Source organism: Rugosimonospora acidiphila (assembly GCF_039543385.1).
In the GTDB taxonomy this organism is placed as follows: Bacteria; Actinomycetota; Actinomycetes; order Mycobacteriales; family Micromonosporaceae; genus Rugosimonospora; species Rugosimonospora acidiphila.
On record NZ_BAABJQ010000002.1, the window covers coordinates 1 to 57451 of the forward strand.

Genomic DNA, 57451 nt, shown 5'->3' on the forward strand with positions numbered 1-57451 from the left:
CCAGGAATTGTGCGTGAACACTATTTCCGCCCTCCAGTCGGGCCGGCAGAAGAAAGAACTTCGCAGGCTGAAATTAGCAGCGCTACAGGCCGTCAGGGACCCCTAGATCGCCCCGGTCGTGCCCGGATCACCACTGACTGAATTAGGGGTTGGACTATCCCCCGTGCCCGGTCACAGTGGCTGGCACCCGTTGCCGGGACTCATCCGCTCCATTGATCAGCGGGAGTTGGCACCAGATTACGGTATTGGTATTGATCTACGTTCAGCGCAGCCGCCCGAATACCAGCGGCGCCGACGCGCACGACCGGGCACGAACGGCTGTGCACGCGTCGAGAATCACCGCGCGCACCGGAGGCGGCACACTTTGGGACATGCCGGCAATGATTATCCCCGTCCGCCCGGACCCCCACGTTCCACGCTACCTGGCGCTAGGTGCCACGATTCGTGCCGTGCCTCTCATCGACTACTTCATCGCCGTCGACGACCCCACCGCCGCGACCACCATCGACGTGGCCGGCGGACCGGGCGTCGCGGGATTCGAAACGCTGCTCCTCAAGGGCATTGACCCCTACATCACGCTCGGCAGGCTGGAGTCGATCCTGACCAGTCACAGCTACGACGAGATAACCGACGACCCTAGGCACTGCCGTCCGATCACCGACCCGGAGGGAGACGCATTCGTCGTCACCGTCACCGACACGCTTCGCGACACGTTGGCCGCGGTCGGCGACGACCGGCTGGCCGATCTCGCGCGACGATGGGCCCAGACGGATGAGCTGAGGCTGGACGGCGTCGACGTCTCGGACCTCGCGGAAACGCTTACGCTGCTCACGGCGCTGGCGCGGCGCGCGGTCGAGACGGACGGCCACCTGTACTGCCGGTGGGCCCTCTAGACGGGTACCCCACCGGGAATTCTTGAGGTGGGGCGGGCCCATCCCCGCCTCGCCGACCGTGGAAGAGGGCCGCGGTCCGGGACGCAGCCCCGGCCCTCTCCACCCGCTACCCGTGAATGGGCTACTCGCACGGCAACGGCCGGTCCCACGGCTGGGGCATGGGCGACCTGGCGAGCGGCCATTAGCCTGTCAGCATGAAACCGTCCCGACAGCGGGCTCTTCGCGTTGACGATGTCGACTACGGCTGGGTGACCCGCTACGCCGATCCAGGACACGTCGTCGTCCGAGTCTGGCGCGCGGCTAACAGGCGAGGGCGCGGGTTGGAGGTACTAGTGCCATTCGACGACCCCTGGTTGAACTATGGACCGATCATCACCGCCCCCCGCGACCGGGTGGAGGAGATCTTCTCCCTCGATGCTGTCACGCCACGGCTGGTCGAAAAGCTCGTTCGGGCGGCAATCGGCGATGGCTGGGAACCGGACGGCCACGGCGCACCGATGCGCTTGGTGCTCGGCCGCGACGGAGTCGTCGCCCCCGACAACCGCTCCTGACGAACCGCCCTCCGTTCAGCGCGGTCACTCGCTTCACGCTGATCGATGGGCGCACGTCGATCGATGAAAGCACGTTAATCGATGAGAGCGCCGCCACAGCGCGTACCCGCTCAGGCCACCGAGCCCGACCACGACAACGGCGGCGGCAGCGGCCAGCAGCCGCCACACCGGAAACGTTCCACGGTCGGGATCGGCCGCGGCGCGGATGGCCGCCTGCCGGACCAGCGCCGTGGCCAGTTGCAACTGACACGCCTGGTCGCCGTGTTCGGGTAGCTGGCTCACCGTACGGATGCCGCGGTCGCTGAGGTCAACGTCGTCGACGCGCTCGTCCGAGTTGGTGAGCACGTGATCGGGAGAGCGCCAGCCGAGCAGCCGGTCGGCGGCCACCGGGGCCGGTACGGGGCGGTGGGCGCCGGGAACGTCGACGAACTCCACTCTGCTGTCGAAGCCGACCAGGGTGGAGAGCCCGGCCGGAGCCGTGGTCGCGAGCAGCAGGCCGTCCGGTGACCATGCCGCCGGCCCCGCCAGGTCCTGCCCGGCGGGCAGCGTGACCCGGCCCTGCACCGCGCCGTGGACCGTGACCACCCATGCCTGCCGCCGCACCTGCACGGCCAACCGGCCGTCCGGCGCGAACGCGGCGGCGCGCACCGGCCGGATCGCCGAGTACCGGGCCGAGACGCCGGTGCGCAGGTCGAGCACGGCCAGGTCCAGAACCGGCAGGCCGTCCTCGTACGCGCCGGCCGCGGTTCCATCCGTGGACGCCGGCACCGCGTACGCGACGTATCGGCCGTCCTCGGACCAGGCGAGCAGCCTGGGTGTGGTGCCAACGTTGGTGTGCCAGTCGGTCAGGGGAATCCTCCGGACCGTACCGGTCGTCAGGTCGATCAGCCGGACCCGGTGCCCGTCCTCCGCCGGTGGCACCTGGTCGCCCGCGTCGGCGTCGAGCAGCAGCACTCCTGTGCCGTCCGGCGCGATCAGGCCGCCATCGGGCCACTCGTCGAATCCGGACACCCCCAACCGCCGGTACGAGTCGCGGTCGGCACCGACCACCGTGGTCTGTGATGAGTCGTCCGAGCAGTACCGGAACAGCGCGACCGCCCGGCCCGCGGGATGCTGGCCCACCGTGGCCGTCCTCGTCCACCCCGACCGCCCGGCGATCCGGTCCGGCAGGCTCGGCCGGTCCGGCAGGCTCGGCCGATCCGGCTGCGCGAATGCCTGGCTCGGCGCCAGCGCGGCGACACAGCCGAGCAACACGCACCACCACCGGGCGCGCCGCCGAACACCGGCGAGTACCGATCGGTTGCCGGTCGTCTCACGGTCTGCCGTGCGCATCACGCCACGATAGGACTCACGTGCGTCCGGTGTGTGCGGTCAATCGCTGGTCAGGTCGCGGTGGACCGCGACGATCGCGGCCACCATGGCCAGCGCGGTCCAGCCCGCGAATATCAGCAGGCTGTGGTAGTCGCCGCCGCCCGCCTTGAGGAACGAGCTGATCGGCAGTGGCAGCTCGAGCTTGCCGACCAGGCCCTCGATGAAGATGAACCAGCCCGCGTACCCGATGAACAGCCAGGTGGGCCGGCGCACCACGGTGGCGTTGAAGACGCCGTACAGGGCCATCAGGGGCACCACCGCGAGCGTGGACCGGAACTGGTGGGCGGCGCCGGTGACCAGTACCGCGAGGCCGCTGGCCACCGCGACGGCGGTGGCCAGGACGACGGCGGCCAGCGCCTGAGCGGCCAGCGCGGTGAGCCGGCGGGGCTGGCCCAGGTACAGCAGGACGGCGGTGCGGTGCTGGTAGTGCTGGCCCGTGTTCATGACGGCGATCGCAAAGGCGCCCAGTTCGGCCAGCAGCGACCAGAAGTCGACGCTGAACCAGCCGAACGTCAGTCCGAGCAGGACGATGGCGGCCATGGAGATCCAGCCCGACCGGACCGTCAGCGACCGGTGAACCTCGCTGCGCAGGACCGCGATCATCGGTCGGACACCAGATCGAGGAAGACCTTCTCCAGGTTCGGGGCCTCGGAGCTGAGTTCGTAGAGCGGTACCCGGGCGTGGAAGGCGATCTCCCCGACGTCCTCCGGGGACAGCCCCGATACTTCGAGGGCGTGGCCGTCGGTCGTGACGTCGGCGCCGGCGTCCTGGAACGCGTACCACAGCCGCCGGGGGTCCCGGCCGCGCACCCGCAGCCGCCGCCCACCGCCGGCGGATAGTTCGGCCAGCGACGACTCGCGCACCACCCGGCCGCCCGCGATGATGACGACGTCGTCGATGAGCTGCGCGAGTTCGGCCAGCAGGTGGCTGGAGATGAGCACGGTGCCGCCCGCGTCGGCGTGGTCGCGCAGCAACTGGCGCAGCCACGCGACGCCCTCGGGGTCGAGTCCGTTGGCCGGCTCGTCGAGCACCAGGATTTCGGGATCGCCCAGCAGCGCCGTGGCCACCGACAGCCGCTGCCGCATGCCCAGCGAGTAGTCGCCGGTGCGGCGGTCCGCGGCGTGGGCCAGCCCCACGCGATCCAGCAGCGGGTCCACCCTCGACCGGTCGACCCGGGCGAGCAGCGCCTGGGTGGCGAGATGGGCTCGACCGGTCTGACCGGGGTGGCTCAGGCCCTGCTCCAGGACGGCGCCCACCTGCCGCAACGGGTGCTTGAGGTCGCGGTACCGCCGGTTTTTGATGAGCGCCTGGCCGGACGTCGCCCGGATCAGACCCAGCAGCATCCGCAGCGTGGTGGTCTTTCCGGACCCGTTGAGCCCGAGGAAGCCGGTGACGCGGCCGGGCGACGCGGTGAAGGTCGCCTCGTTCACGGCGCGGACCTGACCATATGTCTTCGTCAATGCGAGGGCCTGGATCATCGACTCCGATTATCGCCGGTGCCCCTGCGCGCGGACTTACCCGGTCGGGATCCGGGAGCCTCGCCGAGGGCGTCGCGCCGCTGCTTCCCACCAGTTCGTCGGCCGCACCGTTCGTCCAGCCCAGCGGCGAACTACCGCGGCAGGGGCGAATCGCCGCCGCCAGCGGGGTCCCGCGCGACCGCGTCGAGTGCGGCGCGTAGCTGGGGGATGAGCTGCTCCACCTGCGGGCCGGTGAAGGCGGTGTGCCCCAGTACCGTGCGGCTGAGCAGGACCCCGGAGCAGATCGCGACCAGCAGCCCGGCGCGGCCCCAAGCGTTGTCACCGGGGAGCGCGTCGGCCAGCCTGCGCTGATAGTTGCGCTCGATGCTGTCCCGCATGATGGCCGCCGCCCGGGGATTGGCGGCCGAGCGGAGAGTCAGCAGCAGTCCGTCGGACGCGGTTTGCCCGTCGCCCGCCAGCAGTTCCCGGGCCGCCCGCTCGTTGAGTTCCAGCGTCATCATCAGGGACTTGTCGTAGGCCAGGTCCACCACCTCGGCGAACAGCCCCTCCTTCGAGCCGAAGTATCGGCTGATCAGCCGGGAGTCCACCTCGGCCGCGCGGGCGATCTCGCGTACCCCGGCGCCGTCGTATCCCCGTTCGGTGAAGATCTCCCGGGCGGCGCGCAGGATGGCCGCCCTGGTGGCCGCGGAGTCGCGGCGCCGGACCGAGGCGGAAGGGAGATCGGCTTGGCTCATGGTGACCAGGGTACGAGGCCGTCCGGTGCCGGAGCGGGAACCCGAACGAACCATGTCCGCAGCTGTGGACATCCGTGCTATGGTAGCTAAGTCCACGAGTGTGGACATGCTCCGACCTGGCCAGGAACGAGTTTCACCGCAACCACCCTGACAATCATGAAAGTGCGGATATGTCCATTTCTCAGCGTTCCCTCGGTCCCGATGGCCTGATCGTCGGGGCCGTCGGCTACGGCGCGATGAGCTTCGCCCGCCCCTACGGGCAGACCGCGGACGTTGCCAGCCAGGACGGCGCCGACCGCCTGATCGGTCGGGCCATCGAGCTCGGCGTCACCTTGATCGACACCGCCGACGGTTACGGCGACAGCGAGGAGGTCATCGGCCGGGCCGTCGCGGGCCGCCGCGACAAGGTAATGATCGCCACCAAGTTCGGCATCGTCCGGGCGCTGACCCCCGCGGGGCCACCGATCATCAATGGCCGACCCGAGTACGTCCGGCAGCGGATCGAGCGCTCGCTCACCCGGCTCGGCACCGACCACGTCGACCTCTACTACCAGCACCGGGTGGACCCGGACGTCCCGATCGAGGAGACCGTCGGCGCGATGGCCGAACTCGTCGCCGAGGGCAAGGTCCGCCACCTCGGCCTCAGTGAGGCCGCGCCCGACACCATCCGCCGGGCCCACGCCGTTCACCCGATCAGCGCGGTCCAGACCGAATGGTCGCTGTGGTCGCGCGACATCGAGCAGGAGGTCTTCCCGCTCTGTCGGAAGTTGGGCATCGGGATCGTTCCCTACAGCCCGCTCGGTCGGGGCATGCTCACCGGCGGGATCAGGTCGCGGGAGGACCTGCCGGAGAACGACTACCGCCGCCGGATGCCGCGCTTCGCCCAGGAGGCATTCGACGCCAACGCGGCGGCGGTGGAGACGGTCCGACAGATCGCCGAGGCGCACCGGGCCGCTCCCGGTCAGGTCGCGCTCGCCTGGCTGCTGGCCAAGGCCCCGGACGTGGTACCCATTCCCGGCACGCTGCACGTCTCCCGCCTGGAAGAGAACGCCGGCGCGGCCGAACTCACCCTCGACGCGGCGGAGATCGCCCGCCTCGACGCGTTGCCGGTCACCGGTGAACGCGAGAGCGAGCTGGGCCACAACTGGTTCTACGGCGTCACCCCGCCACGGCGCTGACCCACTGGTTCGCCCCGCCCCGCCCCGCCCCGCCTCGCGCGGGGCGAACCGCCGCCGATTCGGTACGTGTTTTCGTGACGGATGGGTCGGGCAGTCGGCCGGGCGGTCGCCGCCTCAGCGTCGCCTCAGTCGCCGACCGCGACCGGCGCGACGACCAGTCCGTCCGCGACGACCAGGCCGTCCACGACGGCGTCCAGGGCCTGGACCAGCGGCCCCTCGTCACCGCGCAGGTGGGCGAGCATGGTGCCGCCCTGAAGCGCGGTGAGCAGGGCCCAACCGGCCGCGGCCGGGTCGGTGCCCGGGGACACCCGGCCCGCGCGGACGGCCCGGCCGACCAGGTCGGCGATGGCCCCGTGCCAGCGGGCGAACAGTTCAATGAGGATGGCCTTGAGCGCCGGATCGCCGTCGACCTGGCCGACGAACACGCCCAGCGGGCAGAGCCCGTGACAGGTCCTCCGGTGGGTGCGCACCACGTCGTCGCGCCACCGGCGCAGGTCCCCACAGGTCTGGTCGGTGAGGGCGGGCTGGCCGCCCAGCACCTGCTCGAACTGGTGGAACAGGACCGCGATCGTCAGCTCCTGCCTGCCCTCGAAGTAGTGGTAGAACTGGGACTTTCCGGTGCCGCTGGCCAGCAGCACGTCGTCCACGGACGGCGCGGCGAGACCCCGTTCACGCATCAGGCTGGCCGCCGCCTCGACGATCGCGGCCCGGGTGCGCCGTCCTCGCTCGGTGCTCGGCGGTGTCTTCATGCCGCCCTCCTCCCGCCTACCGGTCCCCCACCCCGCTGTTTGGCGATCCTCGTCACTCCTGGGCGCGCAAGGGCGACCCTCCCCCGGACTGTACTATACAGTACAGTCCGGGACGCGTCTTCGATGCCCCAATCCGGCGCCAAAGAAAGAACCGAAGCTAAATGTCATTGCGTACCGCCATGCGTACCGCCCCCGCCTGGGCCACCCTCGTCGTCTGCTGTGTGGCGCAGTTCATGGTCGTGCTGGACGTGACGATCGTGAATGTGGCGCTGCCTCAGATGCGGCAAGATCTTGGACTCAGCGTCAACAGCCAGCAGTGGGTCGTCAACGCCTACACCCTGACCTTCGCCGGATTCCTGATGCTCGGTGGCCGCGCCGCCGACCTGTTCGGCCGTCGTCGGATCTTCATGATCGGCCTGGTGATCTTCACCGTATGCAGCCTGGTGGGCGGCGTGGCGCAGAGCTCGGGCTGGCTCATCGGGGCCCGGGCCGCGCAGGGTCTCGGCGGGGCCGTACTCGCCCCGGCCACCCTGAGCCTGCTCACCAGCCGCTTCACCGATCCCCACGCACGGCGCCGCGCACTGGGCGCCTGGGCGACTACGGCCGCCAGCGGCGCCGCCGTCGGCGTGCTGGCCGGCGGGGTGCTCACCGACCTGCTCGACTGGCGGTGGGTGCTGTTCGTGAACGTGCCGATCGGCATTGCCGTCCTGGTACTGGCCATGCTGTCGCTGTCGGAGTCCCGCCTCAACCGGACCGGCCAGCGGCTGGACGTGCTCGGCGCCACCACCGTCACCCTCGGCCTGGCGGCCGTCGTCTACGGCATCGTCGGCACCGACACCAATTCCTGGGGTTCGGCCCGCACCATCGGCGTGCTGGCCGCCGGAGCCGTGCTGCTCGCCGCCTTCGCCGTGATCGAAACCCGGATCGCGGGCCAGCCGCTGGTCCCGTTCTCGATCTTCAAGATGCGCTCGCTGTCCGTCGCCAACGGGGTGGCGGTCACCATCGGCATGGCGTTGTTCGGCGCGTACTTCTTCCTGTCGCTGTATCTCCAGCAGGTCGCCGGGTACTCGCCCCTGCGCGCCGGCCTGGCGTTCCTCCCGGTCGGGCTGTCGACCTTCCTCGGCTCACTGATCGGCACCCGGGTCGTGCACCACATCGGGTACCGGCGCCAGCTCCTGCTCGGACCGGCCCTGTCGGCCGCCGGGCTGATCTGGATGGCCACCACCCTGCAGGCCGGCGACGCCTACCTGCCGCACATCCTCGGGCCGCTGATCCTCTTCGGCCTGGGCGTCGGGTTGTCGTTCGTACCGATGACCCTCGCCGCCACCCACGGCATGCCGCCGCACCAGGCCGGCCTCGCCTCCGGGCTGATCAACACTACCCGGCAGGTCGGCGGCGCCGTCGGGCTGGCCGTCATGGCCACCTTCGCCTCGAGCGTGTCCCGGGGCCACCACCCCACCGGCCCGCAGTCGGTGGCCACTGCGCTGACCGCGGGCTACGACCGGGCGTTCCTCATCGCCGGCCTCGCGCTGGTCGTCGCGGTAGTGCTCGCCCTGGCCCTGCCCTCGGCGGCCCAGCAGCGGGCGAACGAACAGGCCGTCAGCGAACAGCCGAGCCAGCAACCGCAGGCACGGGTCACCGCGGACGCGCTCGCGGAGGACTGACCACGAGACTGACGACACGAGTGGCGGCGCACCCATGCGGTGCGCCGCCACTCGTGAGGCTCGGCGCGGGCGCGGCGGCGCCGCGGCGAGCCGCGGGCTACTCGTGGGGCCACCGGCCCTCGGCGTCGCGGCCGGTCACGCTGAATCCCATGGACGAGCCGGCAGGTTCTGCCGGTCGACCGCCTCCCACAACTCCTCGGGTATCGCATCGCGCCCGCCGGCTCGCCGAAGGTGGGACACGATCTCACGCTGGGCGGCGTCGAGTTCGGCGCGAGCCTTCCGCCACCGTTCATAGAGTCCGAACGGGAGCTCTGCCCCCTGGTCGCCCCGCACGGGAGTCAGGTGGACAACCGCATGTTCGTCGTACCCGCCGATCATGTAGCGCGCCATCGCGCGTCCTCTCTGGTCCGACGCGGCGAGGGAGAGTTTCCTCAACGGTCGTCCGTCCTTTCACACCGTACGCGGACTCGCGGATCAGCGGGCAGCCGGACAACCGGGGCCGAACCGCGCTCCGGCACCCATCGGCCGACACAAGGCGCCGAGTTGCCGCAGGTGTGCTACCGTCCCAGGGTCGCAGTTTTGAGCTTCAAATTAGTCTGGGCGCCTGAGGGATCATGACCCTGGCGCTTCTCTGTTGCCAGTCCTTTTCCCTGGACGTAGGTGATCAACGCGGCGACACGGATGCCACACGGTGTGGTCTCCACAAGCCTTCCAAGGAGAAAAGGTATGGCTATCGGTACCGTTAAATGGTTCAACGCCGACAAGGGCTTCGGCTTCATCACGCCCGACGGTGGCGGATCGGACGTGTTCGCGCACTTCTCCGCCATCACCTCGGACGGCTTCCGCAGCCTCGACGAGAACCAGCGGGTCGAGTTCGACATCACCCAGGGCCAGAAGGGCCCGCAGGCGGCGAACATCCGCGTCGTCTGACGGTGGCCGGTGGCGGTGACGAGGTGCGGGACGCGCCACGTCACCGCCACGCCGGGCGTTTCACAGGGACGGAGAGGGTCTCTCCGGTCGGCCACGACGGGCACGGACGGCGTCGGCAACGGCGATTCCAACGAGGATGAGCGCCGAAACGCCGCCCGCGATCAGCGGTGTCAGCAGCCTGATCGCCGCCGCCGTCGCGGCCAGCGCGAGCAAGCCAGCCAGCCGGGAGGGGGATACCCGGGTGAAGACTTCATACTCGAACCGGGCCCGTCCGGCCAGGAACAGCGCGGGACCGCCCAGCACGAGGATGATCACGCTCGGGGTCAGCTGCGCGGTGGGATGACCGATGAGGGATTCGAAGCCCGCCGCGGTGACGACGACACCAGCAACCATGACCAGGTGGGTGTATGGGGCCGACCGCAGGAGCCGGCCGGGGTCGCGGGCGGACTCGATGGCGGGCTGGAGGAGCACTCCGGCCCGGTGGACGTAGAGCCGCCACAGCACCACGGTGGTGGTGAACGCGATCGCGAACGCCAGGGCCTGGCTGGACGTGAAGGCACTGCCGGCGAAGGTCAGACTGGTGGCCAGGATCGCGGTGCCGAGAGCCAGCGTGAAGAACTGTTGATAGCGCTCGGCCAGGTGTTCGGCCGCCACGTCGTACTGCGATGACGGGACCCTGCCAAGCCGCGGGGTGGGGTAGCGAAACCGGGCGGATCCGTAGTCCAGGACGAGTGCCAGTGGCCACAACACCTCACGAGCGGTGCGCGGTGCGAGACCGCCGGCGATCCACGGCGCGGCGGACACGGCGAACCAGAAGAGAAACCGCGCGGCGTGCCGTTGCGCCGGTTGACCGCGCAGGGCGGCGACCAGGAACAGCCCGCGACCAAGGTGGATGGCCACATACGCCAGGGCGAACACGAAGCCTCGCTCGGCGAACGCTTTCGGCACCGCGGCAGACATCACCATGCTGCCCGACATGACCCAGATCGTCATGGGCAGGATGGGTGGCCGCTGCCTGCGGTAGAGGTCCGTGACCAGCGCGGTGACCGACCAGATCCACCAGATCGCCATGAGCAGAATCAGGGTGTGTAACGCGCCGCGCCACGTGCGATCGCTAGCCAGCGATTGCGAGATCAGGGCGAGCGCGGCGACGAATACCAGATCGAAGAACAGTTCCAGGAGGGTCGTTCGCTGCGGGCCCTCGTGCATAGGCAGTGGCGCCCGCTCTGGGCCGGCGCCGGCCGTCACCGGCGACTCGCCCGACCGGCATCCTGGGCCCGGACATGCCGGCCGGCCGGTCCCCGCCCAGCGAGGCGGGCTCGAGCCGCGGTGGCGGGCACCTGTAACGCACCGGCGTTACCGGTAAGGGTTCCCGACAGGCGCGAAGCAGACCGAGCCGGTACGCGTTTGAGGCAGTGACAGAACATACGGCTCCACAGACAACGCCACGATCATGGAACGTGACCGATGGAGACAAGAGTTCCACCATCGGCGATCAGTCCGGCGCATTCGACAACGCTCGGCGTGTCAGCGACGGTCGCGCATTCGTCGCCGGATGCCAGCCGCCAGAACCGGTCAGGCACCTGCGGGGAATCACCACGATCTCACTCTGGTCGATCCGGTAAGGGCGACGAGAGTGGCAGCCGCCGATCTCGCTCGTGAGCCGACAGACGCCCGAACGTCAGAAGCCGGGCGGAGTCCGGTCGGGTAACAGGGCGGTGTCCGACCAGAACTGATTGATGCTGCGCACGACATCGATGAAGTTATCGTAGTCGGTGGGTTTGGTGACGTAGGCATTGGAGTGCAGCCGGTAGCAGCGGATGACGTCGTCCTGGGAGCGGGAGGTGGTCAGGACGACGACGGGAATGCTGGCTGTCGACTCGTGTGCCTTGAGATTCGCCAGCACCTCGCGGCCGTCCATCCGGGGCAGGTTGAGGTCCAGGAGGATGAAGGCGGGCCTGGGCGCGCTGTGATACGCGCCGCGCCGGTGAACGAAGTCCAGGGCCTGCTCCCCGTCGCTGACAACGTGCAGGACGGTGGCCATCGCGTCGTCCCCGAATGCCTCACGGGCCATCATCTCGTCGCCGGGGTCATCCTCAACCAGGAGGATGTCGACCGGTGAGGTGAGAGTGTCCGCGCTCATAGGTGCCTCCAAGGTGCCGCCGCCATCCCGCTGGCCGGACCTCGAGAGCATCGGGGCTTCGAGCGCATCTCGGGGCCCGAGTTTACCCCGAGGCCCTGAGCTCGAACCAGCGGCTCGGCCGCTGACCGGTGTCGAGAGACGCCGATGAGCATCCTCTCAGTAGCGGTTTGAGATTCGGCGGTGCCATCCGCACAGCAGCAGCGGTGGATGGGAGTAGGGTCATCCTCAGTTGATGGATCCCACCCGCGAAAACCCCCGGTGGTCTCCATCTCAGCCCGAAACGGGTTGTGGCGACGCTCAAAGCGTGGGCGCCCCGACGCGAACGATTGCTCTGCCGTGTCGAACCCTGTCTCGGGCCTGTCGTCATACAGGTTTCTCAGTGCTCTCGACGCGGATCCGGTCTGAGAGGACCATCAATGACCGCACCGTCGACCATCACCGCCCCCCGCATCGCCTCCCGGACCAAGCCCGCGGCACCAGGCGGATCGGCCGTGGCCCTGCTCCAGCACATGCACAAGCTGCCCAACGCACACCCGGACCGCGTCGCGGTGCGGGACCGCGCGATCACGGCATGGCTGCCCCTGGCCCGCCACCTCGCCCGCCGCTTCGAGGGCCGCGGCGAAGCGCTCGACGACCTGACCCAGATCGCCGCCATGGGGCTCATCAAGGCGATCGACCGTTTCAACCCCGAGTACGGCGCCGACTTCGCCTCCTACGCCGTTCCCACCATCGTCGGTGAGATCAAGCGGCACTTCCGGGACCGCACCTGGGACATCCGGGTGCCCCGCCGCCTGCAGGAGCTGAAGCTGGACATCAACACCGCCACCGCCACGTTGACGCAGACCCTGGGACGCTCCCCCACCGTGGCCGACCTCGCACGTCACCTCAAGCGCAGCGAAGACGAGGTCCTCGAAGGACTCGAAGGCGCCCGTGCCTATAACGCCGTCTCACTGCAGACGATAATCGGCAACGACGAAGACGGCACCGAGCTCGGCGACCGGTTCGGCGCCGACGACCCGGAATTCGCCACCGCGGAGCTACGCGCGAGTCTCCGACCCGCGCTCGACACGCTGGCGCCACGGGAGCGGCAAATCATCGTGCTGCGGTTCTTCGGCCACCAGACGCAGACCCAGATCGCCGAACGGGTTGGCGTGTCCCAGATGCACGTGTCCCGCTTGCTCGCGAAGTCCCTCAGGGCGCTGCGGAACCAACTCGCTCAGGGCTGAGCTTCCCACCACACGCGGTCCTTCACGACGAGTGGCCGCAGCCCGGTCCAGGTCCCGGTTCCCCGAGAGCCTGGACCGGGTGGGACGCTGCGGCGCCCGACAATCAACCGCTGTTGATCGCGCCGGTGATGGCGGCGGCGTTGGTAGACGCCACCCGGGCCGCGCGGCCGTTGCGGCAACCAGGTATTGACAGGCGTCTTAACGAAAGCGTTCAGTTACCTACAGGTCGCTTCGCGAGTTCCCCCACCAGCCAGCAGATCTACCAGTCGGCCCGCCGGTGCGCCGTGCCCAGGCTCCGCCGGCACCACCCTCACGGCGAAAGGGATAACGGCCATGCGCTTCCCCCCTCTCCGCCAGGCGCTCGTCCGCGCCTGGTCCGCTGTCTGCGCGGCGCTGCTGCTGACCGGCGTGCTCGTCGGCCTCGACGCCGCCCCGGCCACCGCGGCCACCACCACCATCACCATCAACGGATCCCAGGGTGGTCGCACGTTCGATGGCGTCGGCGCGATCAGCGGCGGTGGCGGCAACAGCCGGCTGCTCATCGACTATCCCGAGCCCGAGCGCTCGCAGATCCTGGACTACCTGTTCAAGCCGGGGTACGGGGCCAACGTGCAGCTGCTGAAGATCGAGATCGGTGGGGACGCCAACTCCACCGACGGTGCCGAGCCGAGCATCGAGCACGCCAGGGGCGCCGTGAACTGCGCCGTCGGATACGAGTTCTGGCTCGCCCAGCAGGCCAAGGCCCGCAACCCGAATCTCAAGCTGTACGGGTTGGCCTGGGCCGCGCCCGGCTGGATCGGAGGCGGCGACTTCTGGTCCCAGGACATGATCGACTACCTGATGACCTGGCTCGGCTGCGCGAAGAGCGACGGGCTGGCCATCGACTATCTCGGCGGCTGGAACGAACGCGGCCACGACAAGGGCTGGTACGAGACGCTGCACAGCACCCTGGCCAGCAACGGGTACGGCGGGACCAAGGTGGTCGGCGACGACACGAGCTGGGGGACGGCCGACGATATGGTCGCCGACCCGGCCTTCAAGGCCGCGGTGGACATCGTCGGCGACCACTACCCGTGCGGCTACCTGTCCGACTCCACCACCTGCAACTCCACCGCCAACGCGGTGGCCACCGGCAAGCCGCTGTGGGCCAGCGAAAACGGTTCGCTGGACGCCGATTCCGGCGCGCAGGCGCTGATCCGCTCGATAACCCGCGGGTACATCGACGGGAAGATGACCGCGTACCTCAACTGGCCGCTGGTCGCCGCCATCACCCCCAACCTGCCGTTCTCCACCGTGGGCCTGGCGGTCGCGCCGTCACCGTGGTCCGGCTCGTACCGGCTGGGCAAGGAGGTCTGGGCCATGGCGCAGGTCACCCAGTTCGCCCAACCGGGCTGGACGTTCATCGACTCGGCCAGCGGGTACCTCGGCGGCGCGCGGGCGAACGGCAGCTACGTCACCCTGAAGTCCCCGAACGGCAGCGACTACAGCTCCATCATCGAGACCACCACCGCGACCGCGGCGCAGACCGTGACGGTGCACGTGTCCGGCGGGCTGTCCACCGGCACCGTGCACGTCTGGGCCACCAACCTCGCCTCCGCCAACAGCAGCGGCTACTTCGTCCGGCAACCCGACGTCACCCCGAGCGCCGGCGGCTACACCCTGACCCTGCAGCCGGGGTACGTGTACTCGCTGACCACCACCACGGGCCAGGGCAAGGGCACGGCCACCAGCCCCTCCCCCACCAACCTGGCGCTGCCCTACAGCGACACCTTCGACGGCTACGCCACCAACGCCGAGGCCAGGTACGTCGCCGACCAGCAGGGCTCATTCGAGGTGCGCACCTGCGCGGCCGGGCGCACCGGCAAGTGCCTGCAGCAGGTCACCCCGGTCAAGCCGATCGAGTGGCAGGGTGACAGTGACGCGTTCGCGCTGGCCGGCGACACCACGTGGAGCAACTACACCGTCTCGGTGGACGTCAACCTGCAGCAGGCCGGCACGGCCGAACTGATCGGCCGGGCCAACACCCAGTCCCGGCCGCAGAACCGCCAGGCCGGGTACGAGCTACGGGTCGGCAACACCGGGGCCTGGCAGGTGGTGAAGAACTCGACGTCGGGGACGCTGACCACGCTGGCCAGCGGAACGACCACCGCGCTGGGCCTGAACAGCTGGCACACGCTCACCCTGACCCTGCAGGGCAGCACCATCACCGCCAAGATCGGCACCACGACCCTGGCGACGGTCAACGACACCTCCTACGTGCTCGGGCAGGTCGGCGTCGGCGTGGTGGGCTACCAGACCGACCAGTTCGACAATCTCGTGGTGACTCCGGGGACCGGGGGCGTGACCGCCAAGCCGATCACCTCCGGCATGGCGGGCAAGTGCCTGCAGGCTCAGAACGGCGCCTCGGCGGACGGCACGCCGGTGGTCATCGCTACCTGCGATGCCGGTAGCGCCGCGCAGAACTGGACGGTCGCCGGGAGCAACACCCTGCAGTTCAACGGGAAATGCCTCGACGTCACCGGGCAGGGCACCGCAGACGGCACGCTGGTGGAGCTGTGGACCTGCAACGGTGGCACCAACCAGCAGTGGGCGGTCGGTAGTGGCTCGTCGCTGATCGGTACCGGGTCGGGCAAGTGCCTCGACGACCCGGCCCTGTCCACGACCGACGGCACCCAACAGGAGATCTGGACCTGCAACGGTGGGGCCAACCAGGTCTGGCACCTGCCGACCTAGCCTGCCGCGGGCCGGAGCGCGAGCACGGCGATGGGCCTCCCGATCCCGCCGGGCGGCCCATCCCACGCGGTTTAGCCCGTCGCGACCAGGGCACTCCAGAAAGGGGATGTTGCAGTCCAGGTAAGGAGCGAGTCGCATGGGCACCACCGCGATCCCGGCCGATGACCAGACACGAGCGCTCGTACACGCTCGGCCCGAGGACGCCAGCGTCGCGCACGTCGCGATCGTCGGAGACACCTACACGATTCTCGTGACCGGCGAGCAGACCGCCGGTCGGTACTGCCTGATCGACATGCGCGTGCCGCCGGGCGGTGGCCCGGCACCGCACCGCCACGACTTCGAAGAGATGTTCACGCTGCTCGACGGGGCAGTGGAATTCACCTTTCGCGGTGAGCGGACCGTCGTGCGGGCCGGCGAGACGATCAACATCCCGGCGAACGCTCCGCATTTCTTCCGTAACGCCTCTCACGAGCCGGCGCGCATGCTGTGTATGTGCACGCCGTCGGGGCAGGACGAGTTTTTCCTGCGAATCGGCGACCTGGTCGATGGGCCGACCGCGCCGCCTCCGTCCCTCACCGAAGCCGAGCAGGGCGAGCGCAAGGAGCGTGCCGCCCGGCTCGCGGCCGAGTACCGGACGGAGCTGCTGACGCCTTAACGGCCAGGCCGAAGTTAGCGCTAGGCGTCGCCGATCAGCGTTCTCAGGGCCGCGACATGCTGTTCGTAGGCTTGCTGTCCGGCCGCCGTTATCCGGTAGGTCGTGCTTCCCCCGCGGCCATGACCGACCTTCGTCGAGCTGACGTAGGCGGCGGCTTCCAGAGTCGACATCTGTTTCGACAGGTCCGACTCGCTGATCTGCAGATGGTCCTTCAGGAACCGGAACGAGACCGACGGGGCGTTGGCCAGGACGGCCATGGCGGCCAGCCGCTTGGGCACGTGGATCACCGGATCCAGCCCATCGATCATTGGAGGCGGGCCCGGGTCCTGGCGGCGGCCACGCCATAACGCCGCTCATAAACGGTCAGGCCAACCGTCACGAGGACGAAAGCGGCACCGGCCGCTACGCCAACGCCCACCAGCCACCACACGAGACCGACGAGAACAGCGACCAGGGGCAGGGCAAGCAGGTATCCGCGCCAGACTCCGGCGATCTCGGCTGGCGGCGTTCCCTTGCCCGGCATCGGAAACGCGCCGTGCCGGCGCCGCAACCAGACGACGAACAGTGCCTCGACGGCGATCAGGGCGGCGAGTGAGCCCAGGAACAGGCCCGCGTTCACCCGCCACCAGGCGAAGGTGCCGATCACGGCGGCGACCCAGGCACCGATGGCTGGCGCATACCACCACGGGGTGGGTGGGTAGTCGACGTAAGGGGCAGCGGCGCCACGCTCGGCCGCCTTGAGCTGCTCCCGCAGGGCAATACTTTCCACACCGGAAACATTACTGATAACTTTCCACTCGCGCAAGTAAGGAGCCGGGTCATGGCTCAGCGGGCGGCGCACACGATCTTTCGCGCCTCACGGGCGAGCCTCTCGTCGTGCGGCCGGTCCAGCTCGCGCGCGAGTTCGATGGTCCGGCCGAGCGGCTCCAGCGCCTGGTCACACGCGGGACGGCAAGGTGGCCTGTTTCTTCCAGAGCGCGGCGAAATTCAAGACGCGGTACGCGACGCTCGGCTTCAGTGACGAGGCCAACCTCGATGAGGAGGCCAGGTGGCCGGCCTCGTACGCCCTGACCGAGCTGACCGCCGCCGCCGAGGCGAGGATCGGCGCGCTGATGAGGCAGGCGGTGAGCTGAGTGCCGGCGGCCGGCTGAGTACCGGGACGTACAGCGGGTGGTGCGGCGCGCGGCCTCAGCGGTTGAGGTATGCCAGCACGGCCAGGACGCGGCGGTTGTCGTCGTTGGAGACCGGCAGGTCCAGCTTGGCGAAGATGCTGGCCGTGTGCTTGGTGACCGCGCTCTCGCTGATGTACAGCCGCTGGCTGATCGCCGAGTTGGACCGGCCCTCGGCCATCAGGCCGAGCACGTCACGCTCCCGGTCGGTGAGGGCATCGACGGTACCGCGGGCGGTGCTGCGCACCAGGAGGCGGGACACGACGTGGGGGTCCAGCACCGTACCCCCCGAGGCCACCTGGCGCACCGCCTCGACGAACCGGCCGGCGTCGGAGACCCGGTCCTTGAGCAGGTACCCGATCGCCCCGGCCTCGTCGGCGAGCAGCTCCCGCGCGTACAGCGGCTCGACGTACTGGGACAGCAGCAGGATCGGCAGGCCGGGACGCTCCTGGCGGGCGGCCAGCGCCGCCCGCAGCCCGTCGTCGGTGAACGACGGCGGGAGCCGGATGTCGACCACGGCGACGTCCGGGGCCTCGGTGCGCAGCGCGTGCAGCAGGGCGGGGCCGTCCTCGACGGCGGCGACGATGTCGAAGCCGTGCTCGCGCAGCAGGTGCGTCAGGCCGTCCCTCAGGAGGAAGAGGTCTTCGGCGATGACAACGCGCACGGGATCTCCATTCGAACGGTGGTGGGCCCGCCGGGCGGGCTGTCCAGGGCGAGGGTGCCGTCGAACGCGGCCAGCCGCCGGATGATCCCGCGCAGTCCGCTGCCGCGTGCGGGGTCCGCGCCGCCGCTGCCGTCGTCGGTCACCTCGATGCGCAGCCGGCCGGCGTCGTACCGCAGGTCGACGTCGATCCGCTTGGCGCCGGAGTGCTTGGCCGCGTTGGTCAGGACCTCGTTCACGGCGAAGTAGGCCGCCGCCTCCGTGGGTGGTGACAGCCGCGCCGGGATGGCGGCGTCGACCGTCACGTCCGGCACCATGTCCAGCGCCAGCGCGCGCACCGCGTCGGGCAGGCCCCGGTCGGCCAGCACCGGTGGGTGGATTCCCCGAACGAGGTCGCGCAGGTCCGCCAGCGCCGCCGACGATGCCTGCCGGGCCTGCAGGAGCAGGGCACGCGCCGAGTCCGGGTCGCGTTCCAGCTGCCGTTCGGCGGCGTCCAGGCTCATGCCCATGGCCACCAGCCGAGCCTGCGCCCCGTCGTGCAGGTCGCGCTCGATGCGGCGCAGCTCGGCGGCGGAGGCGTCGGTCACCTCGGTCCGGATGCCGTCGAGCTGCTCGACCCGGCGGGTCAGCTCGACGCGCTCCCGGGCCAGTTGGGCGCGCCCGGCGCCGAGCAGCCGCCGGGTGAGCCTCGCGTGGCAGCGCAGCCACCACGGACCCGACCAGACGCCGAGCGCGAGGAAGGCCAGGCCGAGCGGGATGGCCAGGATCGCGTTGGTCCAGCTGTCGACGTGGATGAACGCGTAGTAGTTGCCGTCGGCGAACGCGTGGATCGTCGCCCACAGGAACGGCTGCGCCAGCGCACCGAACACCCCGTAGAGGATGAGGCCGAACGGCACGATGGCCAGCACCGCGCCGCTGAGCGGGTCAATGGTCGCCCAGAGCACCTCCGCCCGGAACGCCGGGTCGGTGAGGATGGTCCGGCACAGCAGCAGCCGACCGACGAATCCGTCCCGTCGCGCGACCCAGGGCGGCAGCTGGCGCAGCTCCCCCAGTACTGCCTGCTCCGGTGCCGCCTGCTCCGGTGCCGCCTGCTCCGGCGCGGCGACCCCGTTCGGCGCTGCCGCCGCGAACCAGAGGTCCGCCCGGGCCCGGGAGCGGTTGGCGAGCGATCGCAGCCAGGTGGCCGCAGCCGGGAACCACGGCACGCCGGCCCCGACCGGAATCAGGATGGCGGCACCGGCCACGGCCAGCACCGCGACCCACCCGACGATCGCGGTGCCCACCAGTGACAGTCCCTCTGCCGGCGCCGCCAGACGCGACGGCAATCGCCGGATACCCGGGCCACCGCCCGTACCGTCTGTCATTGGCCCTCCCCCAGCCGACGCGTCCACGGCCAACCGCCGGCCGCACGCGCCCCCGCCACGACGAGCGCGGCGAGCACGCTGGCGGACGCGACGAGCACTTCCGCCCTCAGGTCACCGGTCTCCTCGGGCATCAGCAACAATAGGCCGAGATTGACCAGGGCATGGAAGCCGCCCGCGATGAGCAGGTGGCGCCCCCGAGCCCCTTCCAGCACGACCGCCAGGATGACGGACAGCGCGATGGCGGACGTCAGGAACGCGGCGGCGTAGGCCGGCCCGTAGCCGAACACCTGCACGTGCCAGAGGCCCCACAGCACACCCACGATCGTGCCGGAGGTCATCACCCCGTACCGGGTGCGCAGGTAGGGCTGGAGGAAGCAGCGCCAGCCGAACTCTTCGGCACAGGCGCCGAGCAGTTGAGCGGCGGCGATCACCCAGAACGGGTGGGGCAGCGCGCCCGGGTGCGTGTACTCCACGTCGGCGCCGAGCAACGCGTACGCGCCGATCGTGGCCGCGAAGATGCCGGCGCCGATCGCGACGATGGCGAGCAGCCGGACCAGTACCCGCCGGGACAGCCCCAGCCCCGCGGCCAGCGGCGGGCGCCAGCCTCGGCGCCAGACCAGCACCACGGCCAGCACGCCCAGCACCGGTCCGAACTGGGTGAGCTCGATGACCACGGGGTCCACCCGCAGCAGCGGCTGCATGAGCCCGAGCGCCCCGGCGCCCAGCATCGTCACGAGGTAGTACAGGCCGATCACGGCCGCCATGCGCGGGGCTCGCCGTGCCGGCACCGTGGGCTCGGGGCGCGGTACCGGGTCGCGGTCGGCGGTCGGCGCCGTCAGGAGGTTTTCAGCGTTCACGCCCTCGACAATGCCGGCCGGACGCCACGGCGACGATGGAGTCAGCTGCCGAACAGGGGTGTACCTGTCTACACCTCCGGTCGGCGGCGAGGCACGCCCGCCGAGGTGCCGTGACCCAGCGCCGCGATCCACGAGACGTTCTCTGGTTCGTGGGAAGACGCGACGCGGAGACCGGGCGGTGGTGGTCCGGCGTTCTCCGACTCACTCGATTAGGCTAAATAACCCCATTACTGGCTTCTTTGGACAAATACTTGCTTCTATCTCTTCGTCTGGTTGTACGGAGACTGGAGTGGAATGAGCCGATTGATGGCCGCCGCGAGGCGTAGCGCCCCGGCAGCGACGGTCCTGAGCCTGCTGGCTGGTCTGGCCCTGGCGGTCCCCCCGGCCGCACCGGAAGGACGGGCGGACCGCGGCGCACTAAGCCAAGCGGCGCTCACGTCCGTGGGGCCCGTCAATCCGGTGGCGCCCGCGCTGAGTTTCGGCGTGATGACCGAGGGCAACGCCAACGTCGTCAACGACGAGAACGAAGGCACCATGGCGGTGGGCGGCGATCTCACCTTCGGCAACTACCAACTGGCCGGAAACTCGTCCGGTTCGTTCGTGGTGCCGGGCGACGCCAACCCCAGCGCGCTGGTCGTGGGCGGATCGGTGAACTTCGCCGGCAGCGTGCCGGGTAGCCGTCTCCAGATACTCAGCGGCGGGTACGCCAAGGTCGGCAACCTCACCGGGACCTTCGTGCGCGACACCGACAACAACTCGGCAGCGGTCAACACCCGCATCCTGCCGGCGAACAACTACGACGCGTTCCCCCGGGTCGAACTGACGACCAGGCAGCCGGTGCCGAGCGTCGGGCCGACCTCGCCAATCAACTTCGGCGCCGCCTTCAGCACCTTCCGCACCACGTCCACCAGCCTGGGCACCTGCGGCAACACCGTGGTGCTGCGCAACCCCAACGGCGACGTGCTGCCCCGGCCGATCCCGCCGGGCAGCAACGCGGTCGTCACGCTCGACCCCGGCGTCACCAACGTGCTCAACCTGAGCGCCGCCGACCTCAACAACATCGCCATTCTCACCTTCGCCAACCAGCCCAACCCCACCACACCCCTGCTGGTCAACGTCGACACCAGCGGCGTGGGCAACAACTACGCCTGGACCGTCCCGAACATGTCGGGTATCGGCGGCACCCAGGCCCAGTACGTCATGTTCAATTTCCCGACCGCGACCACGCTGACGCTCACCGCCGCATCGGCGACCGTCGAGGGCACCATCTACGCCCCCAACGCCGCGCTGATCGACGTGTCCCCCACCAACACCGAGGGCAGCATCATCACCCGCACCCTCGACCACCGGGGTGGCGAGATCCATTACTTTCCGTTCAGCACGACGCTGTCCTGCGGCGGGGCGCCCCCGGCGAGCATAGCGGTGGTCAAGTCCTCGACCACGACCTCAATCAGCACCGTGGGCCAGCAGGTGCCGTACTCGTTCTGGGTCGCGAACAACGGCGAAGTGCCGCTGACCAACGTGAACCTGACCGACACCCAGACCCCGCCGTCCTCGAACGCGAACCTGGGGCCGATCGCCTGCCCGTCGACCACCCTCGCCCCCGGCGAGTCCATGACCTGTACCGCCACCTACACCGTGACCCAGGCCGACCTGGACAACGATTCGCTGTCGGACACCGCCATCGCCCACGGCACCCCGACCGGGACGACGACACCGATCGACTCGCCGCCCTCGGACCTGACCATCCCGGCCGCGCCCCTGACGGCGAGCATCTCGCTCGTGAAGTCCTCGACCACCAGAGCCATCGTCACGGTGGGGCAGCAGGTGCCGTACTCGTTCCTGGTGACCAACACCGGCGGCCTGACCCTGAACAGCGTCAACGTGACCGATACCCAGACCCCGCCGTCGTCCAACGCCAACCTGGGACCGATCACCTGCCCCGCGACCACCCTGGCGCCGGGCGCGTCCACCACCTGCACCGCCACCTACACCGTGACCCAGGCCGACCTGGACAACGACGCGGTGTCGGACACCGCCATCGCCCGCGGCACCCCGACCGGGACGACGACGCCGATCGACTCGCCGCCCTCGGACCTCACCATCGAGGCCGCGCCCCTGATCGCGCAGATCGCCGTGATGAAGTCGTCCAGCACCGCCACCATCACCGCCGTCGGCCAGCAGGTGCCCTACTCGTTCCTGGTCGTCAACGTCGGCAACCGCACGCTCGGCAGCGTGAACGTGACCGACACCCAGACCCCGCCGTCGTCCAACGTCAACCTGGGCCCGATCACCTGCCCCGCGACCACCCTGGCCCCGGGCGAGTCCACCACCTGCACCGCCACCTACACCGTGACCCAGGCCGACCTGGACAACGGCTCGCTGTCGGACACCGTGATCGCCCACGGCACCCCGAACAGCGGTCCGACGGTGGACTCCGGGCCATCGCAGCTGACCATCCCCGCGACGGCGCCACAGGCCGAGATCACGGTCGCGAAGTCGTCCACGACCAGGGTCATCGGCACGGTCGGGCAGCAGGTGCCGTACACCTTCTGGGTGGTGAACACCGGCGGCGTGACGCTGAACAACGTCAGCGTGACCGACACCCAGACTCCGCCGTCGTCCAACGCCAACCTGGGACCGATCACCTGCCCATCGACCACGCTGGCCCCGTCCGAATTGGTGGTCTGCACCGCGACGTACACGGTGACCCAGGCAGACCTGGACAACGAATCACTGGCCGATGTCGCGGTGGCACACGGCACCCCCACCGGCACGACCACCCCGATCGACTCGCCGCCGGCCGACCTGGACATCCCGGCCGCCGGCCTGGTCGCCGACATCACGGTGGTCAAGACCTCCACCACGAACGCCATCACGACGGTCGGCCAGCAGGTGCCGTACACGTTTCGGGTGGTGAACACCGGCAGCCTGACCCTCAACAACGTCAACGTGACCGACACCCAGACCCCGCCGTCGTCCAACGCCAACCTGGGACCGATCACCTGCCTGGCCACGAGCCTGGCCCCGGGCGTGTCCACCACGTGTAGCGCCACGTACACGATCACCCAGGCCGACCTGGACAACGAATTGCTGGCCGATGTGGCGGTGGCGCACGGCACGCCCACCGGTACGACCACCCCGATCGACTCGCCGCCGGCCGACCTGGACATCCCGGCCGCCGGCCTGGTCGCCGACATCACGGTGGTCAAGACCTCCACCACGGCCGCGGTCACGGCGGTGGGGCAGCAGGTGCCCTACGCGTTCCAGGTCGTCAACACCGGCGGCCTGACCCTGACCGGGGTCGCCGTGAACGACATCCCGCTGACCCCGGCGCTACGCGGATCCCTCGGGCCGATCACCTGCGGCCCGACCGACATCCCGAACGGCCAGGTCAGCCTGGCACCGGGTGAGACGATCGAGTGCCGGGCCACCTACACGGTGACCCAGAACGACTTCGACCACACGATGATCTCGGACGTGGCGACGGCGACGGGCATCCCACCGTCGGGACCGGCACCGGTGTCGCCACCGTCGGCGGTGAACATCCCGGTTTTCCGTCCGGCGATCGCCCTCACCAAGTCCGTCGATCCGGGCACCGTGCACCGCGCCGGTGACCACGTCACGTACACCTTCCTCGTCAGCAATACCGGAACCACCGTGCTGCGTCAGGTCGCCATCGACGAGACGTCCTTCTCGGGTACCGGGGCGCTGGGCCCGATCACGTGCGGAGCCCCGCCGGTACCCAGCGGCAGCGTGGCGCTGACCGCCGGCGCGAGCGTGGCCTGCACCGCGGACTACGCCGTCACGCAGGCCGACATCGACGCCGGGAGCGTGGCGAACACCGCGGTCGCCATCGGTACCCCGCCGGACATCCCGGGCCAGCCACCCTCGCAGCCGGTGCGCTCCAACCCGTCCTCGGCGGTGGTGACGGGGGCGTACGCCACCTCGATCACCGTGCGGAAGTCCTCGACCACCACGGAGATCAACGCGCCGGGCCAGCGGGTCCCGTTCACCTACACCGTCACGAACACCGGCGACGCCACCCTGACCGGTGTACGGGTGGACGACACGTTGACCGCCCCGGCGCAGGCGACCGACCTCGGACCGATCACCTGCGGCCCGACGGGTATCGCGAACGGATCGGTCACCCTGGCCGCCGGGGCGTCGATCACCTGCCAGGCCAGCTACACGGTGTCCAAGGCAGACTACTCGCGGCAGTCGCTGCGGGATGTCGCGACGGTGACCGGGACGCCGCCGTCCGGCCCCCCGGTGACCTCACCGGAGTCCGTCCTGACGATCCCGGTCAAGGGCAAGCTGCCGATCACCGGCTACCGGTACCTGTCCGGCTCGATCCTCGGCGGCCTGGCGTCGCTCGTCGTCGGCGCGGGGTTGGTGCTGCTGGTCCGGCGGCGCAGGGCGCACGCCTGATGTAGGCGCACGCCTGACGTAGGGCGCACGCCTGACGTAGGGCGCGATCCAGCCGACGCACGCTGACATCGCCGGGTCCGGTGGCACACCGGGCCCGGCGGTCGGGCCCGGCGGTCGTAGGCGCGGTCAGCGACTGAGGTAGTCGGCCACCGCGTCGGCGGCGAGCGAGGCCGCCCGGATCGCGGTCTGCCGCGTGGCGCCGGCCAGATGCGGGGTCAGCACCACCCGGGGCGCGGTGCGGATCCGGGACGCGGCCGGCAGCGGCTCCGCGTCGAAGACGTCGAACGCGGCCGCGCCGAGCCGTCCCGACTCCAGCGCGTCGGCGATCGCCTCGTAGTCGAGCAGCCCGCCGCGCGCGGTGTTCACCACTACCGCGCCCTCGGGCAGCAGCGCCAGTTCCCGGGCGCCGATGATGCGCTCGGTCTCGGCGGTCAGCCGCGCGTGCAGGCTCACCACCGAGGAGCGTTCCAGCAGCGAGTCCAGGTCGGTTACCCGGGCACCGTCCAAGGTGGACGGGTCGGCGTACGGGTCGTACACCAGCACCTCGGCGTCGAAGGCACGCAGTATCCGACCCACCCGCCGCCCGATCGCCCCGTACCCGATCAACCCCACCGTGGCACCGGCCAGCTCGCCACCGACCTCGTCGAGCGCGTACAGGTCGCTGCGCCACTGCCCGGCCAGCACCGTGGCGTGCAGCTCCGGCAGCCGGCGCAGGGCGGCGAGCAGCAGGGCCACGGTGTGCTCGGCCGCGGCGACCGCGTTGCGGCCGGGCGTGGAGCGGACCTCGATTCCGCGCTCCGCGGCGGCGTCGAGGTTGACGTTGACCGGGCCGCCCCGGCAGACCACGATGAGCTTGAGCGCGTCGGCGGCGGCCAGCACGCGGCGGGTGAACGGGCCCATCTGCGTGATCGCGATCTGGACGCCGGGCAGCGCGGCGATCAGCTCGTCCTCGGTATCGGACGCCTCATCGACCTCGGCGACGGGACCGAACGGGACCAGCGGCCACGGCCCGGTCAGCGGGTGGAGGTCCAGTCCCCCGCCGATCCGGGCGTGCAGCGCCTCGGTAACCAGCTCGGGCGTCACGAAATGGTCTCCGGCGACCAGGATGCGCGTCACGGAATGCTCTCCTTCGAGGGTGAGTGTGCCCAGCCGGCCCGGGCCTGCGCCAAGTGGTCCAGGTAGCGGGCGTAGCCGTCCTGGTACCGGCCGGCGGTGGCCGGGTCCGGCTCGTACGTGTGACCGGTGGGCGCGTGGGCCAGCGGTGGCTCCCCGATGACGCGCAGCGCGGCGAGCGCCGCGCCCCGGGCTCCGGTCTCGTCGTCGGTCAGCACCCGCACCGGGCGGCCCAGCACGTCGGCGAAGATCTGCGCCCAGCCGGCGGAGCGTACGCCGCCACCGCACGCGGTGACCTCGCCGGTCAGGCCCGCCTCGGTCAGGCAGTGCCGGGCGCTGTAGGCGATCGCCTCGGCGGTCGCCCGGACCAGGTCGGGGGCCTCGGTACCCAGATGCATCCCGTCGATGCGGGCCCGGGCGTTCGGCTCCACGAACGGCGCCCGCTCGCCGGCCTCGGCGAAGAACGGCAGCACGGTCAGCCCGTCGGCGCGCCCGGTGGACAGCAGCGCGGGCAGCCGGTCGATGCCGACGCCGACCAGCCGCAGCACCCAGTCCAGCGCGGCGGTGCCGACCATCGCCGGCAGGGCTCGCAGCCACCGCCCGGCTTCCCAGGTGGAGATGGTGAGCCCGCTCGGCTCGCCGCCGGTATCGACCCGGTCCCGCAGCACCTGACAGGCCAGCGTGGTGCCCACGATGAGCAGCCCGTCGCCGGTCGCCGACACGCCGGCACCCCAGGCGCTGGCCGGCAGGTCGTACGGTCCGGCGATGACCGGGGTTCCCGCCGGCAGCCCGGTGCCGCTGGCCCGCAGTTCGCCGGCTGGCTGGCTGCGCACCGGTGCCAGCAGGTGCCGCCAGCGGGCCAGCCCGAGCAGGTCAAGCACGGACGCGTCATAGTCCCGGGTGTGCGGGTCGAGAAACGGCAGCGACGCGTCGGAGACATCGGTCGCCCGTACCCCGGTCAGCCGCTGCAGCACGACGTCCTTGCAGTAGCCGGCGGTGGCCGCGGCGGCCAGGTCACCGGGCTCGTGGGCGTCGAGCCAGGCGAGCAGCGGCCCGGCCGACCCCGAGAACATCAGGCCGCCGGTGCGCCGATACGCCGCCACCAGCCTGCCGTCGGCCGACCAGTCCGACACGATCGGCGCGGCCCGCGCGTCCAGCCAGGACATCGCCGGACGCACCGGGCGGCCGTGCGGGTCCACCAGCCACAGCCCGTCGCCCTGCCCGGTCACCCCGACCGCCAGGGCTCGACGGCCGGCCAGCCGGGCGGCGAGTGCGGCGAGCACCTCCACGACGGAGGCGACCACCTGGTCGGTGTCCTGCTCGTACCGCCCGGGTGCGGGCCGGTTCAGCTGGGTCGGCCGGGCGATGCGGCACAGCTGGGTGCCGTCGATGCCGAACGCGACCGCCTTGGTCACCGTCGTACCGGCGTCGACCCCGATCACGTACGGCGCGTCCAAGCCCGCCTGCGTCGCGGCCCGGGCGCGGTTACGCTCACGGGCGCGGCCACGCTCATGGTCGGCTGGCGGCATGGACGGCTCAGACGGCGACGTAGGCAACGGCGTTCTCCCGCATCTCCAGCAGCGCGTCCTCGGGTGCCTTGGTGTCGGTCACGACCAGGTCGACGTCGCTGAGCGGGGCGAGCCGGTGCAGGGCGGCCTTGCCGAGCTTGGTGTGGTCGACCATCAGCACCGAGCGCCGCGCCGCCGCGATCATCGCCCGTTTGACCAGAACGATCTCTTGTTCCTGGTGGTAGGCGTAGTTGCCGGAGACCGCCGAGGTGGAGGCGAACAGCATGTCGACCCGCAGCGCCTCGATCGCCTCGATGCAGGGCACGCCGAGAAAGGAGTCGTGGGTCGGCGCGTACTCGCCGCCGAGCGCGATCAAGCGGATGCCGCGAACCCCGGTCAGCAGCTTGATGGTCTCCAGGAAGTTGGTGATGACGGTCAGCGGGGTGAGATCCTCCAGCAGCCGGGCCAGTTCCAGCGTGGTGGTGGAGTCGTCCAGCATCACCGCCATCCCCGGTTCGATCAGGGTTCGCGCGTGCCTGGCCATTGCCGCCTTGGCGTCGCGGCCAGCCCGCAACCGGTACGCCACGTTGCTCTCGAACACGCTGGACGCCTGCGCGCTGACCCCGCCGCGGTAGCGGCGCACCACGCCGCGGCGCTCCAGCTCGTCCAGGTCACGGTGCACGGTCATCTGGCTGACGTGGAACATCTCGGCGAGTTCGTTGGCGGAGATGGAGCCGTGCTGCACCACGTACTCCGCGATCTCGGACTGGCGCTGTCCGGGCCGGTTGCGCCGGACGCCCGGCGCGCTCGTGTCGGCGACGTCGTCGCCGGGCCGTTGCTCGGTGGTCATGGCGTCGATCCTGACCGGACGGGAACGTTGAACGCCAGCAGCGCGACCGGTTCCTCGGGTCGCGAAGGGTATCGCAGGGCGGTCGCGGCCACCGGATCCAGCCGGGGCAGCCGGCGCCGGTAGTCGCGCAGCGGCAGGCCGAGCACGGCGCACAGGTGCAGCCGGATGATCGTGCTGTGCGCGATCACCAGGATCGGCGCGTCGGCCGGCGTCGCCGCGTCCCCGGTGCCGGCATCGACCAGGTCACCGAGGGCGGCGGCGAACCGGGCGGCGGCCTGCGCCGGTGCCTCGCCGCCGGGAAAGTGGCCGGCCACCGGGTCGGCCTCGAACCGGTCCGCCACGTCGGGATCGGCCGCGCGGACTTCCGCCAGGGTGCACCCTTCGGCGTCGCCGAAGTCGAGCTCGGCGAGCCGGGCGTCGACCAGCGGAGCAAGGCCCAGCGCGTGCGCGGTGGGCGCCGCGGTCTGCCGCGCTCGCAGCAACGGCGAGCAGGCCACCGTGGTGAAGCCGTGATCGCGCGCCCAGCCGGGCAGCGCCGCGGCCTGCCGCTGCCCCTGTTCGTCCAGCGGCAGGTCGCTGCGCCCGGTGTAGCGGTTGGGCTGGTGCCAGGCGGTGCGGCCGTGCCGGACGAGGACAACGGTGGTCATGTCAGCTCCTGGGCGTAGCGCGCGAGGTCATCGGAGATCCAGCCGCGGGCGGCGAGCGCGTCGAGGAACCGGCGGTAGGTATCCGCGAACCGGGCGGCGGCGCCTGGCCGCGGCTCGACGGTGCGGCTCGCGCGCACCATGCGCCGCGCGGTCTCGGTGAGCGGTCCGTCCCCGGCGGCCGCCACCACGGCCATCCCGAACGCGGGCTCCGGGCAGTCGGGCAGCCGGACGGCGCGACCGAGGATGTCGGCGCGCAGCTGCGTCCAGTACGGGCTGGCGGTGGCACCACCGGTCAGGAACAGCGCCCCGGTCACGTCCGCGCCGAGCCGGCGCAGCACCGCGTAGCACAGCCGCTCCACGTACGCGACGCTCTGCAGCACGGCCGCGTACCGGTCGGAGCCGTCGACCAGCCCGCCGATCTCGAACGGTTCGGCGTCGGGGCGCACGAACGGGAAGCGCTCACCGGTGGCGGTCAGCGGGTATACCAGGCGGTCGGCCGGCTCGTGCCGGGCCGCGTCGGCATCGGCCCGCTCGTGGTCCACGCCGGGGAACCAGGCGGCGAGGGCACCGGCGCCGATGTTCGACGCGCCACCGGGCAGCCAGCCGCCGTCCGGATGTCGGTGCGAATACACCGCGCCGTCGGGGTCGGCCAGCCGCCGCTCGGTCACTCCCTTGAGTACCAGCGTGGTGCCCAGCACCGAGTTCCAGGCGCCCGGGCGCAACGCGCCCGCGGCCACCTGGGCGGCGCACCCGTCGGTGAGGCCGGCCCGGATCGGCGTGCCGGCGGGCAGACCGGTGTGCCGCGCGCCGTCCCGGCCGACCGTGCCGATGGCGCTGCCCGGCCGCACCACCGCGGGCAGCACCATCGGGTCGATGCCGAGCCGGTCGAGCACGTCGGCCGGCCAGGCACCGAGGTCGCAGTCGTACCCGGTCTTCAGCGCGTTGCTCCAGTCGGTGGCCACCGGCCCGCCGTGCAGCCGGGAGGCCAGGTAGTCCGCGCAGTGCAGCAGCCGCAGCCGACCGTCGGCCAGCCCGGCGCGTATCGGCGGGCTCGCCTGCTGGGCCAGCCACAGCAGCTTGGGCAGTGCCCAGGCGGGCTGGATCGCGTAGCCGAGGGCGGTCCACCGCTCGGAACCGGCCGCCTGCACCTGCGCGGCCTGCGCCACGGCGCGGGCATCGTCGTACATCAGCGCGGGCGTGCATGGCGAGCCCGCTTCGTCGGCCAACAGGAAGGTGCCGGAGGTCGCCGCGATCGCGACCCCGGCGATGCGCGAGGCACTCGAGGCCTGGCCGGCGCCGGCCAGGGCGGCGGTCGCCTCGCGGCATGCCGAGCCGAACGCGTCCCACCAGTCCTCCGGCCGCTGCCAGTGCCGCGACCCGGCGGCGCGCTGGCTGTGCAGCCGGCTGGTGCCGCGGCCCACCTCACGACCGGTACCGTCCGCGATGAGGACTCGCAGGCTCTGCGTACCGACGTCGACACCGACCCACAACGCGGCGTGCTCCGCATCGACCGTACGCATGAGTGAGACAGCCTCCAGAGCCGGAGTTCGTATCAGGGATGGCGTTAACTTAACACAACGTCTTAACCAGATACCAGGGCCGCAGCTCCGGGAATCCGGGGCGCCATAAGCACTTTCCCGCCATCTGCCAGGCCAACGTATCTTGTCAACGCCGGAAACCTCGTGTTAACTAGCCCGCGAATCGAACACTCGGATTTAACAGATCTCACAGTAAGACCTGACGCTCCGCTGCTAAACATCTCTTCGACCATTCGCTGACGCCCCTCGCGGCGTTTGCCGAGATCGCATAGCCAGGAGGCCTCGTGTCACCGACTTCCGCAGCCATCAGTCGACGTTCACTGCTCGCCGGCGTGGCCGGTCTCGGCGGTGCCACCCTGCTCGCGGGCTGTCGCCGCCCCGGTACGTCGGCCATCGGCGGCACCACCTCACCCAAGCCGGGTGGCACCGCGGTGCTCGCCCAGTCCGCGGACATCGCACCGACCTCCGTGCTGGCACAGAACCTGCCGAACCTGGTACTGCAGCGGCTGGTCTGGAACACCCTCACCGAGTACGACCACAAGACGCTGACGCCGAAGCCGTCGCTGGCCACCGACTGGTCGTGGTCGGCCGACCGCCGCACGCTGACCGTCAACCTGCGCTCGGACGTGACCTTCCACTCTGGACGCCCGTTCGGGCCCAAGGACGTGGTCGACGCCATCGAACGCCAGGCCAGCCCGCCGACCGGGCTGACCGCCGGGCAGCTCAAGGCCGCCGCCGCGGCGGTCACCGGCGTCGAGGCCACCGGCGCCAACCAGGTCACCATCCACCTGTCGCACCCGGTCACCAACTTCTTCGACCTGTTCGAGGCGATGTACATCCTGGACAGCGAGTCCATCAGCGACCTGGTCGCCGGCACCTCGTTCGTCGGCACCGGCCCGTTCCGCTTCGGCTCACGCTCGCCCGGGGTGTCCCTGTCCCTCAAGAAGAACGACAAGTACTGGCAAAGCGGCCGGCCATACCTGGACGGCGTGGAGATCAGGGTGGTGTCCCAGCCCGACGCGATGGTCTCGGCGCTGCGCTCGGCGCAGATCCACCTCGCGTCGAACCTGCCGGGCAGCACGGTGGAGACGCTGCGCGACAACAAGTCGCTGGTCGTCACCGCGCTGGACACCCAGGACGCGTGCTGGTATGTGGGCTGCAACGTCAGCATCAAGCCGCTGGACAACAAGACGGTCCGCCAGGCCGTCGCCTACGGGGTGGACCGCCAGAAGGTGCTGGCCGACGCGCTCGGCGGCATCGGCAAGGTGACCAGCATCCCGTGGTCGAGCACGTCGCCGGCCTACGACAGCGCCCACGCGGGCACCTACAGCTTCAACCCGCAGAAGGCGAAGTCGCTGCTGGCCAGCGCCGGCGCGACCGGCACCGCGTTGCACATCGCGGTCAACGCCGGCCAGTCGGTCACCCGCGGCATCGCCGAGGCGCTGCAGTATTCGCTGCAGCAGTCCGGGTTCACCGTGACCATCGACTCGTTGCAGGACGCCGACTTCACCGCCAGGCTCACCGGGGCGAAGATGCCCGGGCTGTGGGTCGCCTCCCACGGCTTCGGCCAGATGAGCCCGGCGACCCTGCTCACCGGCGCGTACCCGTTCAACTCGGCGAAGAACGCCTCCAACTTCGTCGACCCGCAATATGCCACCCTGGCCGGCTCGGTGTTCGAGGCCGCCTCCGACGCGGCGGCGAAGTCCGCCTACTCCGACGTCACCGGGTACCTGCTCGACCAGCAGTTCGTGGTGGACATGGTCAGCAGCAGCTACACGTACGTCACGCAGTCCCTGCAGGGCATCGGCTACACCATGCTGGACTTCCTCAACCTGGACGACGCATATGTCGCCTGATACGACGCATACGCCGCCTGATACGACGCATCTGCCGCCTGGTACGACGCATCTGCCGCCTGATCGAACGCCCGCCGGCCCGCCGCCGCGGCTCCGCACCAATGGGGCCGTCCGGTGATCCGCTTCGTCCTGCGCCGGGCGGCCACCGCGCTGCTCGTGCTGCTGCTGTCCTCGGTGGCCATCTTCGCGTTCATCCGCGCCATCCCCGGTGACCCGGCCGCGCTGATGGCCGGCCCCGACGCCTCCCCGGCGACCGTCGCCGCGATGCGCCGCCAGCTGGGCCTGGACCAGCCCGCGGTGCGGCAGTACTGGCAGTGGCTGTCCGGCGTGCTGCACGGCGACCTGGGCAGCTCGTACTTCTCGCACGCACCGGTCGCCAGCCTTGTCGGCCGGGGCCTGGCCGCCTCCGGCGCGCTCGCGCTGCTCGCGCTGCTCCTGGCGGTGCTGCTCGGCCTGCTGCTCGGCGTGGCCGGGGCGGTGGCCCGTCGGGGCGTCGTACGCGTGCTGCTGTCCGGAATCAACACGGTCAGCCTGGCCGTACCCACCTACGTGACCGGCGTGGTGCTCGTCCTGCTGTTCGCGATCTACCTGCCCGCCTTCCCGGCCGGCGGATACATCCCGTTCCTGTCCGACCCGGCCGACAGCCTGGACTCGCTGGTGCTGCCCGCGCTCTGCCTGGCCCTGCCGGTTTCCGCGGTGCTCGCCCGGTACCTGAAGAACTCCCTGGTCGAGGTGCTGGGCCAGGACTATGTGCTGGCCGCTCAGCTGCGCGGGGTCGGGCCGGCGCGGCTGCTGCTGCGCGGCGCGCTGCCCAACGCGCTGCCGGCCGCCATCACCGTGCTGGGCGTGCAGGCCGGGCAGATCCTCGGCGGCGCGATCGTGGTCGAGACGTTGTTCGCCTGGCCCGGCCTGGGCAGCTCCCTGCTGCAGGCCGCGCTGAACCACGACTACGTGCTCATCCAGGGTCTGCTGCTGCTGTCCGTCGGCGCGTTCGTGGTGATCCAGGCGATCTGCGACCTGATCCAGGCGGCGGTCGACCCACGGATGCGGAAGGGGCTCACATGACCACCATCGAGCCGAGTCCGGTCGTGCCGGCCACCGCGCCCCCGGCTACCGGCGGCGCGCGGGGACGCGGGCGCGGGCGCGGGGCGCGCGGGTACCTGCGCCGCCCGGCGGTCGTGGCCAGCCTGGTCATCCTCCTGCTGCTGGTACTGGTCGCGTTCGTGGGCCCGGCGCTGACCGGGCAGGATCCGCTCAACCAGGACTCGCCCCGGCTGCTGGGCCCGTCCGCGGCGCACTGGCTGGGCACCGACGAACTCGGCCGGGACCTGTTCACCCGGGCCGCCTACGGCATCCGCGTCGACCTGCTCGTTCTGGTCATCGCGGTGCCCGTGGCACTGGTGCTGGGTTCGCTGCTCGGCCTCGTCTCGGCCTCCTCCCGACTGCTGGATGCCCCCGTGCAGCGCGTCTTCGACGTGGTGCTGGCCTTCCCGTCGCTGATCCTCGGGCTCGCCCTGGCCGCCCTGCTGCACCCCGGCGTGCCGGCGGTCATCGTCACCGTGATCGTGGTGGACACCCCGATCTTCGCGCGGGTGCTGCGCACCGCCGTACGGGCGCAGCGCGAGCGGGACTACGTGCTGGCCGAGCGACTGCTCGGGGTAGGCCCGGCCCGCCTGTACCTGCGACACATCCTGCCCAACTGCCTCGGCGTCCTGATCGTGCAGACTGGCCTGTCGGCGTCCATGGCGGTATTCCTGGAGGGCGCGCTGAGCTTCATCGGGCTCGGGGTGCGCCCGCCCCAGCCGTCCCTCGGCGTGCTGCTCAACGCCAGCCTGACCTACCTGCAGACCAGGCCGCTGTACGCGCTGGGCCCGATCGCGATCATCTCGGCGCTGGTGCTGTGCTTCACCGCGCTGTCCGACGCCCTGCAGGCTCACCGATGGGGAAAGCGATGACCACCACAGACACCATGCCGGCCGGCGACGACGCGCTGCTGTCCGTGCGGGACCTCACCGTCGGGTTCGGCCCCGGCGGCGCCACGACCGTGGTCAACGGCGTGAACCTGAGCATCGGGGCCGGGGAGATCGTCGGCATCGTCGGCGAGTCCGGCTCCGGCAAGTCGGTGACGGTGATGGCGATGCTCGGCCACATCCGCGCCGGCGGTGTGGTCCGCTCGGGCGAGGTGCGTTACCGCGGTCGAGACGTGCTGTGCCTGCCCCCGGACGAGCTGCGCCGTTACCGACGCCAGACAGTGGCCGCGGTGCTGCAGGACCCGATGAACTCGCTGAACCCGGTGCGCCAGATCGGCCGGCAGTTCGACGAGACCCTGGCCCTTGCCGGCGGGCGCACCGCCACGCAGCGCCGCGAGCGCGCCGTCGAACTGCTGCGCCTGGTCGGCATCCCGGACCCGCAGCGCCAGCTGTCCGCATACCCCCATCAGTTCTCCGGTGGCATGCGCCAGCGCCTGCTCATCGCGCTGGCATTGGCCAACGAGCCCGAGGTGATCGTCGCGGATGAGCCGACCACCGCGCTGGACGTCACGGTCCAGGCGCAGATCCTGGCCCTGTTCGCCGAGCTGAACCGCCGGCTGGGCACCGCGATCGTGCTGGTCAGCCACAATGTGGGTACCGTGGTCGAGCTGTGCCACCGGGTCGCCGTGATGTACGGCGGCCGGGTCGTCGAGGAGTTGCCCGCCGCGAACGTCACCACCGGCGGCAGCCACCCCTACACCCGGGCCCTGGTCGCCGCCATCCCGGGCCTGCGCACCGAGCGGAGCCGGCTGCTGCCGGTCATCCCCGGCTATCCCCCGGTCCCCGGGACGCTGCCACCCGGCTGCCCGTTCACCGCGCGATGCGACCGGGTCACCCCGCGCTGCCGGGACGAGCGCCCGCCGACCGTGGCCGAGGCCGCCAGCCTCCGGCTGGAGTGCTGGAACCCGGTGCCCGCGGGGCCGGGCGACGCCGGATCCGGGGCGGGCGCGGGCAACGAGCCCGGCCCGACCGGCGCGCCGCCCACCCGGCCGCCGGTGACGGTACGCGACGGTGCCCCCGCCATCGAGTGTCGCGCACTGGTGCGCCATTTCGCCGCCGAGCGCCTGTTCCGCAAGCGCGGCGCCGGGCTGGTCCGGGCGGTCGACGGGGTGGACCTGGCGGTGGCGCCGGGCGAGGCGCTCGGCATTGTCGGCGAGTCTGGCTCCGGCAAGAGCACCCTGGCCCGCCTGCTGGTGGGCGCGGACCGACCCGACTCCGGGACGGTGCGTTGGCAGGACACCGACCCGGCCAGCCTGCGCGGCGCGCCGGCGCGAGCCGCGCGCCGCTCCGTGCAGATGCTGTTCCAGGACGCGCTCGGCTCGATGGATCCCCGCGCCACGGTCGGCGACCTGGTCGCCGAACCGATGCTGGTGCACGGGCTGGAGCCGGACGCGAAGCGCCGCCGCGCGGCGGTGACCGAGCTGCTGGCCCTGGTCGGACTGGACGCGTCGGCCGCCGACCGGCGGCCGGTCGAGTTCTCCGGCGGCCAGCGGCAGCGCATCGCCATCGCCCGCGCGCTGTCCACCCGGCCGGCCGTGCTGGTCTGTGACGAGCCGATGTCCGCGCTGGACGTCTCGCTGCAGGCGCAGATGGTCAACCTGTTCGCCACGCTGCGGGCCGAGCTCGGCCTGACCTATCTGTTCATCTCGCACGACCTGGCCCTGGTGCGCTATCTCGCCGACCGGTGCGCGGTGATGTACCTCGGTGAGCTGGTGGAACTTGGCCCCGCCGCGGAGCTGTGCGAGCGGCCGCTGCACCCGTACACCGCGAGCCTGGTCTCCGCGGCGGCCGCGACCGACCCACAGGACGGACAGGTCCGCCAGCGGATCGTGCTGCGCGGCGACCCGCCGAGCCCGGTGGCGCCGCCGAGCGGTTGCCGGTTCCACACCCGCTGCCCGATCGGCCCGCTGGCCCACCCCGACCGGACCGTCTGCCGGGACCAGGCACCACGACTGGCCGAGGTGGCGCCCGGACGGCTGGCGGCGTGTCACTTCGCGGGCGAGCTGCGCCTGGATCCTGGTACCACCGAGACCGCCGCCGTCGGGAGCACGTCATGACCCCGCCCAACGTTTTGCTGATCATGACTGACCAGCAGCGCTTCGACACCATCCGCAGCCTGGGCAATGGCATTATCCACACGCCCAACATCGACCGCCTGGTCGCCCGCGGCACCGCCTTCACCAACGCGTACTCGCCGTGCCCGGTCTGCATCCCGGCCCGGTACGTGGTGCAGTCCGGCGGCGAGCCCACCCGGACCAGGGTGTACTCCAACGCCACCCCGGCCGGGGTACACGAGGCCATCGCGCGCGAATGCGGGCCGTGGCTGGCTTCGACCATGGCCGAGCTCGGGTACCGCACCTGGGGCATCGGGAAGTTCCACACCGTGCCGTGGGACGCCCCACTCGGGTACGAGGTCCAGCTCTACAGCGAGGAGTTCTACGAGAGCCCGGCGCAGCGTGGGGCGGACTCGTACGCGGCGTGGATCGCCCGCGAGCATCCGGAGTACGACTGGGTCGAGATGCTGATGGGCGAACGCACCGACATGTACTACGTGCCGCAGCTCAGCCCGCTGCCGCCGGAGCTGACCGTGGAGTGGTGGGCCGCGCGGCGGGCCGCGGACCAGATCGCGAGCCCGGATCCCCGACCCTACTTCGGGTTCGTGTCCTTCATCGGCCCGCACCCGCCGTTCGCCCCGCCGCAGCCGTTCAACCGCCTCTACGATCCCGACCGCATGCCCGACCCGATCCTCGGCGACCTGGCCGTCGACCATATGGACGAGCAGATTCCCTACATGAACCATCTGGTGTTCGCCGAGGACATCTCGGCCGCCACCGCACGGCAGCTCAAGGCCCGGTACTACGGCGAGATCTCCTACATCGACCACTGCGTGGGGGCCATCCTCGACGCGGTCGAGGCCCGGCCGGACGCGGACAACACGCTCATCGCCTTCTTCACCGACCACGGCGACCACCTCGGTGACCACCACGGCTGGCAGAAGGAGAGCTTCTTCGAGGCGTCCACCAGGATTCCGCTGCTGGTCAGCTGGCCTGCCCGATGGCCGGGCGGCGGACGACGGGACGCCACGCTGGCCAGTCTCACCGACATCTTCGGGCTGTGCACAGGCGCGGCCGGCGCGCCGCAGCCACGCGACGGGGTGGACCTGGTGGCCCGGCTGGACGGCTCCGCGGCCGGCCGCGAGGAGCTTTACGGCTTCTGGGGGAAGCCCGGCCAGAACAACTTCAAGATGATGCTGCGCACCGGCGACTGGAAGCTCATCTGGCTGGCCAACGGCGGGCGCACCCAGCTGTTCGACGTGCGCCGCGATCCCCACGAACGGCACGAGCGCAGCGCCGAGCAGCCGCAGTTGCTGGACCGGCTGCTGCGCCGGTGCGGGGACCGGCTGCTCGCCGACGGCCTGGACGCGGCGCTGGCCGATGGCCTGCCCCGCGCCCAAGAGTGGCGCGCCTGGCCCCGGCAGCGCATCTACCAGTTCGACGCCTCGCGCGGCGTGACGGGCTTCCCGGAGGACCCGGGTGCCGCACTGCGCGCCTTCGCGGAAAGGTCACGGCCATGACGTCTCTTGAGCGGTCAGCCGGTCGCGCCACCCTGTCCCCCGGCCGGTCCCCCGAGGTCGACGGCGACCGGCCGGGTGTCACCGTCGAGCCGGTGCGCGTTGAGCACCTGCCCGAGGCGCTGGGCATCGACGAACCCAACCCGCGCCTCTCGTTTCGGGTATCCGCGCCGGACGGCTGGACCCAGGCCGGGTACGAGATCGAGGTGCTTGACCCGGCCGGCTCTCCCCTGGCCCGGCGGCGGGTGGAGAGCGCGGACAGCGTCCTTGTTCCGTGGCCCGCCGCCGCGCTGGAGCCCCGCCAGCGGGTCGCCGTACGAGCCCGGGTCTGGGGTCGCGACGGCGAGGCGCCCAGCGACTGGAGTGTGCCCACCACCGTCGAACGTGGACTGCCCACATCGAACTGGTTGGCGCGGTTCGTCACCCCGGATCGGCCGGTCGACCCGACCGTGGAGCAGTCCCCGCCGCTGCTGCGCGGCGAATTCGAGGTTTCGGGGCCGGTCGCCCGGGCCCGGGTCTACGCCACCGCGCTCGGCTTGTACCAGTTGGAGCTCAACGGCACGGCAGTGGGCGATCAGGCGATGGCACCGGGCTGGACCAGCTACCACCACCACCTGCGGTACCAGACCTACGACGTCACCGGACTGATCCGGCCCGGGCGCAACGCCCTCGGCGCCTGGCTGGCCGAGGGCTGGTATGCCGGCCGGCTCGGCTTCAACGGCGGCACCCGGGGCCTGTTCGGCGATCGGGTGGCACTGCTGGCCCAGCTGGAGATCTGGTACGCCGACGGCCGCCGCCAGATCATCGCCAGCAACGGGACGTGGCGCTGGGCACCCGGCCCGATCACCTCCTCGAGCATTTATGACGGGGAAAGCTACGACGCCCGGCTGGAGCTACCCGGATGGTCCGCGCCGGACTTCGACGCGTCGGCCTGGCCGCGGGTGGCGGTGCTGGACCAGGGCACCGCGAACCTGGTCGCGCCGACCGGACCACCGGTGCGCTGCACCGAACAGCTCACCGTGGCCCGGGTGGTGTCCACCGACGCTGACCGCGTCATCGTCGACTTTGGACAGAACCTCACCGGTCGCTGTCGACTGACGGTGGACGGCCCGGCCGGCACCACGATCTCGCTGCGGCACGCCGAAATCCTTCACGGCGGCGAACTGGACGTGCGGTCCCTACGTGACGCCGGGGCCACCGACCGGTACGTCCTGCGCGGCGGCGGGCCGGAGGTGTGGGAGCCGAGGTTCACCTTCCACGGTTTCCGGTACCTTGAGATCGGCGGCTGGCCGGGCGAGTTCGATCCGGCGGCGGTTTCCGCGCGGGTGTACCACACCGACATGCCGCGCACCGGCTGGTTCGAGTGCTCCGACGAGCGGGTCAACCAGCTGCACCGCAACGTGGTGTGGAGCATGCGGGGCAACTTCCTGGACGTGCCCACCGACTGCCCGCAGCGCGACGAGCGGTTCGGCTGGACCGGTGACATCCAGGTATTCGCCCCGACCGCCTCCTTTTTGTTCGACTGCGCCGGCATGCTGCGCTCGTGGCTGCGCGACGTCGCGGCCGAGCAGTCGCCCGACGGCAACGTGCCGCTCGTGGTGCCCTCGGTGCCCGACGCCGAGGTGCAGCCGGCCGAGCCGGCGGCGGTGTGGGGCGACGTCGCGGTGCTGACCCCGTGGACCCTGTACGAGCGCTACGGCGACCCGGGCATCCTGGCCCGCCAGTACGCCAGCGCGCGGGCGTACGTCGACCTGCTGGACCGCCGGGCCGGCGAAAGCCACCTGCTGACGCACGGGCACCAGTTCGGCGACTGGCTCGACCCGACCGCGCCACCGGACGAACCCGCCGCGGCCAAGGCCGACCAGTACCTGATCGCCACCGCCTACTTCGCGCACTCCGCGGCGACCCTCGCCAGGATGGCGGACGTGCTGGGCCGGCACGACGACCAGCGGCGGTATGCCGAACTCGCGGACGCGGTGACCGACGCCTTCCGCCGCCGGTACGTGCTGCCGTCCGGAGCGCTGACCAACGACGCGCAGACCTCCTACGCCCTGGCGCTACGCTTCGGCCTGATCCCGCCCGGCGCGCCCCGAGAGGCGGCGCACCGCCGGCTGGTCGAACTGGTCGAGGAGGCTCACTGGCGGATCGCCACGGGCTTCGCCGGCACCCCGGTCATCTGCGACGCGCTCAGTCAGGGCGGCGCCATCGAGGCCGCGTACCGGTTGCTGCTGGCCACCGACTGCCCGTCCTGGCTGTACCCGGTCCTGAACGGGGCCACCACGATCTGGGAACGCTGGGACGGCCTGCGGCCGGACGGCACACCGAACCCCGACCGGATGAACTCGTTCAACCACTACGCGCTCGGCGCGGTGGCGGACTGGCTGCACGCCACGGTCGCCGGCCTGGCACCGGCCGCCCCCGGGTACCGGCGCCTGCTGGTGCGGCCCCGGCCGGGCGGCGGGCTGACTCACGCGCGTGCTGCGCTGCTGACCCCGTACGGGCGAGCCGAGGTCGGCTGGCACCTGGACGACGGCGGCGCGCTGGAGCTGGACCTTCGAGTTCCCACCGGAAGCACCGCGAGCGTCCAGTTGCCCGGTGCCGATCCGGTCGAAGTGTCCAGCGGTCGCCACCGGTTCCGGTCCCCGGCCTGACGTGGCAGCTCGGCGCGGCCGGCCCGATCAGGACCGGCCGCGCCGAGCTGCTGACCGGGCCGACGCCCGACCAGGTGATCCGTCCCACAGGGGCGACGCTTGAGGAATTACCTACTTATCTGATCGGATATGCAGGGTAGCGTGACGACCGGCCCGCGAGGCCTTCCGGAGGGCGGATACATGGGAACTGCTGATCGCGATTCGCGACTGAGGCCGACGCGGCGTGGCGTCCTGATCGGTGGGATGGCGGCTCTCGGCGCCGCCACGCTCGGTGCGACGCCGGCCTGGGCCGGTGCGCGCGCTCCGGCCGACACCTCGCTCGGGGCCAGGCTCTACGACATCGTCAAGGCCTACAGCCGCTGGCCGGTCCACCGCACCGGCACCGACACCGAAGCCGCCGCGCTCGACTGGTTCCAGTCCGAGCTGCGTCAGCGCGGAGCCAAGACGTCCCGGTGGGACTACTCGTACCCGCGCTACGAATGGACCGCCCAGGTGCGGGTGGCCGGCCGGACCGCGCAGACGATCCCGCTGTACTACGAGGGAGTCGGCGAGGTCAGCAGCGACAAGCCGTTCGTCAGGTCCGTCACGATCAGCGACACGGGCGGCGACGCGGAGGTCCTCGCCGCCGTCAAGGACGCGAAAGCCGACAACGCCCGGCTTGCTGTCCTGCCGGTCTTCAACGCCAACCGGGGCTACCCCACCTACGATGGCCTGGTGGCCGACAACCGCGACCCGGCGGCGGCGACCACCGGCGTGCCCACCCTGTTCATCCCCGGCCGGCTGGCCGATCAGGCCGCGCGGGACGTGCAGGCCCACCTGAGCGCGCGGATCGTCAACGACCGCAGCCACGACATCACCGGTTGGTTCGGCAAGCCCGTGGCCGATCCGATCGTCGTCACCACCCCGCTGAGCGGCTGGTTCACCTGCGCCGCCGAGCGGGGTTCCGGCATCGCGGTGGCGCTGGAGCTGGCGGCGGACCTGGCACGTACCCATCCGGTGTTCTTCCTGGGCAACAGCGGACACGAACTCAACAACTTCGGCGCTCGGGCCTACCTCCAGGACGCATTCGAGCTGCGGCCCACCGCGGTCTTCCACATCGGTGCCTCCATCGCGGCCGGGGGCACCGACACCCAGGGGCACTTCGGGCTCGTCCCCCGGGTGGTGGCCAGCAACCCCCCGGTCGCCTCGGTGCCGGGCCTCGCCGAGGCCGTACAGCTGGGCAACTTCGTCCCCACCCCGACGTTCCCCGGCGAGGGTGCGGTCTGGAGCCAGAAGCTGGGCAGCTCGGTGCCGTTGCTGTCGTTCGCCGGGCAGTTCCCGCAGTTTCACACCCCGGACGACCGGCCCGGCGTCGCGACGGACCCGTCGCTGCTCGACACGGCGTACCGTTCCGTTCGCGGCGCGGCCCAGGCGCTGCTAGGCGCGTAGCCCGCGCCCGGCGCGGCCCCGCCCGACCTCGACCGTGCGGCGTGGTTGCGCCAGTCGTCGGCCGGGCCCGCTTTCCGGATCGGGTTAACCCAACGACGTCCCTGGTGGAGCCGGCGCTCCACCAGGGGCAACGTCCGCCGGCCAGCACGCCCCGGCTTGGAACGGCGAGCGCTCGTGCCCGGAAGGACGCGCGGGGTGGGGTGTCAGTCGGCGGTGAGCAGAGACTCCGCGGCGGCGGTGCGGGCGTAGAAGACGAAGCGCCCGGCCCGGTGAGGGCTCACCATCCCCGCGTTCCGCAGCGCGGTCAGGTGCTGCGAGACCGCGGCCGCCGAGATGCCGGTGCGCCGCGCGAGTTCGGTCGTCGACGCGGGCGCCTCGAGTTCGGCCAGCAGCACGGTGCGTGAGCGGCCGATGACGGCCGCGATGCCGTCGGCGCGCTTGATCGGTCGGTGCTCCCAGAGGCCGCCGGTGCCCCGGGCCGGATAGGCGAGTTGCGGTGGGTGCGGCGGGCGTGACCAGGTCAGCACGTGAATGGCGAAGACGGACGGGGCCATGAGCAGGCCGGAGCCGGTGGTCTCCCGGGAGATCTCGCACTGCCGGCGGACCAGCCGCAGAGTGTTGTCGTCCCAGCTCACCGTCCCGTGCAGGTCGTTGAACAGGTAAGCGGCGCCGCGCTCGGCCACCTGCCTGGCCCGGTGGAACACGTCGGCATCCAGTACCGAGCGGATCCTCGCCCAGTATGGCGCCAGCGCCAACTGCCAGTAGGTCTCGATCTCCTCGGCGAGGCGGGGCAGCCGGCCCTCCGGATCCGCGCGCAGCGCCCGGATGCGGGCACCGGTGCGGGAGAGCACGTCGAGATCGGTGTGGACCTGGTCGTCCGGGGTCGCGCGAATGGCCGCCAGCTCCGCCGCCAGGGTGGGAGCGGGCCGGTCGGGGAACGGGTTCAGGAAATCGGGAAGGTAGCCGGCGGCCGGAATGAGGTCGGCGAGCCAGCCGGAGTCCAGCCCCGCCGCGGTCAGCCGGGGTCGCACCTGTCCCATCCAGGCGTTGTGGACCGGATGCGCCGAGCCGGCCGCCAGGAGCTGGAAGCTGGTCACGACCTGCCACATCGGCGAGACGGCGAACCGGGTGTGCGCCAGATCGTCGGCCGAGAAGGCTAATTCGGACAGCACTTTCGGCTCCTGGATTCGGTCTCGGCTTAATTAATGGCAGCAGTCTACGCCGGCCCGCAGGATTCTCCCCGTGCTATCGACCTTCAGCGGCCTGCCCCGCACCGCATGGATCATTTTCGCCGGTACCGTGATCAACCGGCTCGGCTACATGGTGACCCCGTTCCTCGTGTTCTACCTCGGTGCCCGGGGAGTCCCGACGGCACAGGTCGCATACGTCCTGGGGGCGTTGGGCGCGGGCAACCTCATCGGGCCCGTGCTCGGCGGATTGGCCGCCGACCGCGCCGGCCGGCGGCCCACGATGCTGATCGGGCTGATCGGTACCGCCGTGGCACAGGGGCTGCTGTTCGCCGCGCCGAACGTGCCCACGCTCGCGGCCGCGGCCGTGCTGCTGAGCGCGACGGCCACCATGGTCAGCCCGGCCGCCGGCGCGATGATGACCGACGCGGTGGCGGCCGAGCGGCGTCGCGCCGCGTTCTCCCTGTTCCATTGGGCGATCAACATCGGTACGGCGGTGGCCGGTGTGCTCGGCGGGTTCCTGGCGGCGCACGGGTACTGGCTGCTGTTCGCCCTGGACTCGGGGACCTGCCTGGCATTCGCCCTCGTCGTCGCGGTACTGCTGCCCGGCGGACGCGGCGAGAGCGCGCCGCGCACCCCGGCGGACGCGCCGACCGGGTACGCCGTGGTGTGGCGGGACCCGCTGATGCGCGTGCTGCTCCCGCTGTTCGGCGTGGCGCTGGTGATCTATTCGCTGACCGAGGTCTGCCTGCCGCTGGCCATCCGCGACCACGGGCTGTCCACGACCACGCTCGGCACGATGGCCACCCTCAACGCGGTTCTGGTGGTGGTGCTCCAGCCGATCGCCACGAACGTCCTGGCTCGATTCCGGCAGGTACCCGTCTACGTGGTCGCCAGCATGCTCGTGGCGCTCGGCGTGTCGCTCACCGGCCTCGCCCACGACACCTGGTCGTTCGCCGGATCCGTGGTGGTGTGGTCGATCGGCGAGGCGGCGACCGGCGGCCTTCCCGGCGCCATCGTCGCCAACCTCGCCCCGGCCTCGGCGCGCGGACGGTACCAGGGCAGCTACCAGTGGATCTGGGGGGTGGCGCGGTTCATCGCCCTGGCCGTGGGCACCGCGGTCTACGCCGCCGAGGGACCGGCGGCGGTGTGGTGGTTCAGCCTCGTCGCGGGAATCTCCGCCGCCGCCGGGGTGGGCGCGCTGAGCCCGCTCATCTCCCGCCGCATGGCCCACCCGGCGGGCTCCGCTGCGCAAGTCACCGACACCGATTCCCCGCGAGCCGGGGCCACCGCGCGGATTCGTCGGGTACGGGGCCGCATCGGCGGCGCGCCGGCACCGCGAACGTCACGCTGACCTACGCCTGATTGGGCACGCGGGCCGCCCTGTACCAGGGCAAGCGGCGGAGATCGTAGAATGGTCTCCCGCAAGAGACGACCAGTATGTTGTCGGTCAAGCCATCGGTAGGGTCCGCGAATGCCCGCCGAAACGACGTCCGGTCGGCTTCCCTGTCTCACTACCGCGAGAGTGGCAACCGTGACCTCCTACACCATCACCATCGCTGCCGATGACGGCGGCGCCACGAGCACGACGCTGCGGCTGGACATCACCAGCGACGGCATCACGCTTACCGATCTGCACCTGCACGCTGGCGGTGGTTTAGCCACCGGTGCGCTACCGGCCATCGATTACAGCACGTTGCTGCGGGCCATCATGCCGGCAGCGCCGATCCCCGCGGTGAGCGCCGGGCGGCCGGCGACGACGATCGAGGTTCCGGCCACAGCGGCCGTCGAACAACCCGCTACCGAGGCCGCGACTGCCAGGCGCACCCCGCGCAAGGCCCGCTCCGCCAAGGCCGCGGTCGCCACGGCACCCGCGCGGACCGAGGACGGCGCCGCGGCGGCTCCACCACGCAAGTCCCGCGCCGCGGCCGCCGAGCCGGCGTCGGCGACGCGGCCGGCCCGCTCGTCGCGGTCGGCCCGTCGCGGGGCCACCACGCCGGCCGCCGCCCTCACCAAGTCGGCCGCTCCCGCAAAGTCCACCGCCCCCGCCAAGTCGACCGCAGCCGCAAAGTCCACCGCCCCCGCCAAGTCCACCGCAGCCGCCAAGTCGACCGCGGCTGCCAAGTCGACCAGTCCCGCCAAGTCGACCGCTCCCGCAAAGTCGGCCGCGGCCGCCAAGTCGGCCAGTCCCGCGAAGTCGACCACGGCCGCCAAGTCCGCCGCTCCCGCGAAGTCGACCACGGCCGCCAAGTCCGCCGCTCCCGCGAAGTCGACCACGGCCGCCAAGTCCGCCGCTCCCGCGAAGTCGACCGCGGCCGCCGAGGAGGCGAAGCCGGCCCGCTCGGGCCGCGCGGCGGCCGCGAAGGCCGCCCCGGCTCCAAGCACCGAGACCACGAAGGCGAAGAGCGCCGCGAAGCCCGACCCGGCCAAGAAGACGACCACCAAGGACACCGCCCCGACCAGCGAGCGCGCGTACCGGCGGATGCCCGACAACTTCGCCGTCGTGTTCCAGCAGGCCGGCAGTGCCGCCGCGGTGGCCGACCGGTACAGCGTGCCGCGGCACACCGCGAACGGCTGGATCCGCCGGCTGGGCAAGAATGAGACCACCGGCTGACGGTCGAGCAAGCATCGACACGTGGGTGGTGTGGGACGCGGTGGAGCCGAATCCGCCGCGCCCCACACCACCCACGCGGCCAAGTTCCGTTGGATATCGCGGGTATCGAGAGCCGCCGCGTTACCCGCGCGCGTCGGCCGGTTTGGTGATCCGGTCGGCGAGGTGCGGCGGGATCGAACTCGGCGCGGGCGAATCGATCACGCCGCAGCGCCACCTGTACGACGAACTCGTACACGTGGTGGCCGGGCATGGGTTCACCACGATCTGGAACGACCGCGGCGACCGGACGACGTTCGAGTGGTCCGACGGTGCGCTGTTCGCGATCCCGCTGAACGTGCACTACCAGCATCACAACGCGAGCCGGGTGGACCCCGCGCGGCTCGTGGCGACCAACAACGCGCCGGTGTACATGAACCTCATCCACAATCTGGACTTCATCTTCGGCACCGACTTCGACTTCACCGACCGGTTCACCGGCGACACCCAGTTCGACGGCGACACGGTCGACCAGGGCTTCCGGCTGTGGGAAACGAACTTCATCGCCGACGTCAACCAGGTACCGCTGATCAAGCGGCCGACCCGTGGCGGCTCCAACCGGCAGCTGGAACTGGTCAACTCCTCGATCGGCGCGCACCTGTCCGAGTTCCCGGTCGGTACCTACAAGAAGGCGCACCGCCACGGGGCCGGCACCCACATCGTCATCACCAGCGGCGAGGGCTACTCGCTGATGTGGCGGGAGGGCGAGCGGATCGAGACGGTCGAATGGAAGCGCGGCGCGTTCGTGGCGCCCCCGGATCGCTGGTTCCACCAGCATTTCAACACCATGCCGCAGTTCTCGGAGTAACGCGGTAGGCGGTAACGCCGGGATCGTCCGCGCCCGCCGTCGGTTGTGATCACGGCAGGCGGCGACCATGGCGGGCACAGACCGGCGGGCGTACGGCCCGCCGGTCTGGTTCACGTCAGGCTCGGCAGGTCACGGGCGTGACGGTAACGCGACACACCGGGTGGCGCGCCGGGCCGCTGCTCGACGGTTGGGCGCCTGGTGCCCAGGCTGGCCACATGAACAGCGCGCGAAACCGGCAAATTGGGACGCTTGTACTGATGGCCTACGGGCTCCTGGCCCAGGCTGGCTGCGGTACGACGGCCGATTGGGCCGCGGCACCAGGGCCCTCACCGACTCCTCCGGCCGTCCCCACGGGCGTCGCCGACCCCGACGCGCAGACGGCCTGCCGGCTGCTCAACTCGACCACCGATGTCACAACGGGCCTCGTCGACCCGAACGATCCGAACCTGTCCGCCATCGTGGACGCCGCCCGGTCATCGACGACCGCACTGGTTCACACCGACGGCCAGCGCCTGTCGGACAGGCTCGCCGCGTGGCGCGCCGCGAAGGGCACCTCGAACCAGGACCTGGCCACCCTCGATGTTGGCACGGCCGCGATGACGATGGCCGCGGACTGCGAGCAGACCGGCGCGGCCTGACACCCGCCCGGCACGGCTCTGGGCCCGGTTGGCGCGGCCGCACCCCCGGCGGGCGCGGCCCGACGCCCGGCCGGCGCGGGGCCCGAGGGTGAGGGGTGCGCGTATCGTGCCGATGATGTCTGTGTCGAGCTACATCTCCCCCAAGGCGGTCAAGGGCGGGCCGAGCGCGATCCAGGGCCGAGGGCTGATCGCGGTGGCGCCCATCGACAAGGACGAGGTGGTCGCGGTCAAGGGCGGCCACATCGTGGACACGGCGACCCTCCAGCAGTTGCCCGAGCGGCTGCGGCAATCGGATATCCAGATCGCCGACAACCTGCACCTGGCGGCGATCCAGGACGCGGAGTACGAGCCGGTGATGCTGTTCCTCAACCACTCGTGCGAACCCAACGTGGGCTTCGCTGGCAACGTGGTGCTCGTGGCGATGCGGGATATCGCGGAGGGCGAGGAGCTGACCACCGACTACGCGCTGTTCGACGACTACGACGGTGAGATGCCGTGCCGCTGCGGTACGCCGTCGTGCCGCCGGATCATCGGCGGCCGGGACTGGCGCCGGCCCGAGTTGCAGCGCCGGTACGCCGGCTACTTCTCCTGGTACCTGCGGCGCCGATTCGACTAACGCCGGACCCGATGACCTCCGAGGTCATTCGAGGACGACGTTCGGATCGACGGGGTCTCAGGAGCGGAACACGTCCCGGTTGGCGAACAGGAGTACGGCCGCGTTCACCGCCAATGCCACGGGCCAGCACAGTTGTGCGACCGTCCATCCCGGCTGAGCAGGGATCGGCCACGGCGACCTGGTACCCGTGAAGAACAGCGTCCCGACCAGCGCGACGCCCGCGACGAGCGGCCCGGTCAGCGCCGCGCTCAGCTCGTCGCGGTATCGCGCCGCCACGGCGGCCGCCGCCAGCGGGGTCAACCCGCACACCGCCGCCTGCAACGTAAGGTAACCGGCGGGTCCGGCGACCAGCCGGCCGCCGACGGCCACGACCGCCCGGTAGAGCAGCGCCCAGACCACAGCGGCCGGCAGCAAGGTCAGGGCCACCCGCAGCCACTGTCGCAGCCATCGCGGGGACGGCGCCATCACCGTCGAGGCCATGCGGTCCGGCATCGCGAAGCAGACCGCCGCGCCCAGCCCGGCCGCCGCCAGCCGGAGGCCGGGCAGCGCGAGGCCCGGCGCCGGCTCGGCGAGCAGCGCGGGTAGCTGGCTGAGCGCCGCGAGCGCGGCGGCGGCGGCCAGGGGCCACCAGGGCACCGCCCGGGCGAGCGGTCGGACCAGCAGCAGCCCCAGGCGAAAGACGCTCACCCGCAGACCCTCGGCGGGCCCGGCGCTCCGGATGCCGCCGGCGCGTCGCCGGTCGGGATCGGCGGCGGCATGGTCGTCACGCCCAGCGGCGCGAGAGCCGTCGAGGCCGGGTCCATGACCTGTGCCCAGTGTGCCGCCAGGAAGTTGGCCACCTCATCGTGCGGCCGGCTCAGCAGCGCCGTCGCGGCCCGCGCGTCGGCCGGGGCGTAGCGGACCAGCCCCAGGGTCAATTCGCCGTCGGCCAGCCGTCGCGCGCCGTCGGGCAGGGCCTGCGCCAGCAGCCACAGGGCCACGACGGTGCGATGTTGGCCGGCGCCCGAGCAACTCACGTCGGCCGCGGGGGCGCGGCGGGTCAGCCCGGTGGCCGCGGTGGTGTAGGCCACGGCCAGCCGCGTGCGGGAGTCCTCCACCCATCGCCCGTGCCGTCCCCAGCGGATCGGGGTGACGATCTCCGGGGTCCCGGCCACCAGGGGCTTCCCGTCGTCCGAGCCGCCGAGCTGGCGGACGGTCGGCCGTGCCGCCGCGGCCGGGAGGTTATCCGCGACCGGCTCGACCGCCTTGCGCCACAGTGGAATCCAGGCCGCGTAGTGCGGGAGTGCGCAGTACCGCACGCCAGCGTGCACCTGGCAGGTCAGCACCGCCGGCCCGGTCAACGCGTCCTCCATCGCCTCGTAGATGACTTTCGGGGTGGCCCGCACCTGCTGGTCGATGGCGATCCCCGAGGCGACGACCGCCGCGAGAATGACACCGACCGCGATGAGACGGCGATATCTCAGCCACAGCAACCCGACGACCGCCGCCAGCACGGCCAGCAGGTACACCAGGTGCCACCCGGTGGGGCGAGCGGCCCCGGTCTCCCAGGGCGCCTGGGGCACCGGGAAGAGATGCCAGACCACACTGTCGTAGCCGGTGCTGAGCACCGGCAGGCCGGCGAGGACGACCGCCACCGCGACCAGGGTCAGCGGCCCGGCGGCCGTCGCGGGCAGCCAACGCCCCACCGCGATCCCCAGCGCCGCACCGGTCGCCGGAACCACCACGGTGACCAGCAGTACCCACGGGTCGAACCGCCCGACCGGCCAGGCCGGCAGCATGAGCAGCAGCCCGGCGAGGCAGACCGAGGCGCCGGCGGCACCACCCACCAGCACCAGCGCAAGCAGGCCGGCGCCGCGCCGAGCGGCGGTCGTCGGCACCGCCTCGAGGCTATCCGCCCCGGCGCGCCGGTCCCGACTCGCCGCCAGATGTCCGGCCAGCAGCAGCGCGCCGGCCAGCACGAGCGAGGACATCCCGGCGTCCCGGGCGAACGCCTCCCAGGTCGGCATCCTGTTCCACCCGGTGACCGTGCACAGCGCCAGGGACAGCACCGCGCCGCCCCACAGGAGCGGACTGCGCAGCACCAGGCGCGTCTCGGCGCGGGCCAGGGCGACCGTGGCCACCCGGCCGGCATGCCGCGCCGGCGGCGGTACGAGCGTGGCCGTCATCGCTGTGCCCCCATCCGAGCCGAGGCGCCGAGCAGCAGCAAATATCCGTCCTCAAGGGACGGTTGACCGGGCCGCGCGCCCTCGGGTTGGTCGCCCAGCGTCCGGTACAGCCCGTCCGCGTTGCGCCAGTACGCCCGGGAGCCGGACGGAGCCGTGGTCGACAGCCACACCCGACCATCGGCGACGGCGATCAGCTCCCGCGGGCTGCCATCGAAGACGGCTCGCCCCGAGTTCATCACCACCACCCGTTCGCAGAGCGCGCCCACGTCCTCGGTCTGGTGGGTGGACAACAGCACGGTGCGCCGCTCGCCGAGCCGGGAGATCAGGGACCGGAACAGCATCCGCTGCTCCGGGTCGAGGCCGACCGTGGGCTCGTCAAGGATCAGCAGTTGGGGCTCGCCGAGCAGGGCCTGGGCCAGGGCCAGCCGCTGCCGCATCCCGCCGGACAGCTTGCGCACCTTGGTCCCGGCCCGGTCGGTCAGCTCGACCTCGTCGAGCACCCGGCGCACCTCGGCCCGGCGCCGCCGGCCGTCCGTCAGCTCCTTGAGCACCGCCACGTAGTCGAGCAGTTGGTAGGCGGTGAACTGGGGATAGAGCCCAGGACTCTGCGGCAGGTAGCCGATGCGTCGGCGCAGTTCGGTCCGCTGCCCGGACACCGCCGGGTCGAGACCGAGGAGCCGCAGCCGGCCCCGGTCGGCCGCCAGCGCGGTGGCCAGAGCGCGCAGCAAGGTGGTCTTGCCGGCGCCGTTCGGCCCGAGGAAGCCGGTCACCCCGGTCCCGAGCTCCAGGTCCAGATCGTCCAGCGCGACCGTGGCCCCGTAACGCTTGCTGAGCCCGCCGATGCTGACTGTGCTCATCGGGTCTCCCCCGGGTCGAAGCGGCCTCGCCGCACGGTCAGCACCGCGACGGCCAGCGCGGCGGCGAGCAGGTAGCAGAGTTGCGCGGTGCCACCGAAGATGACCGCCAGCGAGGATTCACGGTGGGCCAGGGCCGCGCCGCCCACGACGATCAGCCAGGCGCCGCCCAGCAGCCCGGCGGCGGTCGCGAGCGGGACGAGGGTGCTCAGCGCCAGGCTCCCTATGCTGAGCAGCAGTGCGGGCAGCAGCCAGGCCACGGCGTACCGACCCGGGCCGGGCAGCAGGACCGCCGCCGCCAGGCCCATGGCCACCGCGACAGCGACGACCATGGTGGCGCGCCAGAGGACGAGCCGGGGCCCGGCCGCCGGCAGCGTACCGGTGATCTCGTGCATCGGGTCGGCCGGTGGCCCGTACGCGGTGGCGACCGCCAGTACCGGCAGAACCGGTGCGAAGACGAGGAAGACCAGGTCGCTGGCCCGCGCCCCGGGCTGGCCGAGGTAGGCCGCGGCCACCGCGAGGGCCAGCACCGCCGCGGTCGCGCTCAGCCAGGACCAGCGCAGGGCCGGCGTCGCGGCGAGCAGTTGGATGCGGTGCTCGGGCAGCCCGACCCGGCCCAGCAACCGCCGTAGCGCGCCCTGCCGGGGCGCGTGGACCGCGTCGAACACCCCCGCCCAGTTGCCGGCCAGCCACCCCGGGTCGACCGCGACGCGTGCGCGGCAGGAGGCGCAGGCCAGCAGATGGGCGTCGACGGCCATGACCCGGCTCGGGTCGAGCGATCCCCGGTCGTAGTCCGCGAGCAACCCCGCGTCGATGTGCCAGCCGGTCATGTGAGCAACTCCCTCAACCGGGCCCGGGCGCGCATCAGCCGGGTCTTCGCCGTGCCCTCCGCGATGCCGAGCAGCCTGGCCGCTTCCCGCACGGTCAACCCGTCGATGGCGGTGGCCTGGATGAGCGCCCGAAGCTCCGGTGGGATCCGGTCGAGCGCCGCGCCCAGGTCGCCGTGCTCGATGCCCAACAGCACCACCTCCTCGGCCGAGGGTGCCGTGGCGACGTCGGGCAACTCGGGGGTGGCGCCGCTCAGCCAGCGGTGCGCGGGGCCGCGCAGCGCGGACACGAGCCGCCGGGCGGCGATGGTCCAGATCCAGGCGGCGGCGTCGGCACCGGTCGCCTCGTACCGGTGGGCGTCGGTCCAGATGGCGACGAACGTGTCCTGAAGCGCGGCATCGACCAGGTCGGGGTCCGCGCAGCGCCGGCGCAGCCGGGCGCGCAGCCACGGCGCGTGCCGGTGATGCAGCAACCGCAGCGCCTCGGTGCGCTCGGCCGCGATGGCACGCAGCAACTCGGCATCGCTGCTGCGCTCGTCGACCGGCCGCTGCGGTTCCTGTCTGCTTCTTCGCCGCACACAAGAACTATCGCGCCGCGCCGGGAATTTGGTTCACTCGATCGTCCCCGACCCGCCCCTCGGACCCGGGACGCCCCGGTGTCCGGGTCATGTCGGGGATCGAATCAGGGATTGACCCGATCACCTGCGGCCCGCATCGCGGAATACTCGCCGTTCATGAGATCAATGACGCCGGGCGTACCGAGACGAACCGAGCCGACGAGTGCCGGAGGGGTGAGAACCAGACTGATCCGCACCTGGCCGGCCAGGGCCCTGGCGCTGGTCGTCGCCGCGATCGCGACGGCCACGCTCGCCTTGGCCGCACCGGCCGCCGCCCATCCGGTGCCGCTGCCCACAGATCCGTCGGCGTTCGACTTCTCGGACTGTCCTACCCTGCCGGCCGGGCTCGACCCGACCGGTTGGCAGTGCGAGGTGCATCTGGCCAACGGCGACCTCACCATCGGCCGGGTGAGGCTGCGGGACGTGCCGCTGCGGCTGGTACACGCGGAAGGTCCGCTGCCCAGCGGCGACGACGGGCAGATCTTCGGCACGCTGCAGTCGCCGGCCGTCGCCATCCCCGCCCGCGGCGGCAGGGGCCCGCGGATGACCGTGCAGCTACGCTACGCCGGGTATGCCGACCTGATCGGCAACGGTCCCGACCCGGGCGGCCTTTACCTGCGGCTCGCCGTGCGCGGACCCGACCTGGGAACGAACTGCACCATCGGGACGCTGGGGGCGCCGGTCAAGACTCACGCGGCCCGGGTCGGCGATACAACCACCATTTCGACCGACCCGCCGATCAGGGTTTTCACCTTGCAGGACACCGCCTTCACCGTTCCGGCCGCCACCGACTGCCGCGGCCACGAACGGCAGGTCGACGAGCGGCTCGGGCTGCCGTCGACCGGAGGTAACACGATGACGCTGCACGCGGAGTACACCTACCAGCCGTACTGATCGTCGGGGCGCCGCGACCGGCGGTGGGTCACCACACCGCCGGTCGCGGCGACGCTCGGCTCCCGGTCGCGGGTCCGCCGGTCGATGATCGGCCGACGGACCCTAATGGCTGGGCGCCGTCGGGCGGTTCCTCAGCAAGAAGGTCAGCCCCTCGGCCATCGTCGGATGGGTGAAGATCGCGTGACGCAGGTCCCGGTACGACAGGCCGGCCACCATCGCCGTCTGGACGGCGGCCATCGGTTCGCTGGCCTCGGCCCCGAAGACGGTGAACCCGAGAATGTCGTCGCTGTCCGCCGCGATCACCATCTTCATGAACCCGCGCGGCTCGGACAGCGTCCTGGTCCGCAGGACGGCGGCCATCGGCATGGTGAGCAGGCGGTACGGGATGCCGCGGCGCCGGGCCCCGGTCTCGTTCAACCCGACACGCGCCAGTTCGGGATCGGTGTACATGCAGTAGGCCAGCAGCCGGTCCCGGGTGGTGCTGTCGCCTCCGGTCAGGTTGTCGTGCACCACCCGGAAGTCATCGAATGCCGCGTGGGTGAACTGCGGACTGCCGGCACAGTCCCCCATGGCCCAGACGTTCGCGGCCGTGGTGGCGAGACGCTCGTCAACGGCGATGTAGCCCTTCTCGTTGAGCTCCACCCCGGCCAGTTCCAGCCCCAGGTCATCCGTGTTCGGCGTACGGCCGGCGGCAACCAGCAGGTGCGTGCCCTCCACGATGCCCTCACCGTCGCCGCCCGCGGTGCTGACCCGCACCCGGTCGCCGGATGTCCCCTCGACGCGTCGCACCTCGGCTCCAAGGTGGACGGTCATGCCCTCGTCGCGGAACAACTCCAGGATCGCCGCGCCCACGTCCGGGTCCTCGTAGCCGGCCAACTGCGATCCGTGCTCGATGACGGTGACCCTCGCGCCGAAGCGGCACATGGCCTGCGCCAACTCCAGCCCGACGTAGCCGCCGCCAATGACGATCAGATGCTCCGGCAGGCGGTCGAGGTCGAGCAACTCGACGTGGGTCATCGGCCGAGCCGCCATCAGCCCGGGCACGTCCGGAACGATGGCACGGGTACCCAGATTGAGGAACATCCGCTCACCGCTGATGCGGCGGGTACCGCCGCCAACCAGCTCGACGTCGACGGTTTTCTCACCGACGAAGCGCGCGTCACCCATGATCAGCTCGGCGCCGCTGGCTTGGTAGCGGTCCAGGTGAAGCTGGCGCAGGCCGTCGACCATCGCCCGCTTCCTCGCCTGTACCGCTTTCATGTCCGTCGCCGCGGACTCGAGCTCGACTCCGAACTCGGCCGCCCGCGTCGCGAACCAACGGACCTTCGCCGAGTGGATGATGTTCTTGCTCGGCAGGCACGCGATGTTCGGGCAGGACCCGCCGATCAGCGCGCGCTCGACAACGGCCACCCGGTGGCCCTCGCCCGCCATGGTCCAGGCGAGGTATTTCCCAGCCTCACCACTGCCGACGACGAGAATGTCGACGTTCTCGTGAGAAGACATCTGTCACGCGCTCCCGGGGCCGTGCGCTTCCGTCGGTGGGGCGGGCGACGGCGGCAGGAATCTTCCGCGCGCCATGGCCACGATCGACCGTGAATCCGGACGGCGGCCACCTCACACCTCCCTCCGGCGCGATCGTCGCTCGGCGTCCCGGATTCCATCCTGCCCGGCGCCCGATCCGCCGCGCGGTCGATTCGGCCAATCGCCGCGCGGGGATGGGACATCGGCAGTCCGCATGTTGGGTGTCGTAGCGGCATGATCGCTTCGGCCGAGGCGGAGGACGGCTACCGGTTGGCGGCGCACCGGGAGCGGCTACCAGTACTGGTGCCGTTTACCGTCGGTGTCGGCGACGAAGACGACCGCGTCCGCGCCGTCCAGATCCGCCGGGTTGAGCGGGAGGTGGCCGGGCACGATCGGTCTGCCCGCGCCGATGGACGGGGCAAGGGCGGCGTGCAGTGCCCTCGCCGGGAACAGCGCGCGTCGGGTGGTCGCCTCGGCCAACGCCCGCTGGAGGGTGCCTGGGTCGCTGTCGGGGTTCGCGTCGGTTGCCAGGAACACGTAGCGCTCGCCGAGGGTGAGCCCGACCAGTGCCCCGGCGCTGCCCCAGTTCGCCTCGTCGTCGCCGATCGGCACCCGGGAGGGCGCGCGTTGCAGGTGCACGTTGTGCGCGAACACCAGGCTTGGCCCGCGTCGCCGCTCCCGCGCGACGATCGCGAGCAGGTTGTCGGCCATCATCTCGGCCCGCAGGCTGAGCAGGGTGGCGATGCGATCGGGCGCGGGGCTGGCCATGGCCGCGTGGTAGCGCAGCAGGCCCTGGGCGGTGCGTGCGTGCGCGAGCGCGTGCTCGTAGCCGGCCGGGTCGGCGGGGCGCAGGCTTGGTGCCGCGCGGCGCAGCGCGCTGGCCAGATCGTCGGCGACGATCCGCAGGGCGCGGGCGCGATCGGTGTCGCCGATCGACTCCGCCGGGTCGAACATGGCCGCCTCGTTGGTCCAGTCCGGGTCCTCGCCGAGCAACGCGTCGAGGTCGCGGACCGACGTGGGCCTCAGCGGCGCGGGCAGGTAGTCGTGTACCGAAGACAGTGAGCGACGCGGGCTCGGCGCGGCGGAAAACGCCAACGGCGCGTCGAAGCCGTAGAAGCGGACCCGGTCGGCCGGCGCGCGGGCGGCATTGTGCGCGCGCAGCCACTCGACAAGTTCGCGGTTGCCCGGCACGGCACCGAACCCGTGGCTGAACCCGGCCGCGAGCACCGTGTCGATGTCCGGCGGGTCGGTGCGCGCCGTCGCGCCGCCGACGTAGTCCTCGACAATGGACGCGGCGAACGCATCGGTCTCCAACGCGATCGACCGGTATCCCCGATCGACCAGGTGGCCGAGGATGTCGTTGCGCAGCGACGGGAACGCCGCGATCCCGTGGGTCGGCTCACCGAGGGCGAGCAGGGCCGGCGGCTCGTTGCGCGCGGCGAGCAGTTCGTCGAGGGCACGACCCAGGCTTGCCGGGTCGTCGATTTGGCGGCCGAGGGCACGCAGTGCTGCGGCAGTGGACATGAAGACCCCTTCCGAAGAGAACTGCGTTCGACAGTATCGTTGAAGGTTCGGGGAAGACTTTTGCGAGATTTACCTGGGCTTCTAGGGTGGAAGCCTCAATCGGAGGTGCCCGCTGCGACCCATCGACCTCGCCCGGAGACACGGGCTGTCCGCACAGGCGATCCGCAACTACGACGACGCTGGCATCTTCCCGCCGACCGAGCGCAGCGAGACCGGGTACCGGCGTTACACACCGCTGCACGCGCAGGCCCTGCACGCCTTCCTCGCGATGCGCGCCGGACACGGCCACCGGCAGGCCCTGGAAATCATGCGCGCGACCAACCGCGGCGACACCGAATCCGCCTACCGACTCATCGACGCCACGCACGTCGAACTGCTCGCCGAACGCGACACCCGCGCCGAGGTCGCGGCGGCCCTTGGCAGCCTGTCCATCGCGACACCCACCCCCGTCCACGGGCGACCGCTGACGGTGGGCGAACTCGCGCGCCGGCTCGGCGTGCACCCGGCGACACTGCGCACCTGGGAAACCGCGGGCATCCTGCGCCCCGGACGCGATCGAGCGACGGGTTACCGCGAATACGGACCCGACAGTGTCCGCGACGCCGAGGTCGCACGGCAGTTGCGCCGGGGCGGGTACCCGCTACGCCACGTCGCGCAGTTCATCGAATCGCTGCGCGAGGCGGGCGGGGCACACGCATTGAGCGCTTTCCTCGACTCGTGGCAGGACCGGCTGACCACGCGCAGCCGCAACCTCCTGGCCTGCGCGGCCCAACTCGACGCCTACCTGTCCCTGCTCGACCCGGCCACCCAAACGCCGTGAACGCACCCGGCCGCACGGCGCGGTGGATCCCGGGGTGGGCGAGGGGCTACCCTGGCGCGCGTGCGGCAGACCATCGAGGCACTGATCCGCCGGGCCGGATACGGGCCGCACGAACCGATCGTGGTCGGGGCGCGCCGCGCCGGCGCCGACCCGGTGTTCGTCGCCACGGGTCGGACCCGCGACGGTGCGGGGCTGCGCGCCGACACCCTCGTCTACGCGGCGTCGCTGTCGAAACAGCTGACCGCGGCCTGCGCCGCCCTGCTCGTCACCCGCGGCGCGCTGGACCCGGACGCGCCACTGTCGCGCTGGCTGCCCGAACTGCCGGCGTGGGCCGGTGCCGTCCGGCTGCGC

The 57451-nt window shown here is 71.4% G+C and carries 51 protein-coding genes and 1 pseudogene (1 of these 52 cut by a window edge); 26 read left to right on the forward strand and 26 right to left on the reverse strand.

All coding sequences use genetic code 11. The features are described from left to right. Positions 1 to 251: 251 nt before the first annotated feature. Together ABEA87_RS02905 and ABEA87_RS02910 are read left to right on the forward strand one after the other, a co-directional pair. Positions 252 to 893: a hypothetical protein gene (locus tag ABEA87_RS02905; RefSeq protein ID WP_345625797.1), complete on the forward strand. Its 642-nt coding sequence runs from the start codon at positions 252 to 254 to the stop codon at positions 891 to 893. 332 nt (positions 894 to 1225) lie between these two features. Beyond that, a complete protein-coding gene (locus ABEA87_RS02910) occupies positions 1226 to 1444 on the forward strand; it encodes a hypothetical protein (RefSeq protein ID WP_345625798.1) in 219 nt (72 codons plus the stop codon). Positions 1445 to 1477: 33 nt separating this feature from the next. Here ABEA87_RS02910 and ABEA87_RS02915 read toward each other — a convergent pair whose 3' ends face one another. The 4 genes from ABEA87_RS02915 to ABEA87_RS02930 all read right to left on the reverse strand — a co-directional run bounded on the left by ABEA87_RS02915 (position 1478) and on the right by ABEA87_RS02930 (position 5027). Further along, positions 1478 to 2776: a WD40 repeat domain-containing protein gene (locus ABEA87_RS02915; protein ID WP_345625799.1), complete on the reverse strand. Its 1299-nt coding sequence runs from the start codon at positions 2774 to 2776 to the stop codon at positions 1478 to 1480. 39 nt (positions 2777 to 2815) lie between these two features. Then, on the reverse strand, positions 2816 to 3418 hold the full coding sequence (locus tag ABEA87_RS02920; RefSeq protein WP_345625802.1) for a hypothetical protein: 603 nt from the start codon (positions 3416 to 3418) through the stop codon (positions 2816 to 2818). Beyond that, positions 3415 to 4293, reverse strand: a complete 879-nt coding sequence (locus ABEA87_RS02925) for an ATP-binding cassette domain-containing protein (protein WP_345625804.1) — start codon at positions 4291 to 4293, stop codon at positions 3415 to 3417. Before ABEA87_RS02925 ends, ABEA87_RS02920 begins: the two co-directional genes overlap by 4 nt. Before the next feature lie 131 nt (positions 4294 to 4424). Next, the gene (locus ABEA87_RS02930; RefSeq protein ID WP_345625806.1) at positions 4425 to 5027 is read right to left on the reverse strand and encodes a TetR/AcrR family transcriptional regulator; all 603 of its coding nucleotides are present in this window, start codon (positions 5025 to 5027) and stop codon (positions 4425 to 4427) included. A 170-nt stretch (positions 5028 to 5197) separates the two neighbouring features. Here ABEA87_RS02930 and ABEA87_RS02935 point away from each other — a divergent pair, with 170 nt between their 5' ends. Further along, positions 5198 to 6205: an aldo/keto reductase gene (locus ABEA87_RS02935; RefSeq protein ID WP_345625807.1), complete on the forward strand. Its 1008-nt coding sequence runs from the start codon at positions 5198 to 5200 to the stop codon at positions 6203 to 6205. A 125-nt stretch (positions 6206 to 6330) separates the two neighbouring features. Here ABEA87_RS02935 and ABEA87_RS02940 read toward each other — a convergent pair whose 3' ends face one another. Continuing rightward, positions 6331 to 6954: a TetR/AcrR family transcriptional regulator gene (locus ABEA87_RS02940; protein ID WP_345625808.1), complete on the reverse strand. Its 624-nt coding sequence runs from the start codon at positions 6952 to 6954 to the stop codon at positions 6331 to 6333. Positions 6955 to 7115: 161 nt separating this feature from the next. Here ABEA87_RS02940 and ABEA87_RS02945 point away from each other — a divergent pair, with 161 nt between their 5' ends. Further along, entirely contained in the window at positions 7116 to 8618 is a 1503-nt protein-coding gene (locus ABEA87_RS02945) for an MFS transporter (protein ID WP_345625809.1), read from the forward strand. A gap of 135 nt (positions 8619 to 8753) precedes the next feature. On the opposite strand, the gene ABEA87_RS02950 is transcribed toward ABEA87_RS02945, so the two are convergent. After that, positions 8754 to 9008 (reverse strand): hypothetical protein, encoded by a 255-nt coding sequence (locus ABEA87_RS02950; RefSeq protein WP_345625811.1) that lies wholly within the window; start codon positions 9006 to 9008, stop codon positions 8754 to 8756. Positions 9009 to 9344: 336 nt separating this feature from the next. On the opposite strand from ABEA87_RS02950, the gene cspE reads away from it, so the two are divergent. Beyond that, entirely contained in the window at positions 9345 to 9548 is a 204-nt protein-coding gene (gene cspE / locus ABEA87_RS02955) for a transcription antiterminator/RNA stability regulator CspE (protein ID WP_345625812.1), read from the forward strand. A gap of 60 nt (positions 9549 to 9608) precedes the next feature. Here the strand turns inward: cspE and ABEA87_RS02960 are convergent, their stop codons facing one another. Beyond that, positions 9609 to 10757, reverse strand: coding sequence for a low temperature requirement protein A (locus tag ABEA87_RS02960; RefSeq protein ID WP_345625813.1), 1149 nt, complete (start codon positions 10755 to 10757; stop codon positions 9609 to 9611). A gap of 472 nt (positions 10758 to 11229) precedes the next feature. After that, on the reverse strand, positions 11230 to 11691 hold the full coding sequence (locus ABEA87_RS02965) for a response regulator (RefSeq protein ID WP_345625815.1): 462 nt from the start codon (positions 11689 to 11691) through the stop codon (positions 11230 to 11232). Positions 11692 to 12107: 416 nt separating this feature from the next. On the opposite strand from ABEA87_RS02965, the gene ABEA87_RS02970 reads away from it, so the two are divergent. The 3 genes from ABEA87_RS02970 (at position 12108) to ABEA87_RS02980 (ending at position 16305) form a co-directional block, all read left to right on the forward strand. Beyond that, positions 12108 to 12917, forward strand: coding sequence for a SigB/SigF/SigG family RNA polymerase sigma factor (locus tag ABEA87_RS02970; RefSeq protein ID WP_425570732.1), 810 nt, complete (start codon positions 12108 to 12110; stop codon positions 12915 to 12917). Between the two features lie 333 nt (positions 12918 to 13250). Continuing rightward, positions 13251 to 15650, forward strand: a complete 2400-nt coding sequence (locus tag ABEA87_RS02975; RefSeq protein ID WP_345625816.1) for a ricin-type beta-trefoil lectin domain protein — start codon at positions 13251 to 13253, stop codon at positions 15648 to 15650. A gap of 136 nt (positions 15651 to 15786) precedes the next feature. Continuing rightward, complete coding sequence (locus ABEA87_RS02980; RefSeq protein WP_345625818.1) at positions 15787 to 16305, forward strand: cupin domain-containing protein; 519 nt, start codon at positions 15787 to 15789, stop codon at positions 16303 to 16305. Positions 16306 to 16325: 20 nt separating this feature from the next. Here ABEA87_RS02980 and ABEA87_RS02985 read toward each other — a convergent pair whose 3' ends face one another. Then, positions 16326 to 16613: a transcriptional regulator gene (locus tag ABEA87_RS02985; protein WP_345625820.1), complete on the reverse strand. Its 288-nt coding sequence runs from the start codon at positions 16611 to 16613 to the stop codon at positions 16326 to 16328. Continuing rightward, a complete protein-coding gene (locus tag ABEA87_RS02990) occupies positions 16610 to 17074 on the reverse strand; it encodes a hypothetical protein (protein WP_345625822.1) in 465 nt (154 codons plus the stop codon). The genes ABEA87_RS02985 and ABEA87_RS02990 overlap by 4 nt, the downstream gene beginning before the upstream one ends. A gap of 187 nt (positions 17075 to 17261) precedes the next feature. On the opposite strand from ABEA87_RS02990, the gene ABEA87_RS02995 reads away from it, so the two are divergent. Then, positions 17262 to 17438, forward strand: a complete 177-nt coding sequence (locus ABEA87_RS02995) for a hypothetical protein (RefSeq protein ID WP_345625824.1) — start codon at positions 17262 to 17264, stop codon at positions 17436 to 17438. Between the two features lie 55 nt (positions 17439 to 17493). On the opposite strand, the gene ABEA87_RS03000 is transcribed toward ABEA87_RS02995, so the two are convergent. The 3 genes from ABEA87_RS03000 to ABEA87_RS03010 are packed head-to-tail and all read right to left on the reverse strand — an operon-like array spanning position 17494 to position 20356. Then, positions 17494 to 18138 carry a response regulator transcription factor gene (locus tag ABEA87_RS03000; protein WP_345625826.1) on the reverse strand — a complete coding sequence of 215 codons (645 nt, stop codon included), beginning with the start codon at positions 18136 to 18138 and terminating at the stop codon, positions 17494 to 17496. Further along, positions 18102 to 19499: a sensor histidine kinase gene (locus tag ABEA87_RS03005; protein ID WP_345625828.1), complete on the reverse strand. Its 1398-nt coding sequence runs from the start codon at positions 19497 to 19499 to the stop codon at positions 18102 to 18104. Before ABEA87_RS03005 ends, ABEA87_RS03000 begins: the two co-directional genes overlap by 37 nt. Next, positions 19496 to 20356 carry a CPBP family intramembrane glutamic endopeptidase gene (locus tag ABEA87_RS03010; RefSeq protein WP_345625830.1) on the reverse strand — a complete coding sequence of 287 codons (861 nt, stop codon included), beginning with the start codon at positions 20354 to 20356 and terminating at the stop codon, positions 19496 to 19498. Before ABEA87_RS03010 ends, ABEA87_RS03005 begins: the two co-directional genes overlap by 4 nt. Positions 20357 to 20662: 306 nt before the next feature. Here ABEA87_RS03010 and ABEA87_RS03020 point away from each other — a divergent pair, with 306 nt between their 5' ends. Then, complete coding sequence (locus ABEA87_RS03020; RefSeq protein WP_425570764.1) at positions 20663 to 24787, forward strand: DUF7507 domain-containing protein; 4125 nt, start codon at positions 20663 to 20665, stop codon at positions 24785 to 24787. A gap of 126 nt (positions 24788 to 24913) precedes the next feature. Here the strand turns inward: ABEA87_RS03020 and ABEA87_RS03025 are convergent, their stop codons facing one another. The 5 genes from ABEA87_RS03025 to ABEA87_RS03045 form a co-directional block, all read right to left on the reverse strand. Further along, entirely contained in the window at positions 24914 to 25903 is a 990-nt protein-coding gene (locus ABEA87_RS03025; protein ID WP_345625832.1) for a 2-hydroxyacid dehydrogenase, read from the reverse strand. Beyond that, complete coding sequence (locus tag ABEA87_RS03030; protein WP_345625834.1) at positions 25900 to 27357, reverse strand: FGGY-family carbohydrate kinase; 1458 nt, start codon at positions 27355 to 27357, stop codon at positions 25900 to 25902. The genes ABEA87_RS03025 and ABEA87_RS03030 overlap by 4 nt, the downstream gene beginning before the upstream one ends. A 79-nt stretch (positions 27358 to 27436) precedes the next feature. Continuing rightward, positions 27437 to 28258 (reverse strand): DeoR/GlpR family DNA-binding transcription regulator, encoded by an 822-nt coding sequence (locus tag ABEA87_RS03035; protein WP_345625836.1) that lies wholly within the window; start codon positions 28256 to 28258, stop codon positions 27437 to 27439. Then, positions 28255 to 28905: a histidine phosphatase family protein gene (locus ABEA87_RS03040; protein ID WP_345625837.1), complete on the reverse strand. Its 651-nt coding sequence runs from the start codon at positions 28903 to 28905 to the stop codon at positions 28255 to 28257. The genes ABEA87_RS03035 and ABEA87_RS03040 overlap by 4 nt, the downstream gene beginning before the upstream one ends. Next, complete coding sequence (locus tag ABEA87_RS03045) at positions 28902 to 30425, reverse strand: FGGY-family carbohydrate kinase (protein ID WP_345625839.1); 1524 nt, start codon at positions 30423 to 30425, stop codon at positions 28902 to 28904. Before ABEA87_RS03045 ends, ABEA87_RS03040 begins: the two co-directional genes overlap by 4 nt. A gap of 302 nt (positions 30426 to 30727) precedes the next feature. On the opposite strand from ABEA87_RS03045, the gene ABEA87_RS03050 reads away from it, so the two are divergent. The 7 genes from ABEA87_RS03050 to ABEA87_RS03080 all read left to right on the forward strand — a co-directional run bounded on the left by ABEA87_RS03050 (position 30728) and on the right by ABEA87_RS03080 (position 41979). After that, a complete protein-coding gene (locus tag ABEA87_RS03050; RefSeq protein WP_345625841.1) occupies positions 30728 to 32299 on the forward strand; it encodes an ABC transporter substrate-binding protein in 1572 nt (523 codons plus the stop codon). A 114-nt stretch (positions 32300 to 32413) separates the two neighbouring features. Beyond that, complete coding sequence (locus ABEA87_RS03055; RefSeq protein ID WP_345625843.1) at positions 32414 to 33364, forward strand: ABC transporter permease; 951 nt, start codon at positions 32414 to 32416, stop codon at positions 33362 to 33364. Further along, complete coding sequence (locus ABEA87_RS03060) at positions 33361 to 34254, forward strand: ABC transporter permease (RefSeq protein ID WP_345625845.1); 894 nt, start codon at positions 33361 to 33363, stop codon at positions 34252 to 34254. Before ABEA87_RS03055 ends, ABEA87_RS03060 begins: the two co-directional genes overlap by 4 nt. Then, a complete protein-coding gene (locus tag ABEA87_RS03065; RefSeq protein WP_345625847.1) occupies positions 34251 to 36386 on the forward strand; it encodes an ABC transporter ATP-binding protein in 2136 nt (711 codons plus the stop codon). Before ABEA87_RS03060 ends, ABEA87_RS03065 begins: the two co-directional genes overlap by 4 nt. Next, positions 36383 to 37903, forward strand: coding sequence for a sulfatase family protein (locus ABEA87_RS03070; protein ID WP_345625849.1), 1521 nt, complete (start codon positions 36383 to 36385; stop codon positions 37901 to 37903). Before ABEA87_RS03065 ends, ABEA87_RS03070 begins: the two co-directional genes overlap by 4 nt. Continuing rightward, positions 37900 to 40551, forward strand: coding sequence for a glycoside hydrolase family 78 protein (locus tag ABEA87_RS03075; protein ID WP_345625851.1), 2652 nt, complete (start codon positions 37900 to 37902; stop codon positions 40549 to 40551). The genes ABEA87_RS03070 and ABEA87_RS03075 overlap by 4 nt, the downstream gene beginning before the upstream one ends. Positions 40552 to 40794: 243 nt before the next feature. Then, positions 40795 to 41979, forward strand: a complete 1185-nt coding sequence (locus ABEA87_RS03080) for a hypothetical protein (RefSeq protein WP_345625852.1) — start codon at positions 40795 to 40797, stop codon at positions 41977 to 41979. 203 nt (positions 41980 to 42182) lie between these two features. On the opposite strand, the gene ABEA87_RS03085 is transcribed toward ABEA87_RS03080, so the two are convergent. Next, complete coding sequence (locus ABEA87_RS03085) at positions 42183 to 43151, reverse strand: ArsR/SmtB family transcription factor (protein ID WP_345625854.1); 969 nt, start codon at positions 43149 to 43151, stop codon at positions 42183 to 42185. A gap of 70 nt (positions 43152 to 43221) precedes the next feature. On the opposite strand from ABEA87_RS03085, the gene ABEA87_RS03090 reads away from it, so the two are divergent. From ABEA87_RS03090 to ABEA87_RS03110, 5 genes are all read left to right on the forward strand, one after another. Continuing rightward, positions 43222 to 44520 carry an MFS transporter gene (locus ABEA87_RS03090; protein ID WP_345625856.1) on the forward strand — a complete coding sequence of 433 codons (1299 nt, stop codon included), beginning with the start codon at positions 43222 to 43224 and terminating at the stop codon, positions 44518 to 44520. Between the two features lie 180 nt (positions 44521 to 44700). Next, positions 44701 to 45780: a hypothetical protein gene (locus ABEA87_RS03095; RefSeq protein ID WP_345625858.1), complete on the forward strand. Its 1080-nt coding sequence runs from the start codon at positions 44701 to 44703 to the stop codon at positions 45778 to 45780. A 145-nt stretch (positions 45781 to 45925) separates the two neighbouring features. Continuing rightward, the gene (locus tag ABEA87_RS03100) at positions 45926 to 46624 is read left to right on the forward strand and encodes a hypothetical protein (protein WP_345625860.1); all 699 of its coding nucleotides are present in this window, start codon (positions 45926 to 45928) and stop codon (positions 46622 to 46624) included. Between the two features lie 257 nt (positions 46625 to 46881). After that, positions 46882 to 47262 carry a hypothetical protein gene (locus tag ABEA87_RS03105; RefSeq protein ID WP_345625861.1) on the forward strand — a complete coding sequence of 127 codons (381 nt, stop codon included), beginning with the start codon at positions 46882 to 46884 and terminating at the stop codon, positions 47260 to 47262. Between the two features lie 115 nt (positions 47263 to 47377). Continuing rightward, a complete protein-coding gene (locus tag ABEA87_RS03110) occupies positions 47378 to 47878 on the forward strand; it encodes an SET domain-containing protein (RefSeq protein WP_345625863.1) in 501 nt (166 codons plus the stop codon). Positions 47879 to 47935: 57 nt separating this feature from the next. Here the strand turns inward: ABEA87_RS03110 and ABEA87_RS03115 are convergent, their stop codons facing one another. The 5 genes from ABEA87_RS03115 to ABEA87_RS03135 are packed head-to-tail and all read right to left on the reverse strand — an operon-like array spanning position 47936 to position 52302. After that, complete coding sequence (locus ABEA87_RS03115; protein ID WP_345625864.1) at positions 47936 to 48565, reverse strand: hypothetical protein; 630 nt, start codon at positions 48563 to 48565, stop codon at positions 47936 to 47938. Beyond that, a complete protein-coding gene (locus ABEA87_RS03120) occupies positions 48562 to 50043 on the reverse strand; it encodes a hypothetical protein (protein ID WP_345625865.1) in 1482 nt (493 codons plus the stop codon). Before ABEA87_RS03120 ends, ABEA87_RS03115 begins: the two co-directional genes overlap by 4 nt. Further along, positions 50040 to 50900 carry an ATP-binding cassette domain-containing protein gene (locus ABEA87_RS03125; RefSeq protein WP_345625867.1) on the reverse strand — a complete coding sequence of 287 codons (861 nt, stop codon included), beginning with the start codon at positions 50898 to 50900 and terminating at the stop codon, positions 50040 to 50042. The genes ABEA87_RS03120 and ABEA87_RS03125 overlap by 4 nt, the downstream gene beginning before the upstream one ends. Further along, positions 50897 to 51727 (reverse strand): zf-HC2 domain-containing protein, encoded by an 831-nt coding sequence (locus ABEA87_RS03130; RefSeq protein ID WP_345625869.1) that lies wholly within the window; start codon positions 51725 to 51727, stop codon positions 50897 to 50899. Before ABEA87_RS03130 ends, ABEA87_RS03125 begins: the two co-directional genes overlap by 4 nt. Continuing rightward, complete coding sequence (locus ABEA87_RS03135; RefSeq protein ID WP_345625871.1) at positions 51724 to 52302, reverse strand: RNA polymerase sigma factor; 579 nt, start codon at positions 52300 to 52302, stop codon at positions 51724 to 51726. Before ABEA87_RS03135 ends, ABEA87_RS03130 begins: the two co-directional genes overlap by 4 nt. Before the next feature lie 213 nt (positions 52303 to 52515). Between ABEA87_RS03135 and ABEA87_RS03140 the strand changes: the two genes are divergently transcribed. Further along, on the forward strand, positions 52516 to 53235 hold the full coding sequence (locus ABEA87_RS03140) for a hypothetical protein (RefSeq protein ID WP_345625873.1): 720 nt from the start codon (positions 52516 to 52518) through the stop codon (positions 53233 to 53235). A 102-nt stretch (positions 53236 to 53337) separates the two neighbouring features. Here the strand turns inward: ABEA87_RS03140 and ABEA87_RS03145 are convergent, their stop codons facing one another. Beyond that, positions 53338 to 54738 carry a dihydrolipoyl dehydrogenase family protein gene (locus ABEA87_RS03145; RefSeq protein WP_345625875.1) on the reverse strand — a complete coding sequence of 467 codons (1401 nt, stop codon included), beginning with the start codon at positions 54736 to 54738 and terminating at the stop codon, positions 53338 to 53340. A 309-nt stretch (positions 54739 to 55047) separates the two neighbouring features. Next, positions 55048 to 56280, reverse strand: coding sequence for an erythromycin esterase family protein (locus tag ABEA87_RS03150; protein WP_345625877.1), 1233 nt, complete (start codon positions 56278 to 56280; stop codon positions 55048 to 55050). A 160-nt stretch (positions 56281 to 56440) separates the two neighbouring features. On the opposite strand from ABEA87_RS03150, the pseudogene ABEA87_RS42495 reads away from it, so the two are divergent. From ABEA87_RS42495 to ABEA87_RS03160, 3 genes and pseudogenes are all read left to right on the forward strand, one after another. Continuing rightward, positions 56441 to 56503, forward strand: a pseudogene (locus tag ABEA87_RS42495) (hypothetical protein); the annotation flags it as partial. 45 nt (positions 56504 to 56548) lie between these two features. Further along, a complete protein-coding gene (locus tag ABEA87_RS03155) occupies positions 56549 to 57100 on the forward strand; it encodes a MerR family transcriptional regulator (protein ID WP_425570734.1) in 552 nt (183 codons plus the stop codon). A 60-nt stretch (positions 57101 to 57160) separates the two neighbouring features. Then, positions 57161 to 57451, forward strand: partial view of a serine hydrolase domain-containing protein gene (locus ABEA87_RS03160; RefSeq protein WP_345625879.1) — the 5' end (the start) only. It continues 681 nt past the right edge of the window; only the first 291 of its 972 coding nucleotides appear in the window; its start codon is at positions 57161 to 57163; the stop codon falls past the right edge of the window.

Bases quoted from the DNA above. Each gene is read 5' to 3' on its own strand.
- ABEA87_RS02915 (WP_345625799.1), bottom strand. From the start codon at position 2,776: ATGCGCACGGCAGACCGTGAGACGACCGGCAACCGATCGGTACTCGCC.
- ABEA87_RS02920 (WP_345625802.1), bottom strand. From the start codon at position 3,418: ATGATCGCGGTCCTGCGCAGCGAGGTTCACCGGTCGCTGACGGTCCGG.
- ABEA87_RS02925 (WP_345625804.1), bottom strand. From the start codon at position 4,293: ATGATCCAGGCCCTCGCATTGACGAAGACATATGGTCAGGTCCGCGCC.
- ABEA87_RS02930 (WP_345625806.1), bottom strand. From the start codon at position 5,027: ATGAGCCAAGCCGATCTCCCTTCCGCCTCGGTCCGGCGCCGCGACTCC.
- ABEA87_RS02935 (WP_345625807.1), top strand. From the start codon at position 5,198: ATGTCCATTTCTCAGCGTTCCCTCGGTCCCGATGGCCTGATCGTCGGG.
- ABEA87_RS02940 (WP_345625808.1), bottom strand. From the start codon at position 6,954: ATGAAGACACCGCCGAGCACCGAGCGAGGACGGCGCACCCGGGCCGCG.
- ABEA87_RS02945 (WP_345625809.1), top strand. From the start codon at position 7,116: ATGTCATTGCGTACCGCCATGCGTACCGCCCCCGCCTGGGCCACCCTC.
- ABEA87_RS02950 (WP_345625811.1), bottom strand. From the start codon at position 9,008: ATGGCGCGCTACATGATCGGCGGGTACGACGAACATGCGGTTGTCCAC.
- cspE (WP_345625812.1), top strand. From the start codon at position 9,345: ATGGCTATCGGTACCGTTAAATGGTTCAACGCCGACAAGGGCTTCGGC.
- ABEA87_RS02960 (WP_345625813.1), bottom strand. From the start codon at position 10,757: ATGCACGAGGGCCCGCAGCGAACGACCCTCCTGGAACTGTTCTTCGAT.
- ABEA87_RS02965 (WP_345625815.1), bottom strand. From the start codon at position 11,691: ATGAGCGCGGACACTCTCACCTCACCGGTCGACATCCTCCTGGTTGAG.
- ABEA87_RS02970 (WP_425570732.1), top strand. From the start codon at position 12,108: ATGACCGCACCGTCGACCATCACCGCCCCCCGCATCGCCTCCCGGACC.
- ABEA87_RS02975 (WP_345625816.1), top strand. From the start codon at position 13,251: ATGCGCTTCCCCCCTCTCCGCCAGGCGCTCGTCCGCGCCTGGTCCGCT.
- ABEA87_RS02980 (WP_345625818.1), top strand. From the start codon at position 15,787: ATGGGCACCACCGCGATCCCGGCCGATGACCAGACACGAGCGCTCGTA.
- ABEA87_RS02985 (WP_345625820.1), bottom strand. From the start codon at position 16,613: ATGATCGATGGGCTGGATCCGGTGATCCACGTGCCCAAGCGGCTGGCC.
- ABEA87_RS03005 (WP_345625828.1), bottom strand. From the start codon at position 19,499: ATGACAGACGGTACGGGCGGTGGCCCGGGTATCCGGCGATTGCCGTCG.
- ABEA87_RS03020 (WP_425570764.1), top strand. From the start codon at position 20,663: ATGGCCGCCGCGAGGCGTAGCGCCCCGGCAGCGACGGTCCTGAGCCTG.
- ABEA87_RS03035 (WP_345625836.1), bottom strand. From the start codon at position 28,258: ATGACCACCGAGCAACGGCCCGGCGACGACGTCGCCGACACGAGCGCG.
- ABEA87_RS03040 (WP_345625837.1), bottom strand. From the start codon at position 28,905: ATGACCACCGTTGTCCTCGTCCGGCACGGCCGCACCGCCTGGCACCAG.
- ABEA87_RS03045 (WP_345625839.1), bottom strand. From the start codon at position 30,425: ATGCGTACGGTCGATGCGGAGCACGCCGCGTTGTGGGTCGGTGTCGAC.
- ABEA87_RS03060 (WP_345625845.1), top strand. From the start codon at position 33,361: ATGACCACCATCGAGCCGAGTCCGGTCGTGCCGGCCACCGCGCCCCCG.
- ABEA87_RS03065 (WP_345625847.1), top strand. From the start codon at position 34,251: ATGACCACCACAGACACCATGCCGGCCGGCGACGACGCGCTGCTGTCC.
- ABEA87_RS03070 (WP_345625849.1), top strand. From the start codon at position 36,383: ATGACCCCGCCCAACGTTTTGCTGATCATGACTGACCAGCAGCGCTTC.
- ABEA87_RS03075 (WP_345625851.1), top strand. From the start codon at position 37,900: ATGACGTCTCTTGAGCGGTCAGCCGGTCGCGCCACCCTGTCCCCCGGC.
- ABEA87_RS03080 (WP_345625852.1), top strand. From the start codon at position 40,795: ATGGCGGCTCTCGGCGCCGCCACGCTCGGTGCGACGCCGGCCTGGGCC.
- ABEA87_RS03105 (WP_345625861.1), top strand. From the start codon at position 46,882: ATGGCCTACGGGCTCCTGGCCCAGGCTGGCTGCGGTACGACGGCCGAT.
- ABEA87_RS03110 (WP_345625863.1), top strand. From the start codon at position 47,378: ATGTCTGTGTCGAGCTACATCTCCCCCAAGGCGGTCAAGGGCGGGCCG.
- ABEA87_RS03120 (WP_345625865.1), bottom strand. From the start codon at position 50,043: ATGACGGCCACGCTCGTACCGCCGCCGGCGCGGCATGCCGGCCGGGTG.
- ABEA87_RS03125 (WP_345625867.1), bottom strand. From the start codon at position 50,900: ATGAGCACAGTCAGCATCGGCGGGCTCAGCAAGCGTTACGGGGCCACG.
- ABEA87_RS03130 (WP_345625869.1), bottom strand. From the start codon at position 51,727: ATGACCGGCTGGCACATCGACGCGGGGTTGCTCGCGGACTACGACCGG.
- ABEA87_RS03145 (WP_345625875.1), bottom strand. From the start codon at position 54,738: ATGTCTTCTCACGAGAACGTCGACATTCTCGTCGTCGGCAGTGGTGAG.
- ABEA87_RS03150 (WP_345625877.1), bottom strand. From the start codon at position 56,280: ATGTCCACTGCCGCAGCACTGCGTGCCCTCGGCCGCCAAATCGACGAC.
- ABEA87_RS03155 (WP_425570734.1), top strand. From the start codon at position 56,549: ATGCGCGCCGGACACGGCCACCGGCAGGCCCTGGAAATCATGCGCGCG.